This window comes from Methylobacterium sp. Leaf88 (genome assembly GCF_001422795.1).
GTDB lineage: Bacteria > Pseudomonadota > Alphaproteobacteria > Rhizobiales > Beijerinckiaceae > Methylobacterium.
The window spans coordinates 4,381-59,579 of sequence record NZ_LMMK01000053.1 but is presented as its reverse complement, the minus strand read 5'-3'; the positions used below and the strand labels follow the sequence as shown (position 1 = coordinate 59,579).

Sequence of the window (55,199 nt, the reverse complement as noted above, 5' to 3'; positions counted from 1 at the left end):
GCGCCTCGATGGAGCCGGCGAGCTCCGCGAACCGGGCCAGCGCCCCGGGGCCGAAGGCATCCGCCGCGAGGGCGATGACGAGCTGCCCGGTGCCCGGCGGATCGCCCTCGGCGTCGAGGAACGAGCTCGCCTCGCCGGCGAAGCGCCCGCCGGTCAGGCCGGCCGCGAGGAGTTCCACCATCAGGGCCAGCGCCGTGCCCTTGGCGTCGCCGAGCGGCACCATGGTGCCCTTCAGGGCCGCGGCCGGGTCGGTGGTCGGCGCGCCCGCGGCATCGAGGGCCCAGCCCTCGGGGATGGCCTCGCCGCGCTGGCGGGCGGCCATGATCGCGCCGCGGGCCACCTTCGAGAGGGACAGGTCGACCACGATCGGCGCGCGGCCGGGCAGGGGGCAGGCGAAGGCGAGGGGGTTCGTCCCGAACACCGCCCGGGATCCGCCCCAGGGCGCCATGGCGGCGGGGGTGTTGGCCAGCAGGATCGCCACGAGCCCGGCCTCGGCCAGGGCCTCGACGGGACGGCCGGCCGCGCCGCAATGGTGCGAGCGCCGGATGCCGGCCGCCGCGACGCCCTGCGCACGGACCACGGCCGGGAGTTGCTCCACCACCGCGTCGAGGGCCGGGTAGGCGAAGCCGTGGGCGGCATCGACGGCGAGGAGCCCGGGCCGGGGCCGGCTCACCGCGACCGCGGCGTCGCCCACCACCTTGCCGGCCCGGACCTGGGCCGCATAGGCGGCCACCCGCGAGAGCCCGTGGCCCTTCAGCCCGTCGGCCTCGGCGCCCACGAGGGCGCGGGCGACGCTGCGGGCAGCGGGCGCGCGGGTTCCGCAGCGGACCAGGGCCTCGCTGACGAGGGCGTGGGCGGCGGCGAGGCTCAGGGTGGTCATGGCGTTTCAGTCCTCGGAGAGGTGGCGGCGCACGGCCTGGGCCGTGACGCGGGACACGCGCACGTTCGATTCCCGGGTCACCCCGGCGATGTGCGGCGTCAGGATGAGGTTGGGCACGTCGCGGAAGAGGGCGCCCGCGGCGGCCGCGAGGGGTTCCTGCGGGAAGACGTCGAGGGCGGCCCCGCCGAGATGCCCGGCCCGCAAAGCCGCCGCCACGGCCGCGCCGTCGACCACCTCGCCCCGGGCGGCATTGATGAGCACCGCCCCGGCGGGCATCCGGGCGAGGGCGTCCGCATCGATCATCCCCCGGGTCTCGGGCGTCAGCGGCACGTGCAGGGACAGGACGTCGCTTTCGGCGATGAGCCCGGCGAGATCGGCGCGCGCCACCAAACCGCAATCCGGCCGCCAGGCCGGGTCGTCGGCCGGCAGGAAGGGGTCGTGGGCCGAGACCTCCATCCCGAGGGCGAGGGCACGGCGGGCGGTCTCGCGGGCGATGGCGCCGAAGCCGACGAGGCCGAGGCGCTTGCCCGAGATCTCCCGGCCCATCAGGGCATTGCGCGGCCAGGTCCCGGCCGCCACCGCGGCGCTGGCCCCGTAGGCGCCGCGCAGGAGGAGCATGGCGGTGCCGATCACGTACTCGGCCACCGCGACGTCGTTGGCGCCGGTGGCGGGATAGACGGCGACGCCGCGGGCCCGGCAGGCCGCGAGGTCGATGTTGTCGAGGCCGACGCCGAGGCGCCCGACCACCTTCAGGTCGGGGGCGGCGGCCAGGAGGGCCGCGCTCACCTGGGTGCGGTTGCGGACCACGAGGGCGTCCGCATCGGCCAGCGCCGCCCGCAGGTCCTCCGGCCGGTCGACCAGGGCCGGGTCGTACAGGGTCGCGAACCCGCCGAGCTCGGCCGCGATGGCGGCCTCGTCCATGAACTCGGCGATCACGACCTTCGGCACGCGGCCGGTTCGGGATGTCGTCGTCTCTGAGGGCGTCAGGGTGGATGGTGTCACGGCGCTGGGCCTCCGGTTTGCGGGGACGCGGCCCGTCAGGTGGCGGGGATCGCGGCGGGCATCGCCCGGTGGCGGGCCGGGCTCGGGGCGGTGGGGGCGGGCGCCTCCGCCATCGCCTCGTCCGGCTCGTCCAGGCTGTCGAGGTCGGGCTGGATGCGTCCGTCGAGGACGGCGCGGGCATGGGCGAGGTCGATCTTGCCCTCCCAGCGGGCGATCACCAGGGTCGCCACCATGTTGCCGATGGCGTTGGTGATGCAGCGCAGCTCGTTGAGGATGCGGTCGACGCCGATGATCAGCGCGATGCCGGCGACGGGGAGGAGCTGGGACGCCTGCAGGGTGGCGGCGAGCACGAACAGGATGGCCCCGGCGACCCCGGCCACCCCCTTCGAGGTCACCAGCGCGATGGCGAGGATCCCGAGCTCCTGCTCCCAGGTGAGCGGGATGTTGAGCGCCTGGGCGATGAAGCCGATCGCCATGGTGAGGTAGATGCACGAGCCGTCCATGTTGAAGGACAGGCCCGCCGGCATCACCAGGCCGGTGACGCCCTTCTCGACGGAGAGTCCGCCGAGCTTGGCCATCAGGCGCGGCAGGACCGATTCCGTGCTGGTCGTGCCGAGCAGGATGAACATCTCCTCGCGGACGTAGAGGAACAGCTTCCACAGGCTCAGGCCTACGTAGAACCGCATCACGCCGCCGAGGAACAGCACGATGAACACGAAGAAGGTCAGGTAGAGGGACAGGATCAGCATCCCGTACTGGGCCAGGATGCCGAGGCCGAACTTGCCGATGGTGAAGGCCATGGCCCCGAACGCCCCGATGGGGGCGAAGCGCATGATGATGCCCACGACCTTCATCAGGATCTCGCCGAAGGCGTGGATGACCCGGAGGGGGAACTGCCCCTTTGGCCCCATGGCGGCGAGGCCCATCCCCACCAGCACGGAGAAGAACATCACCTGCAGCAGGTCGCCCTTGGCGAAGGCGTCGACAGCGCTGTGCGGGATGATGTTGGCGATGATCTCCATCACGCTCTGGGCGTGGGCCTTGCCGGCGATCGTGGCGACGCTCTGGGCGTCCAGGCTCTCCACCGTGGCGTTGATGCCGTCGCCCGGCCGCAGCAGGTTGACGAAGAGGAGGCCGGCGCCGAGGGCCACGGTGGTCGAGACCTCGAAGTACACGAGGGTTTTCAGGCCCATGCGGCCGACGCTCTTCATGTCGCCCACATGGGCGATGCCGACCACCACCGTGCAGAAGATCACCGGCCCGACGACCATCTTGATCAGGTTGATGAACATGTCGCCGAGGATCTTCAGGCCGACGGCGAAGCCGGGGGCCAGCACGCCCACGACGATGCCGAGGGCGATGCCGATCAGGACCTGGCCGTAGATCGATCGCAAGAATTTCATTGGCGCGAACCGCATCGGCATTCCTCCCACGCGCGCTTCGAACGGGATGCGCCGCTGCGCGGTCTTCATCCCTTCGCGAAAAAACTCCGCCTTCGCGAAAACCCCGATGGCGTCGGGGCGGGACGCCGCGTTCCAGGCCGGAACGCGGCGGGAGAGGCCGCCGGTCAGGCGCTCCGGTACAGCTTCGTCATCACGAACTCGCGGTGGCCGAGGGATTCGGCGGCCGTGAGCCGTCCGTTCGCGGTCCGCACCACCATGTCGATCAGGGCGTCGCCGGCCTGCGGGATGGTCATCTCCCGGGTGAGCACGCCCGAGACGTCGACGTCGATGTGCTCGCCCATGGTGCGCACCGTGCGTGGGTTGCCGGTGATCTTGATCACCGGGACGATCGGGTTGCCGATGACGTTGCCCTGGCCGGTGGGGAAGGTGTGGACCACGTAGCCCGCCGCCGCCATCAGGGTCACGCACTCGGCCGCCGCCGAGGAGGTGTCCATGTAGTACAGGCCCGGTCCCCGGGCGGGGGACTCGGCCGGCTGCAGCGCGTCGATGTAGCGGCAGTCGTGGCCGATCTTCTCGAGGTTGCCGAGCGCCTTCTCCTCGATGGTGCTCAGGCCGCCGAGGATGTTGCCCTTGGTCGGCTGGGAATCCGAGAGGTCGTCGGTCTTGTGGGCCTCGATGACGTCGTCCTGGTAGGACTTCCACATGGCGAACCACTTGTCGCCGATCTCCGGCGTGGCGGCGCGCTCGCGGCAGAGGTGCTCGGCGCCGGTGATCTCCGAGGTCTCGCCGAACACGCCGTAGATCCCCTGCGGGATCAGCTTGTCGTAGAGGTTGCCCACGGTGGGGCAGGAGGACAGGCCGGTGGTGGTGTCGGACTCGCCGCACTTCGTCGAGATCCAGAGGTCCGAGATCGGGCATTCCTCGCGGGGCAGCTCGGTCGCCCACTGCACGAAGCGCTTGGCCTGGTAGCTCGCCTTGGCGATGGTGGCGATGTCGCCGTGCCCCTCGATGCCGAAGCCGACCACGGGCTTGCCGGTCTTGGCGATGCCCTCGACGATCCGGTTGGTCCACTGGTCCTCGATGCCGATCACCACCACGGCGGCGACGTTCGGGTTGGAGCCGATGCCGATCAGGGTGCGGAAATGGAGCTCGAGATCCTCGCCGAACTGCAGGCGGCCATAGGCGTGGGGCAGGGCCATCGTGCCCTTGACGAGGTTGGCGACCGCCTCGCAGGAGGCGTTCGAGAGATCGTCCAGGGGCAGGAGGACGACGTGGTTGCGCACGCCGACGCGGCCGTTCTCGCGGCGCCAGCCCATGAAGGTGGCGGCCGCGATGTCCGCCGAGGGGCGGGCGGCGCCGAGGGCGCCGGTGGCGAACTGGTCGGGGGCTCCGCCGACGAAGGGGGAGGTGGTCTCGGGGGCGTTCATGATGGTCTCTCCGGGCATCGCGACCTCACCAGCGCTTCGTCTTGAGGTTCTGGACATGGACGTGTTCGCCCTTGGCGACGTCCTGGACGATCTTGCCGATGTCCTGGCCGTACTTGATGGCCGTATCGCCGGCCTTCAGGTCGGTGAGCGCCACCTTGTGGCCGATCGGGATGTCGTGGCGGACATGCACCGCGAAGGTCGAATCGTCCTCGGTGATGACGCCGAACGCATCGGTGTCGGCACGCAGGCCCTCGATGACCGCGACGGCGACGTTGTCCAGCGGGCTGTGGGCGAGGAGGTGCGGCTTCGTCCGCCCCTCGCCCGATCCGGCGTGGCTGTTCATTCCGAGATCCTCCTGGGTGAAGCCGTCGGCTCTTTGCGGCGACTGAGTCTTATATAAGACATGAGATTTTCCGACGTCAATCCGCGAGGCGAATCTGTCTCGACCGGGGATCCGGGCGGGGGGAACGAACTCCAGCGTATCGCCTCAGCCTCCGGAGCGCGCCGTCCAGGCAGGCACCAGCTTGATCCCGCGGTAATCTTATATAAGACATAAGTACTCGCGTCGTGCGGTCCGGCCGTCACGCACCCCGACGATTTCCCGGCAGACCGAGACGCAGCGTGAGCGAGACCCTCCAGATCGTCCTGTGCCTGAGCTGCGCCGGCCTCATCTCCGGCCTGACGGGCTTCGCCTTCGCCCTGGTGGCCTCCGGCACCCTGCTGTCGATCCGGGCGCCCGTCGAGGCGACGGCCCTGGTGCTGACCTGCAGCATCCTCTCGCAGGCCCTGTCGGTGATGCGGCTGCGGACCCTGCCGCCGCGGGCGACGGCCCTGGCGATGATCGGCCCCGGCCTCCTCGGGGCGCCGATCGGCATCTACCTCCTGAACGATCTCAACCCCGCTCTGATCAAGGTGCTGATCGGGGTCTTCCTGATCCTCTACAGCGCCGGCGTGGCGCTGCTGCGCAGCGACTTCCGGGTGTCGTTCGGCAATGCCTGGAGCGACGGCGCCGTGGGCTTCCTCGGCGGCATCCTCGGCGGCATCGCCGGGCTGTCGGGCGCGCTTCCCACCGCCTGGAGCCTGGTGCGCGGCTGGGACCCGCGCATGCAGCGGGCGGTCTACCAGAGCTTCACCCTGGTCCTGCAGGTCTGGTCCCTGGCGATCCTGGCCGTGCTCAACCCGTTCCCGCCCGAGCTCCTGGGCGACCTCGCCCTCGGCCTCCCCATCGTCCTCGTCAGCGTGCTGGCCGGACTGTCGCTGTTCGCGCAGATCGACCAGCGCCGGTTCCGCGCCCTCGTCCTGGCGCTGCTCGCCGCCATCGGCGTCACCACCACCGCCCTGGCGCTCCCCGGCCTGCTGTCCTGAGGCGCGCCCCCGACGGCGGAGATGGCGGGCCGCGAAGCGATTCGGCCTCGACGGGATGCGCCGCCAGGGCGCCCGCTCAAGATTGCGCGTATCACGCAAAATTGTTGACCTCATGCGCGTTATGCGCAGAATGAGCGAATCGTTGCGGTCGATTTCCGGTCGCGTGCGACGAAAAAAATCGTCAAAAGCGAAAAAATTGCGCGAAACGCGCACGGAGGAGACGCGCATGCAGATTCCGATCAAGCGGGCCATCGAGGCGGTGCCCGGCGGCATGATGGTGGTGCCGCTCCTGGCCGGCGCCCTGATCGCCACCTTCTTTCCCGGCACCCCGAAGTTGTTCGGCTCGTTCACGGGCGCGCTCTTCTCCGGCGCCCTGACGATCCTGGCGGTCTTCTACGTCTGCATGGGCGCCAGCATCGACTTCCGCGCGACGCCCTACATCATGAAGAAGGGCGGCACCCTGCTGGTCGTGAAGGTCGGCATCGCCATCCTGCTGGGGCTGGTCTTCGGGCAGGTCCTCGGCGAGGCGCCCGTCGCGGCCGGCATGTTCGCGGGCCTCTCCACCCTGGCGGTGGTCGCCGCCATGAACGACACCAACGGGGGCCTCTACATGGCCCTGATGGGCCAGTACGGCCGCCCCCGCGACGTCGGGGCCTACACGGTGATGTCCCTGGAGAGCGGGCCGTTCCTCACCATGGTGACCCTCGGCGTCGCCGGACTCTCGGCCTTTCCCTGGCAGACCCTGGTGGGCGCGATCCTGCCGCTCCTCGTCGGCATGATCATCGGCAACCTCGACCGGGAGATGCGCGCCTTCCTCAGCCGGGCGATCCCCGTGATGATCCCGTTCTTCGCCTTCGCCCTGGGGGCCGGCCTCGACCTGACCAAGGTCTGGCAGGCCGGCCTGCTCGGCCTCGCCATGGGCGTCGCCGTGGTGGTGGTCACCGGCATCCCGCTGTTCTTCGCCGACCGGCTCACGGGGGGGACCGGCGTCGCCGGGATCGCGGCGGCCTCGACGGCGGGCAACGCCGCCGCCGTGCCGGCGATCGTCGCCTCGGCCAACCCGGCCTATGCCGAGGCCGCCGGACCGGCGACGATCCTGGTGGCGGCCTGCGTCGTCGTGACGGCGATCCTGGTGCCGATCGCCACCGCCTGGGCGTCCCGGCACTTCGGCGGCGGCGAGGCCGAGGCCGAGACCGGGAGCCCGGAGGTCGCGGCCCCCGCGCAGCCCGTCGCCGGCCGCTGACATGACCGCCGCCGATTCGGCCCGCCGCTGGCTCATCCTCGCCGACGACCTGACGGGGGCGGCCGACTGCGCCATCGCCTTCGGGCGGCGCGGCCTCGACGCGGCGGTGACCTGGGGGGAGGCAGCGGGCATCGCCGACCGGGACCTCGCGGTGCTGGCCTACGACGCCGACAGCCGCGGCCTGTCCGGGGACGCGGCGGCGGCGCGGCACGCCGTCCTGCTGGCGCGCTGGTTCGCGCCGGACCGGGTCCTGTTCAAGAAGATCGATTCGACCCTCCGGGGCCAGCCCGCCGCCGAGACCGCCGCCACCCTGGCGGTCCTGGCGGCCCGGACCGGGTCCGCCTTCGGGATCTGCGCCCCGGCCTTCCCGGCCACCGGCCGGACCACCCTGGAGGGCCGGGTCCGGGTCGACGGCCGCCCCCTGGAGGCGGCGGAGGTCTGGCGGCGCGACCACACCTACGCGAGCGCCGACCTCCGGGCCATCCTCGCCGGCGCGGGGATCCGCAGCGAGACGGTGTCGCTCGCTACCGTGCGCGGGACCGGCCGCGGCGGCGACTTGGCCGCCGACTTGGTCGCCGACTTGGCCGCGGAGCTGGCCCGAATCGCCGCGACGGGGCCGGCCGTCGCGGTCTGCGATGCCGAGACCGAGGCCGACCTCGACCGGATCGCGGCGGCGGGCCTGTCCCTGGCGCCGGCCCCGTTCTTCATCGGCAGCGCGGGCCTCGCCCATGCGCTCGCCGCCCTCCCGACGGCACCGGCGATGCAGCCCCCGTCCCACGCGCCGAGCCGCTTCGGCAGCCTGATCGTGGTCGGCTCGCTGGCCGCCGCCAGCCGCGCGGCCGCCCGCCGGCTTGCCGGACGGGACGGCGTCACCCACCTGCCCGTGGACCCGGGGACGCTGCTCGTCGACGGCCCGGCCCGGGCCGCCTTCGCCGGCCGCGTCGCCGCCATCCTCGAGGCCGGGGGCGACGCCCTGGTGGAGATCACCACCGCGGGCGAGCCCGACATGGCCCTCGGACCGCGCCTGGCCCGGGGCCTCGCCGAAGCCCTCGACCCGGTGGCCTGCCGGATCGGTGCCGTGGCGGCCACCGGCGGCGAGACCGCCGCGGCGCTGCTGGCGCGCTTCGGCGTCGACGGCATCCGCCTCGTCGACGAGATCGAGCCGGGGGTCTCCCTCGGCCTGACCCTGGGGCGCCTCGCCGTGCCGGTCGCCACCAAGGCCGGCGCCTTCGGCGACGCCGACTCCCTCATCCGCATTCGCGAGCGCCTGCGCGCCGCCCGACTCGAAGGACGCTTCTCATGACCCGCCCCACGCTCGCGATCACCATGGGCGACCCCGCCGGCATCGGGCCGGAGATCATCATGAAGGCTCTGGGGCATGCCGACGTCCAGGCGACGTGCCGGCCCCTGGTCATCGGCGACGCCGAGCGCCTGCGGCAGGCCGGCCGGATCGTCGGCTCCGGCCTGACGGTCGATGCCCTGTCGGCGGCCGGGGAGGCGGATTTCGACGGCGGCGCTGTGCAGTGCCTCGACCTCAAGGTCGTGCCCGCCGACCTGCCGTTCGGGCAGGTCTCGCCGGTCGCCGGCGAGGCGGCCTACCGCTACATCGAGAAGGCCGTGGCGGTGGTCCAGGCCGGGCAGGCCCAGGGCATCTGCACGGCGCCCCTGTCCAAGGAGGCGCTCCACGCCGCCGGCCACAGGTTCCCCGGCCACACCGAGCTCCTCGCCCACCTCACCGGCACGCCGGAGGTCTCGATGATGCTGGTCTCACCCAAGCTGCGGGTGATCCACGTCACCACCCATATCGGCCTCATCGACGCCATCGCGAAGATCGAGCCCGGCCTCGTCGAGCGCGTCATCGCCCGCGGCCACGCCGTCCTGGTGAAGGCGGGCCTCGCCGATCCGAAGATCGGCGTCTGCGCCATCAATCCCCATGCGGGCGAGAACGGCCTGTTCGGGCGGGGCGAGGAGGCGGAGAAGATCGCCCCGGCCATCGCGGCCTGCCGGGCGAAGGGCTGGGACGTGCGCGGACCGCTGCCCGCCGACACGCTGTTCTTCCTCGCCGGGCGCGGCGACTACGACATGGTGGTGGCCATGTACCACGATCAGGGCCACGGCCCGATCAAGGTCCTGGGACTCGAGGCGGGGGTGAACATCACCGTGGGCCTGCCGGTGATCCGCACCTCCGTCGACCACGGCACGGCCTTCGACATCGCCGGCACGGGGATCGCGGACGAGCGCAGCCTGATCGAGGCCCTGCGCCAGGCCGTCGACCTCGCGCCGAAATCGATCGCCGCCTGAGCCCGCGTGGGTCCTGTCGCGCCGCCGCCGATCCGGGCGAAACGCCCTGGCCAGCGGCCGCGACCTCGGCCATGACGAGGGATCGAAGCCGGGAGAGCCACGAACCCATGTCGATGCGCAGCCAGGAGCGTCGGGCGTTGCTGCTGGAGGCGCTGAGCGTCGGCGAGATCGACGTCGACGACGTGGCGGCCCGCCTGAAGGTCTCCGCCTCCACGGTCCGCCGCGACCTCCAGCACCTCTCCACCACCCGGGCCGTGCGCCGGACCTATGGCGGGGCGATCCTGACGCGCCACCCGCCCGAGACCACCCTGACCGAGCGGCTCGCCGTGAACGGCGCGGAGAAGCGGGCGATCGCCCGCGCCGCCCTCGACCTCGTGGCGGACGGGGACACGCTGATCCTCGACGCCGGCTCGACGGTGGCGGCCTTCGGCCAGCTCCTGGCCAAGCGGCGGCTGCGGATCATCACCAACAACCTCGCGCTGCTGCCCTTCCTGGCCGAGGCGCCGGACCTCGACCTCGTCGTCCTCGGGGGGGCGCTCCGGGCCACCAGCATGAGCACCGTCGGCCCCCTCGCCATCGAGGCCCTGCGCCTGATGACGGCGGACCGGGCGATCGTCAGCGCCGACGGCGTCGTGGCCGGGCGCGGCCTGTGCGAGGCGAGCCTCGACCAGGTCGCCCTCAAGTCCCTCATGATGCGCCAGGCGCGCGAGGTGATCGTGCTGGCCAATGCGGGCAAGCTCGGCCGGGCCGAGCAGACCGCGTGGGCGCCGCTTCCGCGCGACTGGACCCTGGTGACGGATTCGCCGGAGCCGCGCGAGGAGCTGCGGCGCCTGGCCGAGGCCGGCGCCCGGATCCACGTGGCGCCCGACCGGGACGGCTGATCCGGGCTCCGCTCGATCGAAGCGGTGCCCGGATCGGCAAGCCGGCGCGGCGCGTGCGCGAAGCCCACATCCGCCATCCCGAAGGGATCCGCCGGATTGGGTAGTAGGCGCGCGCCGGCTACCGCCGCGCCGTCCGTCCGGGCTAGGATCGGTCGATCCTGAGCCGGGGGCCGGACGCGTGACGCGACGCCTGATGAAGTTCCTCCACACGATGGGGTCGACCGGCCTTCTGGGCGCGATGGCGGCCCTCGTCGTCATGCTCGGCGCGGCGCCGCCGCCGAGCGCCCTCGACGGCTACGCCGCGGCACGGGCCGCCATGGGGGCGGTCGCCACCTGGATCGTCCTGCCGAGCCTGGCGCTGACCCTGGTCTCCGGGCTGCTGGCCATGACCCTGAACCGCGGCTTCCTCAACGCGGGCTGGGCCTGGCTGAAGCTCGCCACCGGGGTGCTGATGTTCGAGGGCGTGCTCGTCTACGTGCAGGGGCCGATGCGCCAGGAGGCGGAGCAGAGCGCCCTGGCGCTGGCGGGACGGGTCGATCCCGCCACCCTGGCGGCCAGCCTCGGGCCGGAGCGCGGGACGCTCTGGGTGTTGCTGGCGGTGGCCACGGCGAACGTCGTCCTGGGCATCTGGCGGCCGCGGCTCCTGCGCCTGCCCCGCTAGGGATCCGCGGCCGGACCGCGCGGTCTCCCGCCTCTTCCGAAGGCTTTCCCGGGAAAAGCCGCCGTTACGACAGGCACAGGACAGCATTGTGCCCCGCCGCCAGCGATGATCCGGCGGCCAGCCGCGTCCTAATCAGGAACGGATTCCGCACAACCTCGGTCAGAGGCGATAAACGCGCCCAGCGGCCCGTTTAATCCCGAAAAATCCCGCCCCGTCGTAGAATTATTCTGCTTGCACCGATCCGTGGCATACCAAATAATGCAGGTGTGCTGCCCGACAAATGAACCATAGGATTCGCCTCAGGCGTGCGGGCCGCAATCGAGCATTCCAATCGGGATCTTCAACACAACGCATCCCGTCCCAAGCAGAACGAGGAAACGAGCTCATGGCGATGACTGCTGCCGCGCCCCCCGCAACGAAACCATCCGTCAATCGATGGTTGCAACTGATTCTCGGCGTGGCCTGCATGGTCGCCGCTGCCAATATACAATATGCCTGGACACTCTTCGTCCCCGAGATCCAGAAGACCTTCGGCTGGGATCGCGCGGCGATCCAGGTCGCGTTCACGATCTTCGTCGTGGTCCAGACCTGGCTGACCCCGATCGAGGGCTACTTCATCGACAAGTACGGCCCGAGCCGCGTGGTGATGTTCGGCGGCCTGATGACGGGACTGGCCTGGGTCATCAACTCCTACGCCACCTCGCTCACCGGCTTCTATGCCGGCTCGGTGGCGGGCGGCATCGGCGTCGGCTGCGTCTACGCCACCTGCATCAACAACGCCCTGAAGTGGTTCCCGGACAAGCGCGGCCTCGCGGTCGGCCTGACGGCGGGCGGCTACGGCGCGGGCTCGGCCCTGACGATCATCCCGATCGCCAACATGATTTCGCAGGGCAGCTACGCCCAGGCCTTCTTCATCTTCGGGCTGATCCAGGGCGGCATCATCATGCTGGCGGCCATCGGCCTGCGCGCACCGTCCAAGGGCGAGGTCACCTTCTCCACCAAGGTGCTGCAGACCCGGCGCGACTACACCCTGCGCGAGGCCCTGCGCACGCCGGTGTTCTGGGTGATGCTGCTGATGTTCACCTGCACGGTCACGGGCGGCCTGATGGCGGTGGCCCAGCTCGGCGTCATCGCGCAGGATCTCGGCGTCAAGGAATTCCAGGTCAACCTGTACTTCTTCGCCATGGCCGCGCTGCCCTTCGCGCTGATGCTCGACCGGATCATGAACGGCATCTCGCGTCCGCTCTTCGGCTACGTCTCCGACCGGATCGGGCGCGAGAAGACGATGTTCATCGCCTTCACCATGGAGGGGATCGGCATCGTCGCGCTGGGCTACTTCGGCACCAACCCGTGGGCCTTCGTCATCCTCTCGGGCATCGTGTTCCTGGCCTGGGGCGAGGTCTACTCCCTGTTCAGCGCCACCGCTGCCGACACCTTCGGCTCCAAGCACATCGGCAAGATCTACGGCGTGCTCTATTGCGCCAAGGGCTTCGCCGCGCTGTTCGTGCCGGTGGGCAACCTGCTGATGCAGGCGACCGGGACGTGGGCGACGGTGCTATACACCGTGGCGGTGATGGACCTCGTCGCGGCCTTCCTCGCCATCGCCGTGCTGCGGCCGATGCTGAAGCGCCACCACGCCGCGCAAGGCGTGGCCCAGCCGGCCGGCGCCCTGGCGCACGCCTGACCCGCCCGCGCCCCGGCCCCCCCGGGCCGGGGCATCCCCGGGCGTCCCGCCGCGCCCGGCCCGACGCGACGTCCCCCTCTCGAGCCGGGCCCGGAGCCCGGCTCGAAGCCGTCCGCCCCCGGGCGATCCCGAGCGGTGTCGGGCGGGCCCCCACCGGGCAACATTCCGGGCAAGGTTTCGAGCAAAGGTTCCGAGCAAAGGTTCCGCGATGGTCCTCTCCGTCCTCCTCGCCCTGGTGAGCATTCCCTTCGCGATCGTCGTGCTGCAGACGGCGGACTTCAATCGCGACGTGTTCGCCGTGCTGTACGTCTCCTCCCTCGGCCTCGTCCTGTCGGCCATCCTGCTGGTCGGCGGCTACTACCTGCTGCCGCTGCCGCCGATCGTCCCCGAGCCGCTGCACCGATGATCGCGGGCTCGGGGCCGCGGAAGCGACCGGCCTCGTCCGAGCGATCGTCCCGACCTTCGCGGCCCCACCGTCGCTTGCCGGCCGTCGAGGCCGGCCCCGGTTGCATGACCGCCTTGCGGTATGTGGCATACCAAATCCCGTTGTGCGGTGCGACAATCCTCCGTCGCACCGCAACCGGGATACTTCGATGCTCTCTCTGTTCGTTCTCGGCCTGGCCGCCGTCGCCATCGGCCCGATGCTGGCCCTGCTGGTGGACGAGGAGGCCTCCGGACCGGCGGCCGCCGACACGGGCTCCGCCGGCATGTTCGTCGCGCTCAACGACAATGCCCTGTCGACGGCCCGGCGCGCGGCCTGAGCGAGGCTCGCTCCCGACGTTTCGACCCGCCCGACGCCCGTCGCGGCGGGTTTTGTCATGCGCCGGCCTGGGCGGACGGCGTCAGGGCGTTCTGGGAGGCTTGGCCGCGGCGGCGCGGGCCGGCCGCGCCGGCCTGGCTTCCGGCGCCGTCGGATCCTCGATCGTGAGGGCCCCGCTCGGGTCGTCGAGCACCGGGATCCGGTCGAGGCTGAGGGCCGAGCGCGCCCCGTCCCCACGCCCCGAGGTCGGCGGCGGGGCGGCGGGGTCCGGGCCGCGCGCGTCGCGGCTCGGCCCGGCGTCGACCCCGGCTCCCACCGTCGCGGCCGGCCCCCTGGCGGGCGCGAGAGGGGGCGCGGGCTCGGCCACGGCCCGGGCGACCGGCTCGGCGGCCCAGACCCGGGCGGCGGCGGGCGCCTCGTCCAGGGCCGGGGAGGGCGCCTTCACGGTGAGAACCAGCAGGATGGGCAGGCCGAGGCCGGCCACCAGGGCGAGGCCCGCGATGGCGCCGGAGCGCATGCCGCGCAGGATCGGATGCGGCGCGGCCTCGGAGATCGAGCGCAGCGGTCCGATGCGGTGCCGGGCGGTGCGGCGCCACCGCCGGGGACGGGCGGGGCGGCGGGACAGGCCTGCGGAAGACTCCACGCCCAAGACTCCCCGCCCATGACACAGCGTTGCGAAACCGGGCCAGTCCGGCAATTCGAAAGTGTTCGCCTACCGATACCGACAAATCAACATCTTTTGTCAGTGAAGCGTCGGCCGGGACCGACGCATCTCTGATGTCGCGCAGATCAGGCGCCTGCCGCCTCCTGGTCGACCAGCCAGACCAGGCGGCCAACACTGCGCAGGTGCCGGACGGGCAGGTCCTCGCCGCGGGCGAGTCGGCGCAGGGGTTCCTGCTTCCCCGCTCCCGTCACGAGGACCAGGGTCTCCCGGGCCGAGGCGAGGGCCGGGAAGGTGAGGGTGATGCGCGGCACGAAGGGGGCGAGCCCCGCCTCCGGCACCGGCGCCGTCCAGGCCTGCCGCTCGGCCAGGGCCGGCTTGGCCGGAAACAGCGAGGCCGTGTGCCCGTCCTCGCCGAGGCCGAGGAGGACGAGGTCGAACAGGGGCCGGGCGGGATCGAGGACGGCGGCGCCGTAGAACGCCCGCAGGGTCTCGGCATAGGCGCGCGCCCCGGACTCCGGGGTTCCGCCCGTGTCCATCCCGTGCAGGTGGCCCTCCGGGATCGGCGCGTCGCCGAAGGCCTCGCGCGCCATGCGGACATTGCTCGCCGCATCCGTCCACGGCACCATCCGGTCGTCGCCGAAGAACCAGTGCAGGCGTTCCCAGGGCAGCTGCGCCCGGTAGTCCGGGCCGCTCAGCCGGGCGTAGAGGCGCTTGGGCGTGGAGCCGCCGGAGAGGCAGACTGCGATGGCCGGACGCGGCGCCGAGCCGCACAGGGCCACGAGGCGGGCGGCGGCGGCCTCCGCCACCGCGTCGGCATCGGGCAGGATCTCGGCGGCCTCGGGCAGGGGGATCATCGGCGCGGAACCTCGATGGGGGCGGGACGGGTCCGGGGGCGGCCCCCCGGACGCGCGGGCGACCGCCGCGGGGTTATTTCGGCTCCTGGTGGCCGCCGAAGCCCTTGCGCATGGCCGAGAGCAGCTTGTCGGCGTAGCTCGCCTCCTCGCGGGAGCGGAAGCGCGCGTAGAGGGCGGCCGAGAGCACGTTGGCCGGCACGGATTCCTCGATGGCGGCGTTCAGGGTCCAGCGGCCCTCGCCGGAATCGGCGACGAAGCCGGAGAAGTCCTCCAGGTGCTCGTCCCGGGCCAGGGCCCCGGCGGTGAGGTCGAGGAGCCAGGACGAGACGACGCTGCCGCGGCGCCAGACCTCGGCGATGTCGCCGATGTTCAGCCGGAAGCGCTGGGCCTCGGGCAGGTCCTCGGAATCGGCGTGCCGGAGGATGTCGAAGCCCTCGGCATAGGCCTGCATCAGGCCGTACTCGATGCCGTTGTGGACCATCTTGACGAAGTGGCCGGCCCCGCTCGGACCCGCATGGATGTAGCCGGCCTCCGCGCGGGGATCGCGGCCCTCGCGCCCCGGGGTCTTCGGGATGGTGCCGAGGCCGGGCGCCAGGGTCCGGAAGATCGGGTCGAGGCGCTCCAGGGCGGCCGTGTCGCCGCCGATCATCATGCAGTAGCCGCGCTCCAGGCCCCAGACGCCGCCGGAGGTGCCGACGTCGACGTAGTGGATGCCAGCGCCCTTCAGCGTGGCGGCGCGGCGGATGTCGTCCTTGTAGAAGGAATTGCCGCCGTCGATGATGACGTCGTCCGGGGCCATCAGGCCCCCGAGACTCGTCACCGTGGCCTCGGTGATGGCGCCCGCCGGGAGCATCACCCAGGCGGCCCGGGGCACGGAGAGCCTGGCGACGAAGTCCTCGAGGCTGTCCGCCCCCGTGGCGCCCTCCGCCACCAGGGCGGCGACCGCCTCCGGGTTCTGGTCGAAGACCACCGCCTGGTGCCCGTCCCGCAGGAGCCGGCGGACGATGTTGCCGCCCATCCGGCCGAGGCCGATCATGCCGAGTTGCATCCCGTGTCTCCCGTGCCCGCGACGGCGCGCCGGATTCGCGCCCGGCCGTCGCACGCTCCCTCGTGCGAAGGGCTAGCGCATTTGGCCTGCCAGGGCGAGGCGGCGGACCGGCCGCCGCCCCTGCGTCCGGCGCGCGGGTCTCGCCCTTGCCGGACGCCGTCGCCGCCCTCAGGCGGAGGTCGGCCCGACGCCGGGCTCGGCCAGCACCGGGCTGGCGCCGACCTCGGCCGCCTGCGCCTCGACCACGGCGGCGGCCGTGACGTTGACGATGCCGCGGGCGGTCACCGAGGGCGACAGGATGTGGGCGGGCTTGGCCGGGCCGATGAGCAGGGGCCCGACGGGCAGGGCGTCGGCCAGCACCTTGGCGAACTGGAAGGCAATGTTGGCCGCATCCAGGTTCGGCAGGATCAGCACGTTGGCCGCGCCCTTCAGGCGCGAGGCCGGCATCACCCGGTCGCGAATCAGCTCCGACAGGGCGGAATCGGCCTGCATCTCCCCGTCGACCTCGAGGTCGGAGCGGCGCTCGCGGATCAGGCCCAGGGCGGTGCGCATCTTCACCGCCGAACGCGAATCCGACTGGCCGAAATCCGAGTGGCTCAGCAGCGCGATCTTCGGGGTCAGGCCGAAACGGCTGACATGCTCGGCGCATGCCACGGCGACGTCGGCGATCTCCTCCGCGCTGGGATCCGGCCGCACATGGGTGTCGGCGAGGAAGTAGGCGCCCTCCTTGGTGACGATCAGGCTCATGGCGGCGAAATCGAGCACGCCGGGCGCGAGGCCGATCACGTCGCGGATCACCCGCAGGCGGGTCTCGAAGCGGCCCTCGAGGCCGCAGATCAGCGCGTCCGCCTCGCCGCGGCGCACCGCGATGGCGCCGATCACCGTGTTGTTGGTGCGCACCAGGGTGCGGGCGGCGTCGGGCGTGATGCCGCGCCGGCCGGCGGCCTCCAGGTAGGTGGCGACGTAGTCGCGGTAGCGCGGATCGTCCTCGGGATCGATGAGGTCGAAATCGACGCCCTGCTTGAGGGAGAGGCCGAAGCGCTTGATCCGGGTCTCGATCACCCGGGGCCGGCCGACGAGGATCGGCCGCGCGACCTTGTCCTCGCAGATCGCCTGGGCGGCGCGCAGCACGCGCTCGTCCTCGCCCTCGGTGTAGATGACCCGCTTGGGGTTCTCCTTCGCCTTGGAGAAGATCGGCTTCATGATGAAGCCCGAGCGGTGGACGAAGCGGTCGAGGCTGTCGGTATAGGCCTGGATGTTCTCGAGCGGCCGCCCGGCGACGCCCGAATCCATCGCGGCCTGGGCCACGGCCGGGGCGATGCGCAGGATCAGGCGGGGGTCGAACGGGCTCGGGATCAGCGAGCGCGGGCCGAAGGGCCGGGCCTCGCCGCCATAGGCGCGGGCGACCACGTCGGAGGGCGTCTCGCGGGCGAGCGCGGCGATCGCCTTCACGGCGGCCTGCTTCATCTCCTCGTTGATCGAGGTGGCGCCGACGTCGAGGGCGCCCCGAAAGATGTAGGGGAAGCACAGGACGTTGTTGACCTGGTTGGGGAAGTCCGAGCGCCCGGTGCAGATCATCGCGTCGGGGCGCTTCTCCTGCGCCAGGTCCGGCATGATCTCGGGGTAGGGGTTGGCCAGCGCCATGATCAGCGGCTTGTCGGCCATCGTTTCCAGGTATTCGGGCTTCAGGACGCCGCCGGCCGAGAGGCCGATGAACACGTCGGCGCCGGGGATCACCTCGGCCAGGGTCCGGGCCTGCGTCTCCTGGGCGTAGACGTCCTTCCAGCGGTCCATCAGCTCGGGCCGGCCCTTGTAGACCACGCCCTTGATGTCGGTGACGGTGATGTTCTCGACGCGGGCGCCCAGCGACACCAGCAGGTTGAGGCAGGCGAGCGCCGCCGCACCCGCGCCCGAGGTGACGATGCGGACGTCGGAGAGCTGCTTGCCGGCGAGCTCCAGGCCGTTGAGGACGGCGGCCGCCACGATGATCGCGGTGCCGTGCTGGTCGTCGTGGAAGACCGGGATGTTCATCCGGGCCCGGCACTGCTCCTCGACCTCGAAGCACTCCGGCGCCTTGATGTCCTCGAGGTTGATGCCGCCGAAGGTCGGCTCCAGGGCGCAGACCACGTCGACGAGCTTGGCCACGTCGTGCTGGGCGACCTCGATGTCGAACACGTCGATGCCGGCGAACTTCTTGAACAGGACGGCCTTGCCCTCCATCACGGGCTTCGAGGCGAGCGGCCCGATGTCGCCGAGGCCGAGCACGGCCGTGCCGTTGGTGAGCACCGCGACGAGGTTCTGCCGGATGGTGAGGGTGGCGGCCTCCTGCGGATCCTCGTGGATCGCCATGCAGGCGGCGGCGACGCCGGGCGAGTAGGCCAGCGCCAGGTCGCGCTGGTTGCCCAGCGGCTTGGTCGCCTGGATCTCCAGTTTCCCGGGCCGCGGCAGTCGGTGATAGACGAGCGCTCCCGACTTGAGATCGTCGGACATATTGTCGCCCATGGTCGTCCTCCTGAGGATTGCGCGCTGCCCCGGCGTCGGAGCGCGTCTCCCATCATCGGCGGGATCTTCGCTGGGGGCTCCTGTTGCACCGGCTGCCGGATGGGCGCAACCCGCGCGCGGAGACCCCGAATCGACCGTGCCCGCCCGCTCTTCGGGCCGGTTTTCCCTTCGGCACAAACTCCTACGGCGGGGCATTCCTGTCGCGGCCGGACCGCGGCCCGACGCTGACGATCGGCGGATTTTGTTCCATCGCGACGGGGATTGCGTTCCTGGCCGCCCCCGCGACGCGCGCTCCGGACGGCCCGGCGTTGCGGCCTCGCGCCGAATCCCGTACCCGCTAGCGCTCGCCGTCCCCACCGCACGACGTGAAACGATCCAAGGCCCGCGACGATGTCCGACACGCCCCCCGACCGCCTCGCTGTGAATCCCAACAGCCCGTACTACGACGAGAAGATGCTCGAGCGCGGCATCGGCATCCGCTTCAAGGGCGTCGAGAAGACCAATGTCGAGGAATACTGCGTCAGCGAAGGCTGGGTCCGCCTCTCGGCCGGCAAGACCCTGGACCGGGCCGGCAACCCGATGACGGTGAAGCTCAAGGGCCCCGTGGAGCCCTACTTTCGCGATGACGCGCCGGCCGAAGCCTGAGGCTCAGGCCGACGCCGCCTCCAGGGGGAACGGCGTCGGCGCCCCGTAGGGCGCGATCCTGGTGCCGCGGCTGTTGTCCGCCTCCCAGCCGTGCAGGAATTTCGCAAGCGCGGCCCGGTCGCCGGCGCGCAGCGGTTCGGCGACGCTCAGGACCATCCGGCGGCGTCGCCGGAACCCGTCAATGTCGGGGGACCGGTCTTCGCGAAGCTCCGGCTCCAGGGTTTCGCAGAGCGCCCCCGCCGCATCCAGGAGGCTCGTCAGAAGATCGGCCCCCGGCAGGAAGGTCCGCACCATCCTCCCGTGCGGGGTACGGATGTCCTCGTGGGAACCGCGGTCGATCGGGACGCGCAGGGCCACGTGGCGAACCGGACGAAGCCGGAGACAGTCAGATCCGATCTGAATCAGGTCGTCGTATCGCACCGTCAGCGGTCCGCTCGTCCGATCTCGCCGCTGCAGGGACCATACATCCTCAAGTTGCATTCTTTCGCGCTTGGGGAAGTCGGGAATCGCGCCTCCGGCGTCCCGATCAGGCCGGACCCGCCCGCTCCCGCTTCGCCCGCTCGCCGTTGAAATTCCGCACCGCCACGGCGACCGCCTCCGCCAGAGCCGCCTCGGAGGTCGGGTCGCGCAGGACGAGGCTGGTGATGGCGTCGGGGTGGTTCTTGCGCTGCTTCGGCGTGCGGGCGTGGTTCGAGACCCGCAGGGCGAAGGCACAGGCCGCGGGCTTGAGATAGACGCTGTCGCTCCGGGTGTTGCGGGCCACCACCGCGAAGCCCTGCGCCGCGAGGATCGCGACGGCGTGGGCCAGGGCCTCGGCGGGCCGGAGGACGGTCATGCGCGCGACGTCCCGTGAGCCCACGGTCTCGGGCCGCTCCCCCTGCGGGGACGGCCCGAAGACGGCCGCCTCAGGCGCCCTTCTCGGGCAGGTTGAGGCGGATGTGGAGCTCGCGCAGCTGCTTCGGCGTGGCCTCGGCCGGGGCGCCCATCATCAGGTCCTCGGCGCGCTGGTTCATGGGGAACAGCACGACCTCGCGCAGGTTCTGCTCGCCGCAGAGCAGCATGACGATGCGGTCGATGCCCGGCGCGATGCCGCCGTGCGGGGGGGCGCCGAGCTTCAGGGCGTTGAGCATGCCGCCGAACTTCTCCTCCAGCACCTCGACGCCGTAGCCGGCGATGCCGAAGGCCTTCTCCATCACGTCGGGGCGATGGTTGCGGATCGCGCCCGAGGACAGCTCGGTGCCGTTGCAGACGATGTCGTACTGGAACGCCTTGATGTTCAGGATCGTCTCGGCATCCGCCGGGTCGAGGGCCAGGAACGCCTCCCGGTCGAAGTTCGGCATCGAGAACGGGTTGTGCGAGAAGTCGATCCGCTTCTCGTCCTCGTTCCACTCGTACATCGGGAAGTCGGTGATCCAGCAGAACGCGTACTGGTCCTTGTCGGACAGGCCGAGCTCGTCGCCGATGCGGATGCGGGCCTTGCCGGCGAGCGCCGCCGCCTTGGCCTCGGTGCCGGCCGAGAAAAACACCGCGTCCCCGGCCTTGGTCCCGGTCTTCTCCGCGATCAGGGCCTGGACTTCGGCGGGGATGAACTTGGCGATCGGGCCCTTGCCGGTGAGCGTGCCGTTGTCGTCCTCGAAGATGATGTAGCCGAGGCCCGGCGCGCCCTCGGCGCGGGCGAAGTCGTTGAGCTTGTCGAAGAACGAGCGCGGCTGGGTCGCCGCCCCCGTGGCCGGGATGGCCCGGACCACGCCGCCGGAGGCGATCACGCCCTTGAAGGCCTTGAACGCCACGTCCTCGCGGGCGAACGCGGCCGTCACGTCGGCGATGATCAGCGGGTTGCGCAGGTCCGGCTTGTCGACGCCGTATTTCAGCATCGCCTCGGCATAGGGGATGCGCGGGAAGGTGCCGGTGACGCGCTTGCCCTCGGCGAATTCCTCGAAGACCGAGCGCAGTACCGGCTCCACCGCCTGGAACACGTCCTCCTGCGTGACGAAGCTCATCTCGATGTCGAGCTGGTAGAACTCGCCCGGCGAGCGGTCGGCGCGGGCATCCTCGTCGCGGAAGCAGGGCGCGATCTGGAAGTAGCGGTCGAAGCCCGCGATCATCGTCAGCTGCTTGAACTGCTGCGGGGCCTGCGGCAGCGCGTAGAACTTGCCCGGGTGGACGCGGGACGGGACGAGGTAGTCGCGCGCGCCCTCCGGCGAGGAGGCGGTGAGGATCGGCGTCTGGAACTCGAAGAAGCCGCCGTCCCGCATGCGTCGGCGCAGGCTGTCGATGATCGCGCCGCGCTTCATGATGTTGGCGTGCAGCTTCTCGCGCCGCAGGTCGAGGAAGCGGTACTTGAGCCGCGTCTCCTCCGGGTAGTCGAGGTCGCCGAAAACCGGCATCGGCAATTCGCCCGCGGGGCCGAGCACCTCGAGGTCGTCGATGTAGACCTCCAGCGTGCCGGTGGGCAGGTCCGGGTTCTCGGTGCCGGCGGGGCGGGTGCGGACCCGGCCGTCGATGCGGATGACCCATTCCGAGCGCGCCGCGTTGGCGGCCTGGAAGGCCTTCGAATCCGAATCCACCACGCACTGGGTCAGGCCGTAATGGTCGCGCAGGTCGATGAACAGCACGCCCCCATGGTCGCGGATGCGGTGGCACCAGCCGGAGAGGCGGACGCTCTCGCCGACGTCGGACGGCCGGAGCGCCCCGCAGGTATGGGTCCGGTAACGGTGCATGACGGGCTGCTGCATAACGGGCTGACGGATCACGGGCTTTGGGGATTGAGCGGCGCACCATTCACGCGGGGGAGGTGAAGTCAAGGCGACGGCGATGCGCGGGTGAGGCCCGAAGACCGCCGAAACCCGGCGGATCCAGGCCCGGAACCCTTCCGGAATCGCCCGGCAATTCCCATATCAGGCTTATGAATTCAAACGCTCTTTTCGACATTCTGCGTCAGGCGGGAGCGATTCACGAGGCCGCGACCGCCGCGCCCGCGACGGGCGAGCGGCAGGAGGGCCGGTGGCGCGTCCTGCCCCTCGAGGGCACCTTCGAGATCGTCTACGAGGATTCGCGCGGGGCTTGGAGCACCCGGCGGGTCGAGGCGCGCGAGCTGAAGCTCGGGCCGGGCCGGACGCTCTTGGGCGGCATCGACCGGGGGCGGGGCGGCTACCGGGGATTTCGCGCCGACCGCATCCGCCGGCTCGTCGATCCGGCGAGCACCACGCGGCTCGAGGCCGGCATTCTCGACTGGCTCCTGGCCCGGGCCGAGGCACAGCGCCGGGAGCGCGCGGCCCAGATCCGGGCGCTGGCGGCCCGGCGCCGCCCGGTGAAGACGCGCGCCGGGCCGCGCGAGGTCGCCGCCTAGGGGTATTCGCGGCTTCGAATTCTGGTGACCGGGTCCGGCGTCCCTCGCCTGGGGCGAGAACCTTCGGTATAGCCGATTCATGGATCTGATCGCCACCACTGCGGCCCTGGCCGAGGCCTGCACCCGCCTGTCCGCCCATCCCTTCGTGACCGTCGACACGGAGTTCATGCGCGAGACGACCTACTATCCGAAGCTCTGCCTCATCCAGATGGCGGCGCCCGACGGCACGGGCGTGCTCGTCGACCCCCTCTCCCCCGACATCGACCTGGCGCCGTTCTTCGCCCTGATGGCCGACGAGGGCGTGGTGAAGGTGTTCCACTCCGCCCGCCAGGACCTGGAGATCATCTGGCTCCTCGGGGGCCTGCTGCCGCAGCCGTTCTTCGACACCCAGGTCGCCGCCATGGTCTGCGGCTACGGCGACTCGGTCTCCTACGAGCAGCTGGTCAACGACGTGGCCAAGGCCAAGATCGACAAGTCCTCGCGCTTCACCGACTGGTCGCGCCGGCCGCTCTCGGACGCCCAGCTCAGCTACGCCCTCTCCGACGTGACGCACCTCGTGAAGGTCTACGAGGTGCTGGCGGGCCAGCTCCTCTCCACCGATCGCGGCGAGTGGCTCGACGAGGAGATGAGCGTGCTCACCTCGCCGGAGACCTACCGGGCCGATCCGGCCTCCGCCTGGCGCCGCCTGGCGGGGCGGATGCGCAAGCCCCGCGAGATCGCCGTGCTGATGGAGGTCGCCGCCTGGCGCGAGCGCGAGGCCCAGAGCCGCAACGTGCCGCGCGGGCGCATCCTCAAGGACGAGGCGGTGATCGACGTGGCGACCTCGGCGCCCCGCAGCGTCGAGGCGCTGGGGCGCCTGCGATCCATTCCCGCCGGCTTCGAGCGCTCGCGCACCGGCACCGACATCCTGGCGGCGGTGGAGCGGGGCTTCGCACGCGACCTCTCGGACATCGCCCCGCCCGAGCGCACCCGCAGCCGGGGCGGCAACGGGGCGCTGGTCGAGCTGCTCAAGGTCCTGCTGAAGGCCGTGTGCGAGACCGAGGGCGTCGCCCCGAAGATCATCGCCACGGTGGACGACCTCGAGGCCATCGCGGAGGACGACGCGGCCGACGTGGCCGTGCTGCACGGCTGGCGCCGGGCGCTGTTCGGCGAGAAGGCCCTGGCCCTCAAGAGCGGCCGCCTCGCCCTCTCGGCCGAGCGCGGCCGGGTGGTGGTGCGCGACCTGGCGTGAGTCCGTCCGGCGCGAGTCTTTCGGGCGCGACGCGCCGCGGCGGAGGCCCGGTCGGGCGGCCGTCGTGGAGCTGAAGTGGCTGGAGGATTTCCTCAGCCTTGCCCAGACCCGCAGCTTCTCCCGCTCGGCGGAAGCCCGCCACGTCACCCAGTCGGCCTTCAGCCGGCGCATCCGGGCCCTCGAACTCTGGCTCGGGGTGGCCCTGGTCGACCGCAGCACCTACCCCACCACCCTGACCCCGGAGGGCCGCCGCTTCCGCGACACCGCCGAGGAGAGCGTGCGGGTGCTCCTCGGCGCCCGGGCGGACCTGCGCGCCGGCCTCGACTCCCCCGAGCCCCTGGTGCGGATCGCCGGGCTGCACACCCTGGCCCTGACGTTCTTTCCCGCCTGGTTCCGGACCCTCGCCGCGCGCACCGGACCGGTGGCGACGCGGCTCCTGCCGGACGACTTCCACGACTGCCTCCAGGCCCTGGTGGAGGGCGGCGCGGACTTCCTCCTGACCTTCCACCATCCGGGCGTGCCGATCCCCCTCGACCCGGCGCTCTACCCCCACCGGGTCGTCGGCGCCGACGCGCTGGTTCCGGTGCGGAGCCCGGACCTCGCCGCCGGGGCGGAGGGCCGGCCGGTGCCGCGCCTCGACTACGGACGGGATTCCTTCCTCGGCCGCGTCAGCGCGCTCGCGCAGGCCGAGCTCGGCCTGCCGCCGGGGCCGGTGGTCCACGCCAACCCCATGGCCGAGGCCCTGAAATGCATGGCCCTCGAGGGACACGGCCTCGCCTTCGTGCCGCGCAGCCTCGTCACCCGGGAACTCGCCGAGGGCCGCCTCGTCGCCGCCGGGCCGGCGGTGCCCCTGGAGATCCGCCTCTACCGCAACGGCGCCCCGGCCCACGGCCCCCGGGCACGCGCCGCCGTGGCGGCGATCTGGGCGGCGGCGTCCGAACCCGCCTGACGCTCGGGGCAGGTTCGTCCGAACCCGCGTGACGTTCGGGGCGGGTTAGTCCGAACCCGCATGGGCCGTTCCGACACGGCATTGGCCCCCGCGCCGGTCTTCGCGCATCCCGTCCGCGGGACGCGCGACGGGGATCGGGACGATGGCGGGGAGCGAAGGGCCGGACGTGCCATTGCTGGGCGTGCCATTGCTGGGCGTCCTGGGCGGGATGGGGCCGATGGCGACGGTGGATTTCCTGCGGAAGCTCGTGGAGGCGACGCCGGCCGCCCGCGACCAGGACCATCTCGCCGTGATGGTGGCCCAGGCCGCCGACATTCCCGACCGGACCCGGGCCATCCTGGGGGAGGGGCCCGACCCGCTGCCGGCGATGACCCTGGCCCTGCGCCGCCTCGAGGCCGCCGGCGCCACCCGCCTCGCGATCCCCTGCAACACCGCCCATCACTGGCACGGCGCGCTCCAGGCGCTGACCCCCGTCCCGATCCTGCACATCGTCGATGCGGTGGCGGCGGGGCTCGCCCGCCGGGGCCTCGCGGGCGGGCCGGTGGGGCTGCTCGCCACCGACGGCACCCTCCGGTCCGGGCTCTATCCCCGGCACCTCGGCCGCCACGGCTTCACCTGCCGCGTGCCCGCGGACCAGGCGGCGGTGATGCGGGCGGTCCGCCTCGTCAAGGCGGGGCAGGGGGCGCAGGCCCGGCCCCTGCTGGAGACCGCGGCCGCGGGGCTGGTGGCGGAGGGGTGCCGGCAGGTGGTGATGGCCTGCACCGAGATCCCCCTCGCCCTGGCCGATCCGGCCGGTCCGGCGAGCGCGGTCCTGCTCGACGCCACCGACGCCCTGGCGCGGGCCTGCGTGGCGGCGGCCGCGCCGGCCCGCCGGGCGGCGTGATCCGTCCGGCCGGCTCGGCCCTCCGTCGTCTGCCTCAGTTTGCCTTGGCGTTGACCTCGAGGCGGTCGAACAGGGCGGCCGGGGTCGGGGCAGCGCTGAACTCCAGCATGCCGATGCCGGCGGCGTTCTTCGGCCGCAGGCTGACCGAGAGGGTGCCGGGCTTGGTCACGAACTGGCCCATCGCGGCGCCGATCGCCTTGGCGCCCGCCGAGTTGCCGAGGATCGCGGGCACGCCGAACACGCTCGCGGTGACGTATTCCTGCTTCAGCTCTTCGGGCTTGAGGCTGAGGACCTTCGACTGCGCGGCGATGAAGCGGTCGAACAGGCCGGTGTTCTCGATGGTCAGGTCGAGGGCCTTGGCGGTGGCCGACAGCATGGCGAAGCTCGACACCGCCATGTCCGGGTTGAAGACCTCCGGGCCGATGCCGCCGATCATGCCGTTGAGGCGCAGGCTGCCCATGTCCTTGCCGGAGACCGAGACCTCGCCGAGCTTGAGCTCGCGGGCGGCCTCGTCCCAGGAGGTGTCGGCCACCAGGGCGAGGTCGAGGTCGCTGTAGCCGTAGAGGCCGAGGGAGCCGAGGCCCGGCACCCCCGCCACCGCGGAGGCCGGCAGGGTGAGGCCCGACAGGCTCAGGCGCCCGGCCGTCGGCACCCCGTCCCGCGGGGGCGCGAAGTTCATCGAGCCGTCGCGCAGGCCCACATGGGTCGGGGCGGGCGGCGCCCGGTCGGCCAAGGCCTTGTCGGCCAAGGCCCTGTCGGCAGGGTCGCGGGGCGCCTTCGCCTCGGGCGGCAGGTCGAGGCTGAGATCCTTCAGGGCCAGGGTGCCGAGGGCCGGCGTCAGCAGGCGCAGCTCGCCGTCCGAGGGCGGCGTGGTCAGGGTGGCGAGCTTGCGCAGGGCCGCGACCGTCGGGCCGAGGGAGAAGCCGTCGAGGGAGAGCCGGGCGAGGCGCGCCTTGGCCCCGTCGATGCCCGCGAAGCGGATGTCCTCCAGGAGGAGGCCGGCGCCGGTCAGCCCGAGGCGGGCGATGCCGAGGCTGAAGGCGTCCCGGGGCTTGGCCTCCTGGATGCTGAGGCCGGTGGCCTCCAGGGAACCGACGGAGACCGCCTCGGCGAGGTCGGCCCCGAGGCTCATCAGCCGCGTGCGCTCGGGCGGCGCGAGCCGCTCGTAGTCGACGGCCGTGAAGGCCTGGAGCGCCCCCGTCCAGGTCGCCGGGATCTGGCGGCCGCTGAGGTCGCGCCCCTCGATCCGGGCGATCTTCACGGCGGTGCCCCGGGCATCCACGTAGGCGACGTCGTCGACCGCGAAGGTGGCGTAGATCCGCTGCAGGGCGCTCTTGCCGTCGCCCGGCTCGCCGTAGAGGCGGGCGAGGACGGTCAGGTCGAGATCGGTCGCCCGCATCCGGCCGTAGGTGCCGGTACCCTTCTGGGGGCCACCCTCCAGGAGGATCGAGGCCCCGGCGGCGGTGAGCTCGGCGGCGCGCCCGGCGCGGACGTCGCGGGCCACCACGTCGCGATAGGTGACCACCGGCGTCGCCCCGGCGGTGCCGGTGCGCTCCACCCGCAATTCGGGCATCGCCAGGCTCGCGGCGTCGAGGCGCACGAGGCGGGCGGCCCAGGATTCGCCGGGGCCGGGCTTGAGCAGGGCGGTGAGTTCGTCCTTCGAGAGGCGGGTGCCGCTGGCGGTGAGGCGCGGGGCCTTCAGCACCGTGTCGCCGAAGGTCAGGGTGACGTCCTGCAGGGTGACGTCCTGGACCGCCGAGGCGGCCTCCTGGGCCCGCGCCGCGCCGGGCTGCACGGCGCTCCCCGCGCCGAGGAGGACGAGGACGCAGGCCGAGGCACCGGTCGCCCACGCGAGGAGGGGGCGGCCTTTCGAGCAGGTCATGGGCTTATCCGGATCGCTGGCGAAGAGGCGCTTTCAGGGGAAAGGCCCGGAGGCGTCGGGGAGAGGGCCCATCCGTGCCGCAGTTTCACGCGGGAGGCAATCGCGGGGGCGGGCCCCCGCGGGGGCCGCGCCGCATTCACAGCGAGAACGAGGTTCCGCAGCCACAGGAGGCGGTGGCCTGGGGGTTCTCGATCTTGAAGGATTGCCCGATCAGGTCGTTCACGAAATCGATGGTCGAACCGCTCATGTATTCCAGCGACATCGGGTCGACCAGGACGGTGGCGCCGTCGCGCTCGATCGCGACGTCGTCGGCGGCCCGCGCCTGCTCGATGTCGAAGGCGTAGGAGAAGCCCGAGCAGCCGCCGCCGTTCACGCTGATCCGCAGGGAGGCGCCGGGCGGCTCGGCGCCCATGATCTCGTTGATGCGCTTGGCGGCGCGGGGCGTCAAGGTGATGTCGGCCATCGGGGTATTCTCGCGGGGTGCTCTCGAGATCCGCCGGCCGTCCCGGCCGATCGTGGACCGTGGCGGCGTTGGAACAACTGCTAGGGAACACAAGATATGCCTGGGACCCTAATGCTGCAACGCGTCGGGGGACCGGGCCGAGGCGGGCGGACCAGGATCGGTCGATGAATGTGGGGCGGCGACACGTGATGCAGGCGGACGAGACAGGCCCCGGCGCGGCGCGGCGGCGCGGCGAGCGCTGGCGGGCGCCCTACGCCACCGATCCGGCGGCCACCCGCGGGCGCCTGATCCCGGAGGCGATCTCGCCCACGCGCAGCGACTTCCAGCGGGACCGCGACCGCATCATCCATTCCTCCGCCTTCCGGCGCCTCAAGCACAAGACCCAGGTCTTCGTCCATCACGAGGGCGACCATTACCGGACGCGGCTGACCCACACCCTGGAGGTGAGCCAGATCGCCCGGGCCCTCGCCCGGGCGCTGGGCCTCGACGAGGACCTCGCCGAGGCCCTGGCGCTGAGCCACGACCTCGGCCACACCTGCTTCGGGCACACGGGAGAGGACACCCTGGATGCCTGCCTGGCGGACCAGGGCGGTTTCGACCACAACGCCCAGGCCCTGCGCATCGTCACCCGGCTGGAGCGGCGCTATGCCGGCTTCGACGGCCTCAACCTCGCCTGGGAGACCCTGGAGGGCCTCGTCAAGCACAACGGCCCGCTGCTGGAGCCGGACGGGCGCCCCACCCGGCGCTGGGCGGGCCGCGGCATCCCGGCCGCGATCCTCGAATACAACGCCCTCAACGACCTGGAACTGGACCGCTTCGCCGGGCCCGAGGCGCAGGCCGCGGCGCTGGCCGACGACATCGCCTACGACAGCCACGACCTCGACGACGGCCTGCGCGCCGGCCTGTTCGACCTCGCCGACCTCGCCGCGGTGCCGTTCCTGCGGAGCCTGCTCGACGAGATCGAGGGCCTGTACCCGAGCCTCGAGCCCTCGCGAAGGATCCACGAGCTGGCGCGGCGCGTCATCACCCGCTTCGTGGAGGACGTCATCACCGAGAGCACCCGGCGCCTCGCGGCCCTGAACCCGCGCACCGTGGCCGACATCCGGGCGGCGCAGGCCCCGGTCGTCGCCTTCTCGGCGGCGATCGCGGAGGCGGATGCGGCGATCAAGGCCTTCCTGTTCGCCCGGATGTACCGCCATCCCGGCGTGCTCGCGGTCCGGGCCAAGGCCAACACCATCGTGTCCGACCTGTTCGACCGGTTCACGGCGGAGCCCGGGGCGATGCCAGCGGAATGGTCGGCGGGGCTGGACGGGGCGGAGCCGGGACGCGTCGCCCGCCGGGTCGCCGACTACATCGCGGGCATGACCGACACCTACGCGGTGCTGGCCCACCGACGCCTGTTCGCGACGACGCCGGACCTGCACTGGAGCCCGGGCGACCGCAGCCTGCCCCTCACCGACCCGTAGGCGGCCGGGCGGCCGGGCGGCCGCGCGCCTCTAGAGCGTCAGCCCCTCGTGGAACAGGTCGGGGGAGATCGGCAGCATGAAGTGCACGCCGATGCCGCCCTCGAAGTGGCGCACCACCCGGCCGGGGGTGCGCCCGACCATCAGGCTCATGCCGATGGCCGGAGTGCTGGTGGTGCTCAGCGCCACGCCCGACATGGAGATGTCGATGATCCGGGCCGGCACCTCGCGCCCGCTCTCCAGGCGCAGGACGACGCCCGTGACCAGGGGCGTCAGGCGCTCGTGCGTGCGGCCCTCCGGCAGGCCCAGGCTCTCGCGGTTGGCGAGCCAGGTCAGCTGCGAGGCGATCTTGTCGCGCTTGCGCGGGGTCGCGCTGAGGCGGACGGCGAAGCCGCCGGGAATCAGGCGCGCGATGGTGCCCTCGATCCGGCCGACATGCTCGAGATAGAGCACCACCCGCTCGCCGACCTCGCCCGGGACGGCGCAGTTAAGGCGCACGCCCCCCGGCGACATGTCGACGGTCTGGCACGGATATTCCCGCCGGTCCGCCAGCATGTAGCGCCCCAGCATCGAGACCTTGACGCGGTGGTGCCGGCGCAGGTCCGAGATGCGGACGTCACGGGGCAGCCTCGCGGGCGGACGGGTGGCGACCTCGATCATGGGGACAGGGCGACTCGTTTCGAGGCTTCACTGCCCATCAGGCTAACACCCGCTGGTTACGAAAGGTTTGCCCGTCAGGCGCGGCCGCCGGGGTGGACCAGGAGGTGGCCGCGGCGGAGCGGCGCGCTGTCGTTGGCAGGCTCGGGCAGGTTCTGCAGGGTCGCCCGGGCATCGCGGGAGGCCGGGGCGGTCTCGTGGCCGAGGATGCGCAGGGAGGTCGTGCGCATCCGCGTCAGGGGACGCAGGCCGAGCCAGTGCGGCACGCAGGTCGGGCTGAGGGCCCCGAGGATGCGGGTCTGCGTCTCGCCGTGGTGGCGCAGGGGCAGCAGCAGGAGCTCGAGGTCGATGGTCTCGTCGCGCTCCGTCAGGCCCTGCAGGCCCGCCACGGCCCCGACGGTGTCGACGGCCACGGCCTCGACCAGCAGCCACGGATCGGCGTCGGGCCGTCCCCAGAGGCCGGCGAAGTCCCGTCCCTTCAGCTCACGCCCGAACAGGGCGCAGACATGGGTCCCGGCCAGGCGGACCGAGGCCGCCCCGCGCGCCATGTCGACCTCGAGGATCAGGCTGTCGGCGAGCAGGTTCCGGATCTCGCCGGGCTCGATCTCGCTGCGTTCCGGCGCGGCGCGGCCATTCCGCAACCGGTCCCAGTAGGCGTGGAGCAGGCGGCTGGTCGGATGCTTCATGGGAGTCCCACAATGGCACGGTCCGGCGACGGACCTTCTCGGATCGGGCGCTTTCGGGACGGTTCTGGGCCGCTCCCGAGGTCTGTGCCAGGCTCGGCGCAGAGCTTATGCCGACCATCCTCGCGGCGCCCCCTTAACCCTTCATCAAGGTTAACGGGTTGACGGAGTTGTCCACCGCCAAGTTTGCACGTGCCCCGTGCCGGCGGATTTTCCCGCGCGGCGGGGCCCGTTCCCGCATCGCGGAGCTTGTTTCCCGCATGGCGGGGCTTGTTTCCCGCATGGCGGGGCTTGCGGCCCCGCCTGCCGCCCCGACATGGTGGCCGCATGGATGCCAGCCCCGACCTGCCGCCGCAGAACCGCGTTCCGATCTTCAACATGCCGGGCGTGGTCACCGCGTCGATCGGCGTGCTCGTGGGCATCCACGCCCTGCGCGAATTCGTGCTGCCGGACACCTGGGACATCGCCGCCCTGATCGACCTCGCCCTGATCCCGGGACGCTGGAGCGTGGCCGTCGATCCGGCCCGGGCGGAGGAGCTCCTGCGGGCCGCGACGGCCCTGGCGGGCGACCCCGACGTGGTCGAAGCCCGGCAGGCCTTCGCCCGCTACGTGGTGGCCGACCCCGCCGTGATGCCCTGGACCTTCGCCACCTACGCGCTGCTGCACGGCTCGTGGATGCACGTCATCTTTAACACCGTCTGGCTCGCCGCCTTCGGCTCGCCGGTGGCCCGCCGCTACGGCGCCTGGCGCTACGGCCTGATCGCCCTCGTGGGCGCGGTGGCGGGCGGCATCCTCCACGTCCTCCTCGACCCCCTGAGTACCGCCCCCCTGATCGGGGCCTCGGCCGGCGTCTCGGCCCTGATGGCGGCCGCGGCCCGCTTCGTGTTCCAGCCACCCCCCGTCTATGCCGGCGCGCCCCCCTGGCAGCGCCCGGCCGCGCCCCCGCTCCAGACCATCCCGGAGCTGATGCGCAACCGCACCGCGGTGGTGTTCCTGGTGATCTGGCTCGTGACGAACTTCCTGTTCGGCGTCATCGCCCTGCCGCTGGGCGCCGAGGCGACCTCGGTGGCCTGGGACGCCCATCTGGGCGGCTTCGTCGCGGGCTTCTTCCTGCTGCCGCTCCTCGACCGGGCCCGGCGCTGACGGCGGGCTCACGCCGCCCCGGACCGTGAATTATCCTGCGTCCTCGGCGACGGGATCCTGCGGGATCTTGCTATATGCGGTCGCGCGCCACACAATCGCCGCAGACCGAGCTGGGCACCCTGCCGTTCTGGCCAAGCCCGGCCGCCCCGTCCCAGGGGTGACTTGAGGGAAAGGACACGTCCATGACCGTTGCTCGCATCCTCGCCGAGAAGGGCCGCTCCGTCGTCACGGTGGAGCCCCAGCGCACCCTCGACGAGGCCATCCACCTCCTGGCCGAGAAGCGCATCGGCGCCGTCGTCGTCAGCGATGCGGACGGGGCGGTGCGCGGCATCCTCTCCGAGCGCGACATCATGCGGGCGCTCGCCGCCAAGGGCGCCAACGCCCTCGACGCCCGGGTCTCCGAGCACATGACCGCCGAGGTCACCACCTGCACCCGCGCCAGCAGCATCGAGGAGGTCATGCACCTCATGACCGAGGGCCGCTTCCGCCACGTGCCCGTGATCGAGGACGACCGGCTGGCCGGCCTCATCTCCATCGGCGACGTGGTCAAGCGCCGGATCGAGGCCGTCGAGGCCGAGCACCGGGCCATGCGCGACTACATCACCATGGCCTGAGTCAGGTGCGGGCGTGAGGCAGGATCGGGCCTGAGTCAGGTCCGGGCGGCGGCCGCCGCCACGAGGCCGCGGATCTGCGGCAGGGCGGCGCGCGCCGCCTCGCGGCCGATGGCGATCCCCTCGGCCGCCCGGTGGAACTCGAACAGGCCCATCCCGGCCAGGCGGGGCACGATGGCGATGTCGGGCGGGTCGCCGGCCAGGCGCGCCCGCGAGATCCGGTCCTGCGTGATGTTGAAGGCGTCGAGCATCACCCGCGCCATGCCGGGGGTGGCGAGGCCGTCGGCCGGCCCGGACGCGCGATCGGACGCGGCACGGCGCGGACCCGGCCGGCGCAGGCTCCAGCGCCGGGGCCGGCGGGGGGCGGGCGCCACCGCCTCGGCCGTGACCCGCGCGGGCGCCGCCTCCCGCACGCCGGGGCGCGGGTCGCCGTTGAGGTTGACGCAGATCACGAGGTCGGCCCCCAGGGCCCGGGCGATCGTCACCGGCACCGGGTTCACCAGGGTCCCGTCGAGGAGGAGCCGGCCGCCGCAGCGCACCGGCGGGAAGATGCCCGGCAGGGCGTAGGAGGCGCGCAGGGCCTCCACGAGGCTGCCCCGGGTGAGCCAGACCTCCTCGCCGCTGTCGAGGTCGGTGGCGACGCTGCCGAAGCGGATCGGCAGGCCCTCGATCCGGCGGTCGGCGAGGTCGTGCTCCAGGCGCCGCTTCAGGCGGTCGCCCGCGATCAGGCCGGAGCGGAGCCGCAGGTCGAGGAGCCCCATCACGCTGCGCCGGGTCAGCGACAGGGCGAAGGCCTTGAGCAGCCCGAGCTGGCCCGCCGCGTAGCAGCCGCCCACCACCGCGCCGATGGAGCAGCCCGCCACCACGGCCGGGTGGAGTCCGGCCTCCTCCAGCACTTCGATCACCCCGATCTGCGACCAGCCCCGGGCCGAGCCGCCACCGAGGGCGAGGCCGATGCGGGGGCCGGGGGCGGGGGGCGCCGCCACGGGCTCGACGGCCCCGGCGGGGAAGCGCGCGTGCGGGGAGGCGCCCTGGCGGACCTCCGCGGCGGGACGCACCGGGGACAGGCCGTCCCACATCAGCGACACCGAAATGCGGGAGAGGGGGCGAAGAAACGCGGGACGCGGCGACCGCGACGGGGCGGGCGCCGCTCCGGACGGGCACGCCGCGCGCCGGGATCAGGCATCGGCGGGCCGCAGAATCGCCTGGCCGGTCGCCGGATCGTGATCGACGCGGCGGTAGAAGCAGGCGCGCCGGCCGGTGTGGCAGCAGCCGCCGTCGCCACCGACCGCGACGCGGATCAGCACCGCGTCCTGGTCGCAATCGACCCGCATCTCGACCACGCGCTGGACCTGACCGCTGGTGGCGCCCTTGTGCCAGAGCGCGCCGCGGGAGCGGGACCAGTACCAGGCCTCGCCGGTCTTCAGGGTGAGGGCCAGGGATTCGGCGTTCATGTGGGCGAGCATGAGCACCTGCCCGTCGGCGGCGTCGACGGCGATGCAGGAGACGAGGCCGTGTGCGTCGAAGCGGGGGGTGAAGGCGGCCCCCTCCTCGACCTCGGCCCGGCTGCCCGGTTCCGGGAAGGCGCGGGTCATCGGGAGACAGACGTCATCGCGGGCCGGCTCAGGACTTGTTGCGCACGAGGGTGAGGAAGCGGACCTGCTCGTTGGCGTCGTTGCGGAAGGCGCCCCGGAACTGGGTGGTGATGGTGGAGACGCCGGCCTTCTGGACGCCGCGCATCGCCATGCAGAGGTGCTCGGCCTCCACCATCACGGCGATGCCGCGGGGCTTGAGGATGCTCTCGATCACGTCGGCGATCTGGGCCGTCATGGTCTCCTGGGTCTGCAGGCGGCGGGCGAAGGTGTCGACCACGCGGGCGAGCTTCGACAGGCCGACCACGCCCTTGGTCGGGTAGTAGGCGATGTGCGCCAGCCCCATGAAGGGCACCATGTGGTGCTCGCAATGGGAGTAGAACGGGATGTCGCGCACCAGCACGATGTCCGAGTAGCCCTCGACCTCCTCGAAGACCCGCTCGAGCAGCGCGTCGGCGTCCTGGCCGTAGCCGCCGAAGATCTGGCCGTAGGCCTTCACCACCCGGGCGGGGGTGTCGCGCAGGCCCTCGCGGTTCGGGTCGTCGCCGGCCCAGCGCAGGAGGGTACGCACGGCGGCCTCGGCCTCCTCGCGGCTCGGACGGCCCGTGGCGATGGCCTCGGGCACCCGCTGGGCGGAGGCGGGCAGGGGAGCGATCTCGGGCGCGGGCGCGGGCGCTTCGCCCCGCGCGTTGTCGTTGCGCATGGCGCTGAGGGCGCCGTTCTGGCGGGTCGGTTCCATCCCGGATTCCTCCGTCTCGGTCAGGCGGTAGGAGAGGGACTTGAGCGCGGCATCCATGGCATCTTCCGCCCGGGCGATCCGGGTCGTCATCGGGTGGCTGTCAGGCTTTGCGTACATCGTCGAACCATGGGGCCGTCGGGTGAGGACGGCCGATGCCCGGACGGTGCCGTCTGCGGTGGCGCAACCCCGGCCGTGGGCGCGACCCGGGTCGACGAGCCGCCTCCTCGCGAAACGGTGCGTGGGGGCCTATATCGTCGTTATCGCGCCGTCGCGCAATGCAGGCTGCGCGGATCAGATCTCCGGGATCGGAAGCCGGCTGTGCGCCCGGCCGTCCCGGCGGAACGGCAAATGGACCCGGCGGGACCGCAAGTGAACCCGGCGGAACAGCCAGAGGATCGGAATTCCATGCTCGACGACATCTACAACCGTCGCATCCTCGAACTGGCCGCCGACATCCCGCGCCTGGGACGCCTGGCGGCCCCGGACGCCAGTGCCACCGCGCATTCGAAGCTCTGCGGCTCCACCGTCACGGTGGACCTCGCGGTGCGGGACGGCACGGTCACCGACTTCGCCCACGAGGTGAAGGCCTGCGCCCTCGGCCAGGCCTCGTCCTCGCTGATGGCCCGCCACGTGGTCGGCACCAGCGCCGGGGAGCTGCGCGCGGTCCGCGCCGCCATGCGGCGGATGCTCAAGGAGGGCGGCCCGGCGCCCACGGGCGCCTGGGCGGATCTCGCCGTCCTCGAGCCGGTGCGCGACTTCAAGGCCCGGCACGCCTCGACGCTCCTGACCTTCGACGCGGTGGTGGACGCCCTCGACCGGATCGAGGCCGGGGCTGTGGCGGCCGCCTAGCATGCTGCTCCGCCGCATCGCCCACGGGGCGATCCGCACCTATCAGCTCACCCTGTCGAGCCTGGTCGGCCGCCAGTGCCGGCACTGGCCCTCGTGCTCCCACTACACCGACGGGGCGATCCAGCGGCACGGGCTCTGGGCGGGCGGCTGGATCGGGTTCGCCCGCATCTGCCGCTGCGGCCCCCTCGGCACCCACGGCATCGACCTAGTGCCGGAGGCCCTGCCGGCGCGCGCCGCCTGGTTCACCCCCTGGCGCTACGGCCGCTGGCGCGGCGTGAACGCGCCTCCCTCGCCCTTCGCCTGCGAGCCCTGCACCTGCGCGGCGGTGGGGGAGGGGGCCGCCCCTAGACCGGCGCCGCCGTGATCCACTTCAGGAACACCAGCGTCCCCGTCACCGTGAGGGCGCCGCCGATGCGGGTGGCAATCTGGGCGAAGGGCATCAGCGCCATCCGGTTGGCGGCGGTGAGGATCGCCACGTCGCCGGTGCCGCCCTGGCCGCTGTGGCAGGCGTTCACGATGGCGGTCTCGATCGGGTACATGCCGAGCCGGCGCCCGACGCCGTAGCCCGTCGCCATCAGGGTGACGACGGTGGCCACGATGGTGATCAGGTTCGGCAGCGTGAAGGCCGCCACCAGCTTGTCCCAGGGGGTGAGCGAGACGCCGATGGCGAAGAGCAGCGGGTAGGTCATGCCGACCTGCACGAACTTGTAGACGATGAAGCCGCCGGCCTGGAGCCGGGGCGAGACCGCGCTGGCGAGCTTGGCCAGCACCGCCAGGAACAGCATCGCCACGGGGGCGGGCAGGCCGGTGAGGTGGTGGCACATCACGCCGAGGAGGTAGAGCGTCACCGCCGTGAGGCCGGCCGCCGCCACCGTGGCGGCGTCGATCGGGCCGGTCTCCACGGGCGTGCCCGCCTCCATGTCGTTCTCGGTGTGGGGCTGCAGGCGGCCCTCGCCGGTGAGGTGCGGTTTGCGCCTGCCCACCCAGTTGAGGGTGCCGGCCAGGATGATCGCCGTGAGGCTGCCCAGCATCACGGGCGGCAGCACCTGGGCGAAGACGTCGCCCTGCGGGATCCCGAGGATGGTGCCGTAGCCGATGGAGAGCGGAATCGCGCCCTCGCCGACGCCGCCGGCCATGATCGGCACGACGATGAAGAAGAAGGTGTGGTGCGCCCCGAGCCCCAGCAGGGTGCCCACCAGGGTGCCGACGCAGCCCGCCGCCAGGGAGCCGAGGCCGAGGGGGACGAAGATCTTGAGGAAGCCCTTGATCAGCACAGCCCGGTCCATGCCCAGGATGCTGCCGACGATGATCGCCGCGATGTAGAGGTAGAGGAAGTTGGTGAACTTGGTGAAGTCCGTGATCGCCTTGACGATCGGGCCCGGGATCAGCGCGTAGTAGACCAGCGCCGAGGGGATGAAGGTGGCGAAGATCGCCCCCGCCCCGATCTGGCGCAGGACCGGCAGGCGCTTGCCGATCTCCGCGCAGGTGAAGCCGCCGAGCACCAGGACGGCGATCATCGTCGGCGCGTCGGCCTTGATCTCGCCCTCCGCGGTCAGCACCCAGAGCAGCGCCACCAGGATCAGGTAGACCGGCAGCGGGATGATGCCGATCTGCAGGTCGACGAGGCGCCACCAGCCCTGAGGCCAGAAGCGTGTCCCGGTCTGGACCCCGGGCAGGTGGGCCGTCGTGGTGATCGCGACGCCTTCGGGGTGCGCCGTCGGTACGGGGCTCGGCATGAACGTCTCTCCCGGCGAAAGCCCGTTTGCCCCGCGGGGCCGGCTCGTCCGTGTTTTCTTGGATTTTTTTCTGGTCTCGACCGTGCGGCACGGAAGGCCATCGGCGAGCATCAGTCGGGTTGGACCGGCTTTGTCAATTGATCGGCCGGCACGGGCCGCGATGGTGATTGAGGATCCCTGGCGATTGTCAGCAACCCGGGGCGGGAGCGGCCGCCGGGGGCCCGGGACCGGATGCGCGGAATCCGCGTTCCTTCCCGATGCGAATGGGTCTAAACGGCCCGGCGCGGCGCCGCATCGGGGCCGCGCCGACCCCGACCCGCCCCCCGCTTACCTGCCGCGTACGCAGGAGTGAGCCTCCAAGGAGCCCCCGGCCATGCCGATCCTGACCTTCCCCGACGGCAACACCCGCAGCTACGACGCCGCGATCACCGGCCGTGCCGTCGTCGAGGGCATCGCCAAGTCCCTGGCCAAGCGCACCGTCGCCATGGCCCTCGACGGCACCGTGCGCGACCTCGACGACACGATCGCGCAGGATGCCCGCATCGAGTTCCTCGACCGCACCGACCCGCGCAGCCTGGAGCTGATCCGGCACGACTGCGCCCACGTGCTGGCGGAGGCGGTGCAGGCCCTGTGGCCGGGCACGCAGGTCACCATCGGCCCGGTGATCGAGAACGGGTTCTACTACGACTTCGCCCGGGACGAGCCCTTCACCCCGGAGGACTTCCCGAAGATCGAGGCGAAGATGCGCGAACTCATCGCGCGCGACGCCCCCTTCACCAAGGAGGTCTGGAAGCGCGACGACATCCGGGCGCTCTTCGCCGGGAAGGGCGAGGCCTACAAGGTCGAGCTCGTGGACGCGATCCCGCCCGGCGAGGACCTCAAGGTCTACCGCCAGGGCGACTGGTTCGACCTCTGCCGCGGCCCGCACATGACCTCGACGGGCAAGGTCGGCACCGCCTTCAAGCTGATGAAGGTGGCGGGCGCCTACTGGCGGGGCGATTCCAACAACCCGATGCTGACCCGCATCTACGGCACCGCCTGGGCGACCAAGGAGGACCTCGACGCCTACCTGCACCGCCTGGAGGAGGCCGAGCGCCGCGACCACCGGCGCCTGGGGCGCGAGATGGACCTGTTCCACTTCCAGGAGGAGGGGCCGGGCGTCGTGTTCTGGCACGCCAAGGGCTGGACCGTGTTCCAGGAGCTGATCGCCTACATGCGCCGGCGCCTGCGCGGCGACTACCAGGAGGTCAACGCCCCCCAGATCCTCGACAAGGCCCTGTGGGAGACCTCCGGCCACTGGGGCTGGTACCGCGAGAACATGTTCGCGGCCCAATCCGCCGGCGACGAGGCCGAGGACAAGCGCTGGTTCGCGTTGAAGCCCATGAACTGTCCCGGCCACGTGATGATCTTCAAGCACGGTCTGAAATCCTACCGCGACCTGCCCCTGCGCATGGCCGAGTTCGGCGTGGTCCACCGCTACGAGCCCTCGGGCGCCATGCACGGCCTGATGCGGGTGCGGGGCTTCACCCAGGACGACGCGCACATCTTCTGCACCGAGGACCAGCTCGCCGACGAGTGCCTGAAGATCAACGACCTGATCCTCTCCACCTACGCCGATTTCGGCTTCGGCGAGATCGTGGTGAAGCTCTCGACCCGCCCCGAGAAGCGGGTGGGCTCGGACGCCCTCTGGGACCATGCCGAGGACGTCATGACCCGGGTGCTCACCCAGATCGAGGAACAGTCGGGGGGCCGGATCAGGACCGCGATCAACCCGGGGGAGGGCGCCTTCTACGGGCCGAAGTTCGAGTACGTGCTGCGCGACGCCATCGGGCGCGACTGGCAGTGCGGCACGACCCAGGTGGACTTCAACCTGCCGGAGCGCTTCGGCGCCTTCTACGTCGATGCCGAGAGCGGCAAGAAGCCCCCGGTCATGGTCCACCGCGCCATCTGCGGCTCCCTGGAGCGCTTCACCGGGATCCTGATCGAGCACTTCGCCGGGCATTTCCCGCTCTGGCTCGCGCCGGTGCAGGTGGTGGTCGCCACCATCACGGGCGATGCCGACCCCTACGCCCGCGCGGTGGTCGCCGCCGCGACCCGCCTCGGCCTGCGCGTCGAGGCCGACCTGCGCAACGAGAAGATCAACTACAAGGTCCGCGAGCACTCGCTGGCGAAGGTGCCGGTGATGCTCGTCGTCGGCCGCAAGGAGGGCGAGGAGCGCACCGTCTCGGTCCGGCGCCTGGGCAGCCAGCACACCCGCACGGGCGGCCTCGACGAGACCCTGGCCGCCCTGGTGGCGGAGGCGACCGCGCCGGATCGCATCCGGGCGGAGGCGGTGGCCGAGACCGTGCCGAGCGCCGACGTCGCTCTCGACGGCCAGCACGGCGAGGCCCCGACGCCGTAGGGCGGCGGGTTCGGCCTCCGGGCGGTTGCGTCCTCCGGGCGATGCCCGGGGGATGCCCGGATCAGGGGGCGCAATTGGCGGCGTAGAGGGCCAGGATGCGCTGCAGGGCGGCGTAATCCTGCGGCGTCGCCGGGTTGCGCAGTTCGGGCCCGTCCGGGACGAGGCCGGCGATGCCCGCCGCGAGGTCGGCGACGAAGCGGCGGGGCCCCACGGGATTGCCCATGCGGTTGGTGGTGTCGACGACGCCGCAGAAAGCCCCCGCGCGCCCGGCACGGAGCTGGCCGTAACGGGCGGTGGCGGGCGTTCTCAGTCCCTGTCCCAGGAGGGCGATCACCCGGTCCGCGCGTTCCGGACCGATCTCCCGGTCGGAGCCGTCCGCCACGAGCGCCCGCGCTGGATCCGTCCCCTGCGCCCGCGCGGGACGCGGCACCAGGAGAAGCGGCGCCAGGAGCAGGACGAGGGCACCGATCGCAAGTCGCCTCATGCGTGTCGTCTCTCTCCGCCGGTCGGGACGCCTCGGCTCAGCCCGCCTTGGCGATCACCTCGACGTCGCGGTTCAGGCCGCTCTCGACCTTGAATTCGCGGGTGTAGACCTGCCCGTCGTGGCGGGCGATCAGGACGTAGTCCCCCTCCGCCAGGGTCACCTGCGGGAAGGCGCCGATGGCCTCGCGGATGGTGTCGCCGCCCGGCGTCAGCACGCTGAAGGCGGTGCCGGCGAAGGCCTCGGCGCCTTCGGCCGCCACCAGCTTCAGGGTCAGGGTGGCGGCGCGGTGGTTGAGGGTGGCGTCCGTGACCTTGCCGTTCTCCACCTTGAGGTCGGCGCGCTGGATCGCGTTCGAGCCGCCGTAGGTCGAGACCACGTGGTAGGTGCCCTCGGGCAGGCGCAGGAGCTCGCCCGCCTTGACGCCGCTGCGCACGAGGCGCCCCTCGGAGTTCGTCCCGATCGGCACGAAGACCGAGAAGGCGAGCTGGTCGGCGCCGAGCTTCACGTCGCCGATGGCGCCCGAGAGCTTGAGCGCCCCGGCGCTGACCTTGAGCTGCTCGGCGGCCGGCTGGCCCGCCATGACGACCCGGCGCGCGGCGCTGGCGAAGCCGTAGGTCACGGTGGCGACGTAAGCACCCGGCGGCAGGGTGAAACTCGGCTCGGCCGCCTCGGAGCGGGCGACGATGCCGGGCTTCGTGCCGTCGGTGCGGTCCTCGTAGATGCGCCAGGCGAGGCCGGAGCGCAGGGGCTTGTCGCCGCCCGCGAACACCGCCGTGAGGGTCAGGGCCGCGCTCGCCGCGCTGGGCAGCGGCGGCGCCGAGGGGTCCGACATCGACGGGGAGGGCATGGACGGGGAGGGGAGGTTGGGCCCGATCCGGTTGTGGAAGGCGTTGCCGTCCTGCGCCGCGGCGGTGCCGGGGTGACCGCCGAGGAGGAGGGCGCAGCCCAGCCAGACCGATCCGTACCCTGCCCGCGCCATCCCGCACCTCCCAATCCCGACCGGGGCATCCCGCCGGCGTTGCCAATCTGCCGCCGGCGCGCCATGTCACGGACGGCCGCCGCGCCCGGTGCCCGCCCTCTGGAACCGGACCATGGCGGCGGCAAGGCCATCCCGCCTCCGAGGGCCGGTCGTCTGCGGCCCGGCCCCTCTCGCCCGATCCTGCTCCAGGGACGCCATGAACGCCACCCTCGATCTCCTGCGCACCCGCCGCTCGGTCCCGCCCCTCCGCCTCGCGGGGCCGGGGCCGGACGGGGCCGAGCTCGACGCGCTCCTCACCATCGCGTCGCGCGTGCCGGACCACGGCAAGCTGGCGCCCTGGCGCTTCCTGGTGATCGCGGGCGAGGCCCGCACCCGCATCGGCGACGCCATCGCGGCGGCCTATGCCGCCGACCACCCGGAGGCCGACGCCGCGCGCCTCGACCTCGAGCGCCACCGCCTCGCCCTCGCCCCCCTGGTGGTGGCGGTGGTGTCGCGGGCCGGCCCGCACATCAAGATTCCCGAATGGGAGCAGGTGCTCTCGGCCGGCGCGGTGGCGATGAACCTCGTGGTGGCGGCCAACGCCGCGGGCTACGCCACGGCGTGGCTCACCGAGTGGTTCGCCTACGATTCCCGCATCCTCGACGTCCTCGGCCTCGTGCCCGGCGAGCGCCTCGCGGGCTTCATCCATATCGGGCACGCCCAGGAGGTGCCGCCCGACCGGCCCCGCCCGGCGCTCGCCGACATCGTCACCCGGCTCTGAGGGGCACCCCATGCATTACGACGCCGAGACCAAGGGCCTGCCGCACAACCCGCTGAAGGCCCTGGTGGCCCCGCGCCCGATCGGCTGGATCAGCGCGATGAACCGCGACGGCGCGGTGAACCTCGCGCCCTATTCCTACTTCAACGCCGTGGCGGCCGGCCCCGACATGGTCATGTTCTCCTCGGCCGGGCGCAAGGACGCGATGACCTTCGCGGAGGAGGGCGGCGAGTTCGTCTGCAACCTCGCCACCTACGACCTGCGCGAGGCGGTGAACGCCACCTCGGCGCCCCTGCCCCGCGGCGAGAGCGAGTTCGCCTTCGCGGGCCTGACCCCGGCACCCTCGCGCAAGGTGCGCCCGCCCCGGGTCGCCGAATCGCCGGCCGCCCTGGAGTGCAAGTGGCTGCAGACCGTGCCGCTGACGCCGCTCGACGGCAGCGACGCCTCGCATTTCCTGGTGATCGGGCAGGTGGTCTCGATCTACATCGACGACCGCTTCATCCGCGACGGCCTCGTCGACACCGGCGCCATGCGGCCGATCCTGCGCGGCGGCTACTTCGACTACTTCACCGCCGAACCGGAGACCCGGTTCGAGCTGCGCCGGCCGGCGGGCGGGGGCGGGTAGGCGCCCGACCGCCCTTCCGTCACGGCAGCCGGGCGCATCGCCGCCAATCCTTGATTTTTATAGCACCCGGTGCTACGATTTGGAATGTCGGCCGATACACCCAGAACCTTCAAGACGGCATGGTTTTTCCGAGCCGCTCGAAAGGCTCGCATCCAGGACGACGCGCTGTGCGCTGCAATCCGGGATGTGGCCAGAGGTCAAGCCGACGATCTCGGGGGTGGCGTCTTCAAGAAGCGCCTGGACAAGAACCGGTATCGCAGCATCATCCTTGCGAAGGGGGGCCGATACTGGATCTTCGCATACCTGTTTGCCAAGAAGGACAAAGCGAACATCGCGGACGACGAACTGGAGGACTTTCGAACCCTCGCCAAGGCTTACGGGGCGATGACCGAGGAGCAGCTTGCCGAACTCATTGCGGACAGGGACCTGACGGAGATTTGCCATGGCGACGAAAGCTAGGTTCAGGAACGCGGCCTCCGAGGCGATCCACACATCTGCGGCCATGCTTCACAAGGTCGGTGCCCTCGACAAGGCGACGATGCGCGACTTCGATGCGCGTCATCTGGCTGTCCCGAGCGCCATCGATCCTGCTCAGATCAAGCGGATCCGTGAGGCCAACAACGTCAGCCAGCCCGTCTTTGCACGCTATCTCAACACGAGCGAGAGCACCGTCGAAAAGTGGGAAACCGGCGCCAAGCGGCCGAGCGGGATGGCGCTCAAGCTGCTGAGCGTCGTCCAGAAACACGGATTGCAGGTCCTCGCCTGAATCTCCCCTCCGCCGGTCTCGCCACGCAACCCGTGACGTCCGATGCCGCCGGCGGCTGGGCCCCTCACCGCCGCCGGCCCAGGCGCTCCGCGATGGCGATGCCGCCGATGACGAGGGCCAGCGCCAGGGCGTCGTGCCAGCGGACAGGCTCGCCCACCAGCAGGATGGCGAGGCCGGCCCCGAAGATCGGCACGAGGTTGACGAAGAGGCCGGCCCGGTTCGGGCCGATCAGCTCGACGCCGCGCAGGAAGGCGAGTTGCGCGATGAGCGAGGGCCCGAGCGCCACGAACAGCACGATGGCCCAGCCCTTGCCGGTCGGCCAGATCGTGTGGCCCAGCGCCCATTCGGCGGCGAGCGGCGGCAGCGAGGTCACGAAGGCGGAGAGCGCCACGGCGGTGAAGAAGCTCAGGCCCGAGACCCGGGGCCTGCGGGAGAGCGCCACGGTGTAGCCGGCATAGAGCCCGCAGGCGACCAGCATCAGCACGTCGCCCCGGTTGAAGGCGAAGGTCGCCAGCACCCGCCAGTCGCCGTGGGTCGCCGCCACCATGGCGCCCGCCAGCGTCACGGCGACGCCGAGGAGCTGCGCCCCCGTCACCGCCACCCGGTGGACGAGATAGTTGATCAGGATGACGAGGACCGGGATCGACCCCTGGAACAGGGCGATGTTGATGCCGCTGGTGAACAGGCCGGCGGCGTAGAACAGGCTGGCGTAGAGGGTGTAGCCGCACGCTCCCATCAGCAGCACGTAGCGCCAGTGGCGCTTCAGCCGGTCCCACTCCGCGTTGAGGCCGGCCCGGGCCGGCAGCGCCAGGGCGAGGCAGGCGAAGGCCCAGCGCAGGCAGGTGAGCACCTGGGGCGAGACCTCGCCCGCCGCCCACTTGCTCGCCACCACGTTGCCGCCCCAGAGCAGCATCGTGAACACGAGGAGCGGGTAGGCCGTGGCCGCCGGCTCGGCCGCGCGTCCGGCGGGCGTCTCCGGGACGCGCATGGGGCGGATCTCCCTGGGCTCGGGCCGGGCTCGCGGCCGGCGACCGGGGGATAGCCCGCCGGGGGCCGCGGGGACAGGCCGTCCGGCGCAACACCGCCATCGAAATCCGTCCGCGGCCGCCGCGGCGCGAATCCCCGCGGCCCTGCGGAGAACCGGCAGCGTGCCCATCCCCCGGTATCGCTCGGCGCACCGATTCCCTCTGCGGGTGAACACGGTTATGCCGGGCGGAACACAGCGGCGACACGGCCGCGGACCAGGGGGAGGGCGAGACAGTCGGTGACGTGGCGATCGCTCCTCCTCGCCCTCCTCCTGGTCGGCGTGCTGGCGGCCGGCCTTGGCGGCCTCGCCGTCTCGCCCCAGGGCGCCCTCCTCCTGGGCGAGCTGCGCGAGCACGTCGAGGCCCTCCAGGCCCGCCCCGGGCCGGCGAAGCCCGCGCACCTGCCGGCCCAGCGCACCGCCGTGGAGGAGGGCCGCACCGTGGTGCGCCTCTCGGCCGCCGAGCGCGCCCGCATCGGCATCACGACCGAGGCCCGGCCCCTGGCCGAGCACCGGGAGGAGTTGCAGGCCTATGGCAGCGTCCTCGACCTCGCCCGGGTCACCGACCTGACCAACGCCTATGCCAGCGCCCAGGCCGCGCTCCAGACGGCCCAGGCCCGCGCCGAGGTCTCGCGCAGCGCCCTGCAGCGGGCCAGGACCCTCGGCCCCTACGCCACCACCGTGCAGGTCGAGACCGCCGGGGGCACCGCCCAGACCGACCAGGCCGCCCTGGCGGCGGCGGAATCCCAGGTGCGCACCCTCTCGGCCACCGCCCAGCAGGAATGGGGGCCGGTGATCGGCCGGGCCATCGTCGCGCGCGCGGCCACCGTCACCCGGCTGATCGAGCGCACCGACTTCCTGGTGCAGGTCACCCTGCCGCCGGGGGAGGGCCTGAAGGGCCCGCCGGCGGCGGCCTTCGCCGAGGTGCCGCCCCAGAGCGCGCGGGTCGCCCTGGCCTACGTCTCGCCCGCCACCCGCACGGATCCGCGCATCCAGGGCCTGAGCTTCTTCTACACCGTGCCGGGCGACAGCGGCTTCCTGCCCGGCATGAGCATGCTGGCCTTCCTGGCCTCCGACCGCAGCGTCACCGGCCTCAGCGTGCCCGAGGACGCGGTGGTGCACTGGCAGGGGGCCGCCTGGATCTACCGGGCGGTGGGGCCCGACGCCTTCGCCCGCCACCGGCTGAAGGCCGACCCGCCGATGTCGGCCGACGCCTACGTGGTGGAGGACCTGCCCGGCGGCACCGAGATCGTGCTCTCGGGGGCGCAGGCGCTCCTCTCCGAGGAGATGAAGAGCCAGCTCCAGGTCTCGGGCGGCGTCGATGACGATTGAGGCGTCGGGCTCCGGACCGGGAGGCCCCCGCGGCCCCCAAGCGGCCCTGGTCGCCTTCGCGGTGCGCTTCCGCGGCGTCGTCCTGGCGCTCAGCCTGGCGCTCGCCGCCTACGGCTTCGTCGTGCTGGCCGATGCCCAGTACGACGTCTTCCCGGAATTCGCGCCCCCCGCCGTGGTGATCCAGACCGAGGCCCCCGGCCTCAACCCGGAACAGGTCGAGGTGCTGGTGACCCAACCCGTGGAGGTCGCGGTCAACGGCCTGCCGGGGGTGGTCTCCCTGCGCTCGAGTTCGATCCAGGGCCTGTCGGTGATCACCGTCACCTTCGGGGCCGGCAGCGACATCTACCGGGTGCGCCAGCTCGTCACCGAGCGGCTGACGGCGCTGGCCGGCCGCCTGCCGCAAGGGGTGCTGCCGCCGGCGATGACGGCGCTCACCTCCGCCACCAGCACGGTGCTGCTCGTCGGCCTGACCACGCAGAGCCGCTCGGACATGGACCTGCGCACCCTGGCGGACTGGACCGTGCGCCTGCGCCTCCTCGCCGTGCCGGGGATCGCCCAGGTCTCGGTCTATGGCGGCGCGGTGCGCTCGCTGCAGGTGCAGATCCGCCCGAACGACCTCGTGCGCTTCAACATCGGCGTCAACGACGTGCTCGCCGCCGCGCGGAAAGCCACGGGCGTGCGCGGGGCCGGCTTCGTGGACACGCCCAACCAGCGCATCGCCCTCCAGACCGACGGGCAGTCGCTGAGCCCCGAGGCGGTCTCTCGGACCGTGCTGATCAACGAGGGCGGGGCCAGCGTGACCCTGGCGGACGTCGCCACCGTGGTCGCCACCGGCGAGCCGGCGATCGGCGCCGCCCTGGTGGACGGCCGGCCCGGGGTGCTCCTCATGGTCGGCGCCCAGTACGGCGCCAACACCCGCGCGGTCACCGCGCGGGTCGAGGCGGCCCTGGAGGACCTGCGCCCGGCCCTGGCGCGCGAGGGCGTGACCCTGCACGCCGACCTGTTCCGGCCGGCCAACTTCATCGCCATCGCCAACGGCAACGTGCTGCAGGCCCTCGGGCTCGGCGGCATCCTGGTGGTCGTGGTGCTGTTCGTCTTCCTGTACGACTGGCGCACCGCCGTGATCTCGGCGCTGGCGATCCCGCTCTCGCTCATCGCCGCCGTGGTGGCGCTCCAGGCGCTGGGCGAGAGCCTCAACACCATGACCCTGGGCGGGCTCGCCATCGCCATCGGCGAGGTGGTGGACGACGCGGTGATCGGCGTCGAGAACGTGGTCCGGCGCCTGCGCGAGAACCGCCGCCTCGGCGGCCCGCGCCCCGAGGGGCGGGTGGTCCTCGACGCCATCCTGGAGGTGCGCACGGCGGTCGCCTACGCCACCATCGCGGTGCTGCTGGTCTTCCTCCCCGTCCTCGCCCTGTCGGGCATCGCCGGCCGGCTGTTCGGCCCCTTGAGCCTCGCCTACATCCTCGCCGTGGTGGCCTCGCTCGCCGTCGCCCTCACGGTGACCCCGGCCCTGGCGATGGGGCTGCTGACGAACCGGCGCGAGGCCTCGACCCTGGACCCGCCGGTGATGCGCGTCGCGCGCGGCGCCTACGCCCGCCTGCTCACCCGGATCGACCGCGCCCCGCGCGTCCTCATGGCCTGCGGCCTCCTCGTCACCCTCCTGGGGGCCGCGATGCTGCCGTTCTTCGGCTCGACCTTCCTGCCCGACCTCAAGGAGGGCCACCTGATCCTGCACATGGCGGCGGCGCCCGGCACCGCCCTGCAGGAATCCCTGCGGCTCGGCACCCGCATCACCGCCGAACTGAAGGCGATTCCCGGCATCCGGGCGGTGGCGTCGCAGATCGGCCGGGCCGAGGCCGGCCAGGACACCGCCGGCACCCATTACAGCGAGATCCACATCGACCTCGAACCCGGCCTCGACGGGGCGGGGCAGGGGGCGGCGGAGGCCCGGATCCGGGCCGTGATGGCGGGCTTCCCCGGGGCCGCCTTCTCCCTCAAGACCTTCCTCACCGAGCGCATCGAGGAGACCGTGTCGGGCTTCACCGCCCCGGTGGTGATCAACGTCTTCGGCACGGATCTCGGCGCCATCGAGACGGCCGCCCGGGACATCGCCCGCGAGCTCGCCGAGGTGCGGGGCGCCGTCGACATCCAGCAGAGTTCCCCGGCGGGCCTGCCCCAGGTCAATGTGGGCTTGCGGCCCAACGACCTGCGCCACTGGGGCCTCTCGGCCATCGAGGTGATGGAGGTGGTGCGCACCGCCTACCAGGGCGACATCGTCGGCCAGACCTATGCGGGCAACGCCGTGTTCAACGTCCTCGTCATCCTCGATTCCGCCACGCGGGGCCGGCTCTCAGCCCTGAGCGACCTGCCCTTGCGCGGCTCCGGCGGCCGGGTGGTGCGCCTCGCCCAGGTGGCGGACATCTACGAGACCTCCGGCCGCTACCAGGTCCAGCACGAGGGCGCGCAGCGGGTCCAGGCGGTCACCGCCAACGTGACGGGGCGCGACGTCGCCGGCTTCGTGGCCGATGCCAAGCGCAAGATCGCCCGCGCGGTCGCCCTGCCCCCCGGCACCTATGTGGGCTTCGCCGGCTCGGCCGAGGCGCAGGCGCGGGCCCGGCGCGACCTCCTGGTCTATTCGGGGCTGGCCGGCCTCGGCATCGTCCTCCTGCTGGCCATCGTGACGGGAAGCCTGCGCAACCTGCTGCTGGTCCTGGTCAACCTGCCCTTCGCCTTCGTGGGCGGCGTGCTGGCGGTCTTCGCCACCGGGGCCGTGCTGTCGCTGGGCTCGATCGTCGGCTTCGTCACCCTGTTCGGGATCAGCTTGCGCAACACCATCATGATGATCGCCCATTACGAGCACCTCGTGGTGGAGGAGGGGCAGGCCTGGGACCGGGACACGGCGGTTCGCGGGGCCGCCGACCGGATGGTGCCGATCCTGATGACCTCCCTGGTCACCGGCCTCGGCCTGCTGCCGCTGGCGCTGGGCGCCGGCGAGCCCGGCCGCGAGATCGAGGGCCCGATGGCCATCGTGATCCTGGGCGGCCTCGCCACCTCGACGGTGCTCAACCTCCTGATCCTGCCGACCCTGGCCCTGCGCTTCGCGCGCTTCGGCACGCCGCAGGGCAGGGCGCTCGAACCGGTCGCCTGACGTCTCCGCGCCGGCCGCGGCATCCCTGAGCTGTGCGGCGCCCGCCTTCCGGCCTAGAGTTTGTCAGGGATCAGCGGAAACCGGTGATCCCGAAAAGACAAACGTCCGAGACAGGACAGGCCCTCGGGTCTCGACCGCAGGACTCCGCCATGCGCCCGACGCCGCTTGCCCGCCTCGTGCAACGCCAAGAAGGTGCCGGGCCTCCAGACGACCTACGAGACGGAAGACGGTTTCGAGGGCGTCGACACCGCCCGCATCCTCACCATCAACCCGGACGGTATCGCGGCTGAATACGTCCTGAAGATCTGGGGGCGCTGAGGCCGGGACCGTCCCCGTCGTCGCCTGCGGTCTGCCCGGACCTTGTCGAAGGCGGGATCAATCGTCCTCGCCCAAGGGGAGCGGCGCGGGTTTAGGACCACGGGCCATCAGTCACCGCCGTGCTGACATCCACCCGGACGAGACGCGCGGCTCCTGCCCGACCGTCCTCGTCGACGCCCTGCGATGGCTTGGCATCGCCCGCAAACACACCCGCCCTCCACGTCTGGCGATAGACGTGACTCCTGTCACAACCGCCGCAGAATGGTCGCGCGAAACAGGAGCGCGGGGCCCTCCAGAAGATACCGGCGCCACAGGCGCCCGGGATCCCGGACGAGCCGCACGACCCATTCGAGACCTGCCTGCCTGACGAGGGGCGGACACAGCCAGATCCGACCCGAGAGAAACTCGAACAGGGCGCCCACGCACAGGAAGGTGGCCGATGGAAGGTCCTTCCTGAGCAAGAGCGCGAGCTCTTCTTGAGACCCCTGTTCCATCCCAATGATGACCACATCGGGCTTGGTGTCGATCAGCGAGGTCCGGAGCGTCTCCCGTGACGCGTCATTGAGGTATCCATGATGAGCGCAGACGATGGTGGCACCTTCCGTCGCGAAGTAATTCGAGACGGCTTGTAGAGTGTCGCCCGCCCCGCCGATCAACGCCATTTTCTTGCTCAGGACCCCGAGCGTTCGTGCGAACTCGTGAATGAAACTATTGGCCGTGACCTTGGGAATCCATACGCCATTCACGAGAAGCGATATGATCGACACGCCGATCCCGTCGCAGTAACACAGGTCGCAGGCCCTGATAGAGAGAGCGATGCGCGTGTGCTTCAGAGCGAGGGCCAAGGTATGAAGATGGGAGTAGGTAATGACACGCCCCTCACCCCCCTCGACGATCGCTTTTAGCTTCTCGACGAAAATTTTCTCACTGCAGCGCAGAATCGTCAGCGGACCGACTTCGATAAAATCGAATCGGAGATATCGGTTCGGGGGCAGCATTATTTCCTCCGACTCGAAGCAAGCTCAAATCCGAACACATAGCTTGGAAGTTTTGAGCGGCCCATTGCTATCTGCTGAAGACATCCTTCACAGGGAGTAATTGTCAACAGGGCCGAGTCTGGATTGAAACTGCGGGCGCTCTCTTCACAAATTGTGGATCAAGCGGCATCCTGGCGACAATTTTCAACAGCCTGATCGAGCAGGCTTGAGCGGGATCGTGAATGCGGGACTGGGCGGGTGAAGTCCGAGCGCGGCCCGGCACGTTCGACGCGCTCCGGAGCGACCTTCGTCTTCTGACTGACCTGCATGTCTTACCGCTGCCGCGTGGGCAGATCTGGCTGCTGGCAGCGTCGGTCGTCTTGTCGTCCCTGTGCCTCTTCGCGATCGGGCGAGGCATACGGATCTGGACCGATGCGCTCCTCGACGAGGCCTCAAAGGCGTCCGGGACCTCGCTGTTCACGTATGTGGCTGTCTCCGCCGTCCTGGCTTCGGCGTCGGGTCTGCGCATCTACGCGGCCACGAACCTGGGCGAGGAATTCGGCGCGCGACTGCGTATCGCTCTGTTCCGGGCCGTTCTCGGTCAGGACCTGCGCTTCTTCGAGACGAATGCGCCAGGCACGCTCAACGCGATGTTGATCGCGGACATCTCGACGTTGCAACTCGTGGTCCGCTCATCCCTCTCACCCCTGATCCGCAACGGGATCTTGGTGACGGGGGCGGGCCTCCTGATGGCGTGGACCGATTGGCGCCTGACGGCCCTGTCGCTCCTGATCCTTCCCCTGCCGGTCGCGGCCTTCCTGGGGATGTCGGCGAAGCAGAGACACCTGTCATCGCGCGTCAGCGGACGCATCGGCATCCTAGCGGGATACTCGAGCGAGGTGTTCGATGCCATCGCCACGATCAAGATGTTCGGCCGGGAGGAGGAGGAGGTCGCCCGGTTCTCCCAGCGGATCGGCGAGGCGCGGGCGCTGGCACTTCGCCTTTCGCAGGCGCGCGGCGCGCTCCTGGCCCTCTCGGTCCTGCTCGGCGCCGCGACACTCGGCGCCGTCCTGATGGCGGGAGGCCACGCGGTCGCGGCGGGGCGGATGACAACCGGGACCTTCTCGTCCTTCCTGTTCTTTTTTCTGCTGGCCGCGGCCTCCTGCGCGACACTCGGCAATTTGTGGAGTGGGACGATCGAGGCCGCAGCGGCGCTCAAGCGCATCATGCCCCACCTGAGAACCGATTCCACGCCAGGCGGACCACGCGGTGTCTTCGCCCCGCCTGTGCCAAGTCGCGCGCCCATGGGAATTGCCTTCGAGGCCGTGACGTTCCGCTACCCCGCCCGCCCGGACCGATCGGTCCTCGACGCGGTGTCCTTCGACGTGGCGCCCGGTGAGACGGTGGCGATCGCGGGGCGGTCCGGAGCCGGGAAATCGACGCTGATACGCCTCCTCTTGCGCTTCGACGCGCCGGATCGCGGTCGCGTCCTGGTCGGCGGCCAAGACATCGCCGAACTCGATCCCGCCACGGTCCGATCCTGGTTCGCCGTGGTTCCGCAAAATCCGTTCATCTTCTCGACAACCCTGGCCGAAAACATACGGCATGGTCGATCCGATGCGAGCGACGCTCAGGTTGCGACGGCGGCTGCGTCCGCTGGGGTTCACCTCTTCGCGAACGATCTCGCCGAAGGGCCCGATACGCATCTCGGCGAACGAGGGGTTCGACTGTCCGCCGGGCAGCGGCAACGCGTCGGTATCGCGCGTGCTCTCGTCAGGGACACCCCGATCCTGATTCTCGACGAAGCGACCAGCGCGCTCGACGCATGGACAGAAGCCGTCGTCCATCGGACGATCTTCGGACCACGCCAGAGACCGACGACACTGGTGATCGCCCACCGTCTGAGCACCCTTCTGGCGGCGGATCGGGTCGTCGTTCTCAATGGCGGTCGGATGGTGGCGACGGGACGCCACGACGACCTGCTGCACGAGTCGGAATTCTATCGATCTCTGCTGCGAGTAGAGATAAATACGGCCGAGCAACCGCTGGGCGTCCCGTGAGGAAGCGGAGCAGCGTCCAGATCGTCGCCCCAGGTCCCTGACGTTGAATCAGGGCCAAAAGCTTGACGGGGATGTTCAGCCTGAAGATGTGGCGCGTTGCGAAGAGACTCCATCGTTGCCGGACGGATCCATGCGCGGCTTGGAAGATCTCGAATGCCTGCGTCTGTCGCAGGGCGTCCCGGTTGCGGACCAACACGGCAGTGAAGTCGCGGGCCAGGGCCGGCGTCCAATCGTGAACCCATGCCCGCCCGACATCATCGACCATCCTGGCGATCGTCTCGTCCGACAAGGCGGCGATCCGGTCAACGATTCGGGCCACCGCCGCGGGTGTCGCAAACGCCTCCAGGCCACGACGACTCGCTTTTGGCAGCCCCAGGATGCTGACGCCATCGTTGAAGCAGAAATCGAAGTCGAGGGCGATGTAGCGACCCTGCTCATCGACACATTCGTTGTCAGGCGTCTCGATCCGATCGGTGTCGCCCAACCAGGCTAAGACCACGATCTGCAGAAGGGCATCCTCCCGATTCGTGATCGGTCGGTGCATCGCTTCGTGGAAGGGACGTAAGCCCGTGAGGTACGCGCAGGCGATGCCCTCGACACGGCGGTTCCGATCCAGCCTCAGAACGACGTCCCGGAACGGTGCGATCGGCAGGCCAAAGGTTTCGGCCATCAGGTGCGACGCCACGATGTGGGCCACCTCCCGCCGTCGCCGCTCGGCGGACGTGACCAGCGCGCGGTAAGCGCTGCCGGTGTTACGCTTGAAGAAGAGCGCGCGGCCTGATCCATCGCGGATCATGGCGCAATCATTCCTGCCCCGGGTGATTGCCCAAATCGCCACGACATCGATCGCTTCCGGTGCCCGCACGGCTCAGCCTCCCGGTGGATCACCCGGAACACCGACTTAAGCCGACGCCTGGTCACCTCGTAAACCTCGGAGTGCCGGTTCCCTGCGCAGAAAGGCCCTCGACATGACCGGCTCGCCGGTGGTCCGGATCGGGAGCGCGACGACAGTGCCGTGCCATGGATACTCGCAGGACGCCGGAAAGCAGACGAATGTCAGATGCCCAACGCGGCAAAGGAAACCGGAGACCATTCGAACCGTTAACGCCAAGCTAGGGATCGGAACCGCGCGCTGTCATCGGGACCAAAAGGACGGGTATGGCTCTGAAACCAATGATCCTACTCTGTTCGGTTTCATTGCTGATGGGTGGGTGCGCCCACGGGGTGCAGGGACCAGGGCGATATGCCTCTCTCCCCCGTGGCGAGAGGGCAAGCGAGGTTGCCGATGTCGTGATCCCCGGCACCGTGACCGCGCGGTGGTCGCGCCAGCAAGGCCGCGGGACGGATCCGATCACGGTGCTCCAGCACTCCGTGGGCACGAAAGCCGACCAGAAAAACCTGCGCGTGGGCACGCGCACCGAGCGGTCCCTGTCGGGTGGACCCGAGCCCATCCGTACCGCAAGCATCCCTGCCTTGGGGGCAGGCGACGTTCGGTCTCCGGGCGAACGTTATGACCGAGAAGCTAACATGAACCGTCTCGTGAAGGGCGGTGAAGCCGCGGCCAAGCCGATCTGCTCCGGGTGCTGAGGCAGTGCCTTTGCAGTTGCGCGCACGCGAATAGGTCGGATCACGGAAGACGTATTCGTTTGCCCCCGCCGCCCGGCGCCAGATGATCACCGATCATCTGGCGCGCTCCCGAATCCCTGAACGGCTCACAAGAGAAAATCAGAGGCATGGAGGACAGCTTTCGTCACCATGTCGATGGCGAAGTCGACCTTTCCGTCACCGTTGACGTCAGCCTGCACCTGACCACCCGTGCTGTTCGCGGAGAACCGCAACTCCCCTGCATGCTTCGTGAAAGCGCCTGCCCCGATCCAGATGAAAGCCTCGTGCGCGTTCGTGAGCGTGTTGGCGTCGATCAGGTGCAGATCGATCTTGTCCTCGCCCTGAACGAAGTCTCCAATGTAGTCTCGCCCTGCAGTTGCGGCCGTGCTGTCGCTGAGTTTCTCGAAGCGGAACGTATCGTGACCGCCCCCCCCGTAGAGGATGTCCTTGCCTTCCCGGCCCACCAGCACGTCGTCGCCGGCGCCCCCCCTGAGTCCATCGCCCTTGCTGCTGCCCAAGATCAGCTCAGCGGTGGCTTTGCCGGTGATGTTGCCACCTGAGGCCGGTGCCTGGAGCACGAGGCTCGGATCGGCGGGGTACGCGGGCGCTGCGGGTGCGGCCGGCTTGGTCGGAATCGGCTGAGGCACCTCGATCGGGGCCGAGGTCAGGGGCGGCAGGGGCGGCGCGCCGGGCGCGGGCACCGGCAGCGCCGGGACAGTGGGGCCGTGTTCCGCGAGGATGAAGTCGCCTGTGCTCATGGCCAGCTTTCCAGTCAGCTCGAGCTGAAAATCGGCCTTGAGGTCTCCATCGGCGTCGATCTGGATCGTGGTCAGGCCTCTGCTGGTCTCGTAACGCAACTGCCAGTCGTGACCCGTGAAGCTCTCCGAGCCCAGCCACTGCCAGCCAGAAAGATCTTGTGGTGCGCCCGTGATGGCCGCCAGGTCGATCCGATCTGCGCCTTGCTTGAAGTCCGAAATCAGGTCGATGCCATCACCGGCCAGCGACCCGTAGACGAAGATGTCCTTGCCGGCACCTCCAGTGATGTAGTCGCGCCCGCCGCCGCCAACGATCACATCGTCTCCACTCCCACCCTTGATGAAGTTGGAGCCGCTGCCACCAAGGAGGTAGTCACCCTTGGACGTCCCGTAGATCGCCGCATTCGCGGAGAGA

53 protein-coding genes (1 of these 53 running past the window's edge) are annotated in these 55,199 nt (G+C 71.3%); 28 read left to right on the top strand and 25 right to left on the bottom strand.

The features are described from left to right. From ASF20_RS21135 to ASF20_RS21115, 5 genes are all read right to left on the bottom strand, one after another. Positions 1-880, bottom strand: partial view of an Ldh family oxidoreductase gene (locus ASF20_RS21135; RefSeq protein ID WP_056277706.1) — the 5' portion only. It extends 110 nt beyond the left edge of the window; only the first 880 of its 990 coding nucleotides appear in the window; it begins with the start codon at positions 878-880; the stop codon falls past the left edge of the window. A 6-nt stretch (positions 881-886) separates the two neighbouring features. After that, positions 887-1,828 (bottom strand): NAD(P)-dependent oxidoreductase, encoded by a 942-nt coding sequence (locus tag ASF20_RS21130; protein WP_200927255.1) that lies wholly within the window; start codon positions 1,826-1,828, stop codon positions 887-889. 89 nt (positions 1,829-1,917) lie between these two features. Further along, the gene (locus tag ASF20_RS21125) at positions 1,918-3,285 is read right to left on the bottom strand and encodes a cation:dicarboxylase symporter family transporter (protein WP_056277870.1); all 1,368 of its coding nucleotides are present in this window, start codon (positions 3,283-3,285) and stop codon (positions 1,918-1,920) included. 164 nt (positions 3,286-3,449) lie between these two features. Next, positions 3,450-4,601: a UxaA family hydrolase gene (locus ASF20_RS21120; protein ID WP_156389594.1), complete on the bottom strand. Its 1,152-nt coding sequence runs from the start codon at positions 4,599-4,601 to the stop codon at positions 3,450-3,452. Between the two features lie 136 nt (positions 4,602-4,737). Beyond that, positions 4,738-5,055, bottom strand: a complete 318-nt coding sequence (locus ASF20_RS21115; protein ID WP_056214120.1) for a UxaA family hydrolase — start codon at positions 5,053-5,055, stop codon at positions 4,738-4,740. Positions 5,056-5,333: 278 nt separating this feature from the next. On the opposite strand from ASF20_RS21115, the gene ASF20_RS21110 reads away from it, so the two are divergent. From ASF20_RS21110 to ASF20_RS24310, 9 genes are all read left to right on the top strand, one after another. Further along, the gene (locus ASF20_RS21110) at positions 5,334-6,077 is read left to right on the top strand and encodes a sulfite exporter TauE/SafE family protein (RefSeq protein ID WP_056214123.1); all 744 of its coding nucleotides are present in this window, start codon (positions 5,334-5,336) and stop codon (positions 6,075-6,077) included. Positions 6,078-6,303: 226 nt separating this feature from the next. Beyond that, the gene (locus tag ASF20_RS21105) at positions 6,304-7,320 is read left to right on the top strand and encodes a 2-keto-3-deoxygluconate permease (RefSeq protein WP_056277699.1); all 1,017 of its coding nucleotides are present in this window, start codon (positions 6,304-6,306) and stop codon (positions 7,318-7,320) included. 1 nt (position 7,321) lies between these two features. Next, positions 7,322-8,623: a four-carbon acid sugar kinase family protein gene (locus ASF20_RS21100; protein ID WP_056277695.1), complete on the top strand. Its 1,302-nt coding sequence runs from the start codon at positions 7,322-7,324 to the stop codon at positions 8,621-8,623. After that, entirely contained in the window at positions 8,620-9,621 is a 1,002-nt protein-coding gene (gene pdxA, locus ASF20_RS21095; protein WP_056214133.1) for a 4-hydroxythreonine-4-phosphate dehydrogenase PdxA, read from the top strand. Before ASF20_RS21100 ends, pdxA begins: the two co-directional genes overlap by 4 nt. A gap of 107 nt (positions 9,622-9,728) precedes the next feature. After that, a complete protein-coding gene (locus ASF20_RS21090) occupies positions 9,729-10,502 on the top strand; it encodes a DeoR/GlpR family DNA-binding transcription regulator (protein ID WP_056277691.1) in 774 nt (257 codons plus the stop codon). A gap of 193 nt (positions 10,503-10,695) precedes the next feature. After that, positions 10,696-11,163, top strand: a complete 468-nt coding sequence (locus ASF20_RS21085) for a hypothetical protein (protein WP_056214274.1) — start codon at positions 10,696-10,698, stop codon at positions 11,161-11,163. A gap of 385 nt (positions 11,164-11,548) precedes the next feature. After that, the gene (gene oxlT, locus ASF20_RS21080) at positions 11,549-12,847 is read left to right on the top strand and encodes an oxalate/formate MFS antiporter (protein WP_200917506.1); all 1,299 of its coding nucleotides are present in this window, start codon (positions 11,549-11,551) and stop codon (positions 12,845-12,847) included. A 208-nt stretch (positions 12,848-13,055) separates the two neighbouring features. Further along, the gene (locus tag ASF20_RS21075) at positions 13,056-13,253 is read left to right on the top strand and encodes a hypothetical protein (protein WP_056214138.1); all 198 of its coding nucleotides are present in this window, start codon (positions 13,056-13,058) and stop codon (positions 13,251-13,253) included. Positions 13,254-13,440: 187 nt separating this feature from the next. After that, positions 13,441-13,608, top strand: a complete 168-nt coding sequence (locus tag ASF20_RS24310; protein ID WP_156389587.1) for a hypothetical protein — start codon at positions 13,441-13,443, stop codon at positions 13,606-13,608. 81 nt (positions 13,609-13,689) lie between these two features. Here the strand turns inward: ASF20_RS24310 and ASF20_RS21070 are convergent, their stop codons facing one another. The 4 genes from ASF20_RS21070 to ASF20_RS21055 all read right to left on the bottom strand — a co-directional run bounded on the left by ASF20_RS21070 (position 13,690) and on the right by ASF20_RS21055 (position 18,675). Beyond that, a complete protein-coding gene (locus tag ASF20_RS21070; protein WP_056277688.1) occupies positions 13,690-14,250 on the bottom strand; it encodes a hypothetical protein in 561 nt (186 codons plus the stop codon). A gap of 146 nt (positions 14,251-14,396) precedes the next feature. Further along, positions 14,397-15,125, bottom strand: a complete 729-nt coding sequence (gene pgl, locus ASF20_RS21065) for a 6-phosphogluconolactonase (protein ID WP_056277684.1) — start codon at positions 15,123-15,125, stop codon at positions 14,397-14,399. 73 nt (positions 15,126-15,198) lie between these two features. Next, the gene (gene gnd / locus ASF20_RS21060; RefSeq protein ID WP_056214148.1) at positions 15,199-16,173 is read right to left on the bottom strand and encodes a phosphogluconate dehydrogenase (NAD(+)-dependent, decarboxylating); all 975 of its coding nucleotides are present in this window, start codon (positions 16,171-16,173) and stop codon (positions 15,199-15,201) included. Between the two features lie 168 nt (positions 16,174-16,341). Beyond that, on the bottom strand, positions 16,342-18,675 hold the full coding sequence (locus ASF20_RS21055; protein ID WP_056214152.1) for an NADP-dependent malic enzyme: 2,334 nt from the start codon (positions 18,673-18,675) through the stop codon (positions 16,342-16,344). A gap of 390 nt (positions 18,676-19,065) precedes the next feature. Here ASF20_RS21055 and ASF20_RS21050 point away from each other — a divergent pair, with 390 nt between their 5' ends. After that, complete coding sequence (locus ASF20_RS21050; protein ID WP_056214155.1) at positions 19,066-19,320, top strand: DUF3297 family protein; 255 nt, start codon at positions 19,066-19,068, stop codon at positions 19,318-19,320. 3 nt (positions 19,321-19,323) lie between these two features. Here ASF20_RS21050 and ASF20_RS21045 read toward each other — a convergent pair whose 3' ends face one another. The 3 genes from ASF20_RS21045 to aspS all read right to left on the bottom strand — a co-directional run bounded on the left by ASF20_RS21045 (position 19,324) and on the right by aspS (position 22,040). Beyond that, a complete protein-coding gene (locus ASF20_RS21045; RefSeq protein WP_156648153.1) occupies positions 19,324-19,677 on the bottom strand; it encodes a hypothetical protein in 354 nt (117 codons plus the stop codon). Between the two features lie 169 nt (positions 19,678-19,846). Further along, complete coding sequence (locus ASF20_RS21040) at positions 19,847-20,155, bottom strand: hypothetical protein (protein ID WP_056277678.1); 309 nt, start codon at positions 20,153-20,155, stop codon at positions 19,847-19,849. 70 nt (positions 20,156-20,225) lie between these two features. After that, positions 20,226-22,040, bottom strand: a complete 1,815-nt coding sequence (gene aspS, locus ASF20_RS21035) for an aspartate--tRNA ligase (RefSeq protein WP_056277867.1) — start codon at positions 22,038-22,040, stop codon at positions 20,226-20,228. Between the two features lie 185 nt (positions 22,041-22,225). Between aspS and ASF20_RS21030 the strand changes: the two genes are divergently transcribed. The 4 genes from ASF20_RS21030 (at position 22,226) to ASF20_RS21015 (ending at position 25,732) form a co-directional block, all read left to right on the top strand. Continuing rightward, positions 22,226-22,669, top strand: a complete 444-nt coding sequence (locus tag ASF20_RS21030) for a hypothetical protein (protein ID WP_200927254.1) — start codon at positions 22,226-22,228, stop codon at positions 22,667-22,669. 79 nt (positions 22,670-22,748) lie between these two features. Continuing rightward, a complete protein-coding gene (gene rnd / locus ASF20_RS21025; protein ID WP_056277675.1) occupies positions 22,749-23,900 on the top strand; it encodes a ribonuclease D in 1,152 nt (383 codons plus the stop codon). Positions 23,901-23,964: 64 nt separating this feature from the next. Further along, positions 23,965-24,849, top strand: a complete 885-nt coding sequence (locus ASF20_RS21020; RefSeq protein ID WP_056277670.1) for a LysR family transcriptional regulator — start codon at positions 23,965-23,967, stop codon at positions 24,847-24,849. A gap of 142 nt (positions 24,850-24,991) precedes the next feature. Continuing rightward, complete coding sequence (locus tag ASF20_RS21015) at positions 24,992-25,732, top strand: amino acid racemase (RefSeq protein WP_348271556.1); 741 nt, start codon at positions 24,992-24,994, stop codon at positions 25,730-25,732. A 34-nt stretch (positions 25,733-25,766) separates the two neighbouring features. Here the strand turns inward: ASF20_RS21015 and ASF20_RS21010 are convergent, their stop codons facing one another. Then, positions 25,767-27,614: a hypothetical protein gene (locus ASF20_RS21010; protein ID WP_056277663.1), complete on the bottom strand. Its 1,848-nt coding sequence runs from the start codon at positions 27,612-27,614 to the stop codon at positions 25,767-25,769. 136 nt (positions 27,615-27,750) lie between these two features. Continuing rightward, the gene (gene erpA, locus ASF20_RS21005) at positions 27,751-28,077 is read right to left on the bottom strand and encodes an iron-sulfur cluster insertion protein ErpA (RefSeq protein WP_056214183.1); all 327 of its coding nucleotides are present in this window, start codon (positions 28,075-28,077) and stop codon (positions 27,751-27,753) included. A 188-nt stretch (positions 28,078-28,265) separates the two neighbouring features. On the opposite strand from erpA, the gene ASF20_RS21000 reads away from it, so the two are divergent. Beyond that, the gene (locus ASF20_RS21000) at positions 28,266-29,543 is read left to right on the top strand and encodes a deoxyguanosinetriphosphate triphosphohydrolase (protein WP_056277660.1); all 1,278 of its coding nucleotides are present in this window, start codon (positions 28,266-28,268) and stop codon (positions 29,541-29,543) included. 30 nt (positions 29,544-29,573) lie between these two features. Here ASF20_RS21000 and ASF20_RS20995 read toward each other — a convergent pair whose 3' ends face one another. After that, the gene (locus ASF20_RS20995) at positions 29,574-30,200 is read right to left on the bottom strand and encodes a PilZ domain-containing protein (protein ID WP_056214190.1); all 627 of its coding nucleotides are present in this window, start codon (positions 30,198-30,200) and stop codon (positions 29,574-29,576) included. Positions 30,201-30,274: 74 nt separating this feature from the next. Continuing rightward, positions 30,275-30,883 carry a PAS domain-containing protein gene (locus ASF20_RS20990; RefSeq protein ID WP_056214194.1) on the bottom strand — a complete coding sequence of 203 codons (609 nt, stop codon included), beginning with the start codon at positions 30,881-30,883 and terminating at the stop codon, positions 30,275-30,277. A 324-nt stretch (positions 30,884-31,207) separates the two neighbouring features. Here ASF20_RS20990 and ASF20_RS20985 point away from each other — a divergent pair, with 324 nt between their 5' ends. Both ASF20_RS20985 and ASF20_RS20980 read left to right on the top strand, forming a co-directional pair. After that, a complete protein-coding gene (locus ASF20_RS20985; protein WP_056277656.1) occupies positions 31,208-32,023 on the top strand; it encodes a rhomboid family intramembrane serine protease in 816 nt (271 codons plus the stop codon). Positions 32,024-32,205: 182 nt separating this feature from the next. Beyond that, complete coding sequence (locus ASF20_RS20980) at positions 32,206-32,637, top strand: CBS domain-containing protein (protein ID WP_056214200.1); 432 nt, start codon at positions 32,206-32,208, stop codon at positions 32,635-32,637. Positions 32,638-32,672: 35 nt separating this feature from the next. Here the strand turns inward: ASF20_RS20980 and ASF20_RS20975 are convergent, their stop codons facing one another. The 3 genes from ASF20_RS20975 to folE all read right to left on the bottom strand — a co-directional run bounded on the left by ASF20_RS20975 (position 32,673) and on the right by folE (position 35,082). Then, positions 32,673-33,713 (bottom strand): patatin-like phospholipase family protein, encoded by a 1,041-nt coding sequence (locus ASF20_RS20975; RefSeq protein WP_082501489.1) that lies wholly within the window; start codon positions 33,711-33,713, stop codon positions 32,673-32,675. Between the two features lie 99 nt (positions 33,714-33,812). Further along, positions 33,813-34,229 (bottom strand): phosphoribosyl-AMP cyclohydrolase, encoded by a 417-nt coding sequence (gene hisI / locus ASF20_RS20970; protein ID WP_056214203.1) that lies wholly within the window; start codon positions 34,227-34,229, stop codon positions 33,813-33,815. A 28-nt stretch (positions 34,230-34,257) separates the two neighbouring features. Next, complete coding sequence (gene folE / locus ASF20_RS20965; RefSeq protein WP_056214206.1) at positions 34,258-35,082, bottom strand: GTP cyclohydrolase I FolE; 825 nt, start codon at positions 35,080-35,082, stop codon at positions 34,258-34,260. Between the two features lie 288 nt (positions 35,083-35,370). Here folE and ASF20_RS20960 point away from each other — a divergent pair, with 288 nt between their 5' ends. Both ASF20_RS20960 and yidD read left to right on the top strand, forming a co-directional pair. Further along, the gene (locus ASF20_RS20960; RefSeq protein WP_056214209.1) at positions 35,371-35,814 is read left to right on the top strand and encodes an iron-sulfur cluster assembly scaffold protein; all 444 of its coding nucleotides are present in this window, start codon (positions 35,371-35,373) and stop codon (positions 35,812-35,814) included. A 4-nt stretch (positions 35,815-35,818) separates the two neighbouring features. Continuing rightward, the gene (gene yidD / locus ASF20_RS20955) at positions 35,819-36,178 is read left to right on the top strand and encodes a membrane protein insertion efficiency factor YidD (protein ID WP_056214289.1); all 360 of its coding nucleotides are present in this window, start codon (positions 35,819-35,821) and stop codon (positions 36,176-36,178) included. Here the strand turns inward: yidD and ASF20_RS20950 are convergent. Beyond that, a complete protein-coding gene (locus tag ASF20_RS20950; protein ID WP_082501488.1) occupies positions 36,159-37,550 on the bottom strand; it encodes a 2-hydroxycarboxylate transporter family protein in 1,392 nt (463 codons plus the stop codon). The genes yidD and ASF20_RS20950 overlap by 20 nt on opposite strands. A gap of 373 nt (positions 37,551-37,923) precedes the next feature. On the opposite strand from ASF20_RS20950, the gene thrS reads away from it, so the two are divergent. Continuing rightward, on the top strand, positions 37,924-39,951 hold the full coding sequence (gene thrS, locus ASF20_RS20945; protein ID WP_056277651.1) for a threonine--tRNA ligase: 2,028 nt from the start codon (positions 37,924-37,926) through the stop codon (positions 39,949-39,951). A 61-nt stretch (positions 39,952-40,012) separates the two neighbouring features. Here thrS and ASF20_RS20940 read toward each other — a convergent pair whose 3' ends face one another. Further along, entirely contained in the window at positions 40,013-40,435 is a 423-nt protein-coding gene (locus ASF20_RS20940) for a hypothetical protein (protein WP_056277648.1), read from the bottom strand. Between the two features lie 37 nt (positions 40,436-40,472). Next, positions 40,473-41,414 carry a hypothetical protein gene (locus tag ASF20_RS20935; protein ID WP_056277645.1) on the bottom strand — a complete coding sequence of 314 codons (942 nt, stop codon included), beginning with the start codon at positions 41,412-41,414 and terminating at the stop codon, positions 40,473-40,475. Between the two features lie 196 nt (positions 41,415-41,610). Between ASF20_RS20935 and ASF20_RS20930 the strand changes: the two genes are divergently transcribed. The 4 genes from ASF20_RS20930 to ASF20_RS20915 all read left to right on the top strand — a co-directional run bounded on the left by ASF20_RS20930 (position 41,611) and on the right by ASF20_RS20915 (position 43,562). Next, complete coding sequence (locus ASF20_RS20930) at positions 41,611-42,174, top strand: nitroreductase (protein WP_056277642.1); 564 nt, start codon at positions 41,611-41,613, stop codon at positions 42,172-42,174. 10 nt (positions 42,175-42,184) lie between these two features. Further along, complete coding sequence (locus tag ASF20_RS20925) at positions 42,185-42,796, top strand: flavin reductase family protein (RefSeq protein WP_056214229.1); 612 nt, start codon at positions 42,185-42,187, stop codon at positions 42,794-42,796. A gap of 84 nt (positions 42,797-42,880) precedes the next feature. Then, a complete protein-coding gene (locus tag ASF20_RS20920) occupies positions 42,881-43,255 on the top strand; it encodes a type II toxin-antitoxin system RelE/ParE family toxin (RefSeq protein WP_056277640.1) in 375 nt (124 codons plus the stop codon). Then, positions 43,239-43,562 (top strand): DNA-binding transcriptional regulator, encoded by a 324-nt coding sequence (locus ASF20_RS20915; protein WP_056277636.1) that lies wholly within the window; start codon positions 43,239-43,241, stop codon positions 43,560-43,562. Before ASF20_RS20920 ends, ASF20_RS20915 begins: the two co-directional genes overlap by 17 nt. A gap of 64 nt (positions 43,563-43,626) precedes the next feature. Here the strand turns inward: ASF20_RS20915 and ASF20_RS20910 are convergent, their stop codons facing one another. Then, positions 43,627-44,550 carry a DMT family transporter gene (locus ASF20_RS20910; RefSeq protein WP_056277634.1) on the bottom strand — a complete coding sequence of 308 codons (924 nt, stop codon included), beginning with the start codon at positions 44,548-44,550 and terminating at the stop codon, positions 43,627-43,629. Positions 44,551-44,826: 276 nt separating this feature from the next. Between ASF20_RS20910 and ASF20_RS20905 the strand changes: the two genes are divergently transcribed. From ASF20_RS20905 to ASF20_RS24305, 3 genes are all read left to right on the top strand, one after another. Next, complete coding sequence (locus tag ASF20_RS20905; protein WP_056214238.1) at positions 44,827-45,918, top strand: hypothetical protein; 1,092 nt, start codon at positions 44,827-44,829, stop codon at positions 45,916-45,918. Continuing rightward, complete coding sequence (locus ASF20_RS20900) at positions 45,908-49,069, top strand: efflux RND transporter permease subunit (protein ID WP_056277631.1); 3,162 nt, start codon at positions 45,908-45,910, stop codon at positions 49,067-49,069. Before ASF20_RS20905 ends, ASF20_RS20900 begins: the two co-directional genes overlap by 11 nt. A gap of 165 nt (positions 49,070-49,234) precedes the next feature. After that, entirely contained in the window at positions 49,235-49,387 is a 153-nt protein-coding gene (locus tag ASF20_RS24305) for a hypothetical protein (protein ID WP_156389589.1), read from the top strand. 245 nt (positions 49,388-49,632) lie between these two features. Here the strand turns inward: ASF20_RS24305 and ASF20_RS20895 are convergent, their stop codons facing one another. Then, positions 49,633-50,385, bottom strand: coding sequence for a WecB/TagA/CpsF family glycosyltransferase (locus ASF20_RS20895; protein ID WP_056214245.1), 753 nt, complete (start codon positions 50,383-50,385; stop codon positions 49,633-49,635). 221 nt (positions 50,386-50,606) lie between these two features. Between ASF20_RS20895 and ASF20_RS20890 the strand changes: the two genes are divergently transcribed. Beyond that, positions 50,607-52,424, top strand: a complete 1,818-nt coding sequence (locus ASF20_RS20890) for an ABC transporter transmembrane domain-containing protein (RefSeq protein WP_056277628.1) — start codon at positions 50,607-50,609, stop codon at positions 52,422-52,424. A 1,712-nt stretch (positions 52,425-54,136) separates the two neighbouring features. Here ASF20_RS20890 and ASF20_RS20885 read toward each other — a convergent pair. Beyond that, on the bottom strand, positions 54,137-55,199 hold a 1,063-nt coding region (locus ASF20_RS20885), incomplete at its 5' end, for a M10 family metallopeptidase C-terminal domain-containing protein (protein WP_200927253.1).

Bases quoted from the DNA above. Each gene is read 5' to 3' on its own strand.
- ASF20_RS21105 (WP_056277699.1), top strand. From the start codon at position 6,304: ATGCAGATTCCGATCAAGCGGGCCATCGAGGCGGTGCCCGGCGGCATG.
- ASF20_RS20980 (WP_056214200.1), top strand. From the start codon at position 32,206: ATGACCGTTGCTCGCATCCTCGCCGAGAAGGGCCGCTCCGTCGTCACG.
- ASF20_RS20900 (WP_056277631.1), top strand. From the start codon at position 45,908: ATGACGATTGAGGCGTCGGGCTCCGGACCGGGAGGCCCCCGCGGCCCC.
- ASF20_RS20910 (WP_056277634.1), bottom strand. From the start codon at position 44,550: ATGCGCGTCCCGGAGACGCCCGCCGGACGCGCGGCCGAGCCGGCGGCC.
- ASF20_RS21040 (WP_056277678.1), bottom strand. From the start codon at position 20,155: ATGACCGTCCTCCGGCCCGCCGAGGCCCTGGCCCACGCCGTCGCGATC.
- ASF20_RS20895 (WP_056214245.1), bottom strand. From the start codon at position 50,385: ATGCTGCCCCCGAACCGATATCTCCGATTCGATTTTATCGAAGTCGGT.
- folE (WP_056214206.1), bottom strand. From the start codon at position 35,082: ATGTACGCAAAGCCTGACAGCCACCCGATGACGACCCGGATCGCCCGG.
- ASF20_RS24310 (WP_156389587.1), top strand. From the start codon at position 13,441: ATGCTCTCTCTGTTCGTTCTCGGCCTGGCCGCCGTCGCCATCGGCCCG.
- oxlT (WP_200917506.1), top strand. From the start codon at position 11,549: ATGGCGATGACTGCTGCCGCGCCCCCCGCAACGAAACCATCCGTCAAT.
- thrS (WP_056277651.1), top strand. From the start codon at position 37,924: ATGCCGATCCTGACCTTCCCCGACGGCAACACCCGCAGCTACGACGCC.
- ASF20_RS20935 (WP_056277645.1), bottom strand. From the start codon at position 41,414: ATGGCGCGGGCAGGGTACGGATCGGTCTGGCTGGGCTGCGCCCTCCTC.
- ASF20_RS21015 (WP_348271556.1), top strand. From the start codon at position 24,992: ATGGCGGGGAGCGAAGGGCCGGACGTGCCATTGCTGGGCGTGCCATTG.
- ASF20_RS21085 (WP_056214274.1), top strand. From the start codon at position 10,696: ATGAAGTTCCTCCACACGATGGGGTCGACCGGCCTTCTGGGCGCGATG.
- ASF20_RS21030 (WP_200927254.1), top strand. From the start codon at position 22,226: ATGAATTCAAACGCTCTTTTCGACATTCTGCGTCAGGCGGGAGCGATT.
- ASF20_RS20920 (WP_056277640.1), top strand. From the start codon at position 42,881: ATGTCGGCCGATACACCCAGAACCTTCAAGACGGCATGGTTTTTCCGA.
- hisI (WP_056214203.1), bottom strand. From the start codon at position 34,229: ATGACCCGCGCCTTCCCGGAACCGGGCAGCCGGGCCGAGGTCGAGGAG.
- pdxA (WP_056214133.1), top strand. From the start codon at position 8,620: ATGACCCGCCCCACGCTCGCGATCACCATGGGCGACCCCGCCGGCATC.
- ASF20_RS20890 (WP_056277628.1), top strand. From the start codon at position 50,607: ATGCGGGACTGGGCGGGTGAAGTCCGAGCGCGGCCCGGCACGTTCGAC.
- ASF20_RS20985 (WP_056277656.1), top strand. From the start codon at position 31,208: ATGGATGCCAGCCCCGACCTGCCGCCGCAGAACCGCGTTCCGATCTTC.
- erpA (WP_056214183.1), bottom strand. From the start codon at position 28,077: ATGGCCGACATCACCTTGACGCCCCGCGCCGCCAAGCGCATCAACGAG.
- gnd (WP_056214148.1), bottom strand. From the start codon at position 16,173: ATGCAACTCGGCATGATCGGCCTCGGCCGGATGGGCGGCAACATCGTC.
- ASF20_RS21075 (WP_056214138.1), top strand. From the start codon at position 13,056: ATGGTCCTCTCCGTCCTCCTCGCCCTGGTGAGCATTCCCTTCGCGATC.
- ASF20_RS20990 (WP_056214194.1), bottom strand. From the start codon at position 30,883: ATGAAGCATCCGACCAGCCGCCTGCTCCACGCCTACTGGGACCGGTTG.
- ASF20_RS20930 (WP_056277642.1), top strand. From the start codon at position 41,611: ATGAACGCCACCCTCGATCTCCTGCGCACCCGCCGCTCGGTCCCGCCC.
- ASF20_RS20915 (WP_056277636.1), top strand. From the start codon at position 43,239: ATGGCGACGAAAGCTAGGTTCAGGAACGCGGCCTCCGAGGCGATCCAC.
- ASF20_RS21125 (WP_056277870.1), bottom strand. From the start codon at position 3,285: ATGAAATTCTTGCGATCGATCTACGGCCAGGTCCTGATCGGCATCGCC.
- ASF20_RS21050 (WP_056214155.1), top strand. From the start codon at position 19,066: ATGTCCGACACGCCCCCCGACCGCCTCGCTGTGAATCCCAACAGCCCG.
- ASF20_RS21090 (WP_056277691.1), top strand. From the start codon at position 9,729: ATGTCGATGCGCAGCCAGGAGCGTCGGGCGTTGCTGCTGGAGGCGCTG.
- ASF20_RS21120 (WP_156389594.1), bottom strand. From the start codon at position 4,601: ATGGGCTGGCGCCGCGAGAACGGCCGCGTCGGCGTGCGCAACCACGTC.
- ASF20_RS20975 (WP_082501489.1), bottom strand. From the start codon at position 33,713: ATGTGGGACGGCCTGTCCCCGGTGCGTCCCGCCGCGGAGGTCCGCCAG.
- ASF20_RS20940 (WP_056277648.1), bottom strand. From the start codon at position 40,435: ATGAGGCGACTTGCGATCGGTGCCCTCGTCCTGCTCCTGGCGCCGCTT.
- pgl (WP_056277684.1), bottom strand. From the start codon at position 15,125: ATGATCCCCCTGCCCGAGGCCGCCGAGATCCTGCCCGATGCCGACGCG.
- ASF20_RS21115 (WP_056214120.1), bottom strand. From the start codon at position 5,055: ATGAACAGCCACGCCGGATCGGGCGAGGGGCGGACGAAGCCGCACCTC.
- ASF20_RS20995 (WP_056214190.1), bottom strand. From the start codon at position 30,200: ATGATCGAGGTCGCCACCCGTCCGCCCGCGAGGCTGCCCCGTGACGTC.
- ASF20_RS20925 (WP_056214229.1), top strand. From the start codon at position 42,185: ATGCATTACGACGCCGAGACCAAGGGCCTGCCGCACAACCCGCTGAAG.
- ASF20_RS21100 (WP_056277695.1), top strand. From the start codon at position 7,322: ATGACCGCCGCCGATTCGGCCCGCCGCTGGCTCATCCTCGCCGACGAC.
- ASF20_RS21055 (WP_056214152.1), bottom strand. From the start codon at position 18,675: ATGGGCGACAATATGTCCGACGATCTCAAGTCGGGAGCGCTCGTCTAT.
- ASF20_RS21000 (WP_056277660.1), top strand. From the start codon at position 28,266: ATGCAGGCGGACGAGACAGGCCCCGGCGCGGCGCGGCGGCGCGGCGAG.
- aspS (WP_056277867.1), bottom strand. From the start codon at position 22,040: ATGCACCGTTACCGGACCCATACCTGCGGGGCGCTCCGGCCGTCCGAC.
- ASF20_RS20950 (WP_082501488.1), bottom strand. From the start codon at position 37,550: ATGCCGAGCCCCGTACCGACGGCGCACCCCGAAGGCGTCGCGATCACC.
- rnd (WP_056277675.1), top strand. From the start codon at position 22,749: ATGGATCTGATCGCCACCACTGCGGCCCTGGCCGAGGCCTGCACCCGC.
- ASF20_RS20960 (WP_056214209.1), top strand. From the start codon at position 35,371: ATGCTCGACGACATCTACAACCGTCGCATCCTCGAACTGGCCGCCGAC.
- ASF20_RS21010 (WP_056277663.1), bottom strand. From the start codon at position 27,614: ATGACCTGCTCGAAAGGCCGCCCCCTCCTCGCGTGGGCGACCGGTGCC.